52 protein-coding genes and 4 pseudogenes (1 of these 56 running past the window's edge) are annotated in these 57671 nt (G+C 65.9%); 29 read left to right on the top strand and 27 right to left on the bottom strand.

What is annotated here, in order from left to right; genetic code table 11:
* Positions 1-1384, top strand: the 3' portion of a protein-coding gene (locus AB0H50_RS33450) for a CocE/NonD family hydrolase (RefSeq protein WP_357460702.1). It extends 248 nt beyond the left edge of the window; 1384 of the gene's 1632 nt are visible here — the last part of the coding sequence; the start codon falls outside the window, past its left edge; it ends in the stop codon at positions 1382-1384.
* Positions 1385-1419: 35 nt separating this feature from the next.
* Positions 1420-1682, top strand: a pseudogene (locus AB0H50_RS33445) (fatty acid--CoA ligase); the annotation flags it as partial.
* On the opposite strand, the gene AB0H50_RS33440 reads toward AB0H50_RS33445, so the two are convergent.
* Entirely contained in the window at positions 1624-1896 is a 273-nt protein-coding gene (locus AB0H50_RS33440) for a hypothetical protein (RefSeq protein WP_357460810.1), read from the bottom strand. The pseudogene AB0H50_RS33445 and the gene AB0H50_RS33440 overlap by 59 nt on opposite strands.
* Before the next feature lie 534 nt (positions 1897-2430).
* Here AB0H50_RS33440 and AB0H50_RS33435 point away from each other — a divergent pair.
* Positions 2431-3165, top strand: a complete 735-nt coding sequence (locus tag AB0H50_RS33435; protein ID WP_357460698.1) for a class I adenylate-forming enzyme family protein — start codon at positions 2431-2433, stop codon at positions 3163-3165.
* 8 nt (positions 3166-3173) lie between these two features.
* Here AB0H50_RS33435 and AB0H50_RS33430 read toward each other — a convergent pair.
* Both AB0H50_RS33430 and AB0H50_RS33425 read right to left on the bottom strand, forming a co-directional pair.
* Positions 3174-3984: pseudogene (locus AB0H50_RS33430) on the bottom strand (IS5 family transposase).
* A gap of 135 nt (positions 3985-4119) precedes the next feature.
* On the bottom strand, positions 4120-5070 hold the full coding sequence (locus tag AB0H50_RS33425; protein WP_357460695.1) for an ankyrin repeat domain-containing protein: 951 nt from the start codon (positions 5068-5070) through the stop codon (positions 4120-4122).
* Between the two features lie 43 nt (positions 5071-5113).
* Between AB0H50_RS33425 and AB0H50_RS33420 the strand changes: the two are divergent.
* From AB0H50_RS33420 to AB0H50_RS33410, 3 genes and pseudogenes are all read left to right on the top strand, one after another.
* A pseudogene (locus tag AB0H50_RS33420) lies at positions 5114-5422 on the top strand (transposase); the annotation flags it as partial.
* 22 nt (positions 5423-5444) lie between these two features.
* The gene (locus tag AB0H50_RS33415) at positions 5445-6419 is read left to right on the top strand and encodes an AMP-binding protein (RefSeq protein WP_357460794.1); all 975 of its coding nucleotides are present in this window, start codon (positions 5445-5447) and stop codon (positions 6417-6419) included.
* A 43-nt stretch (positions 6420-6462) separates the two neighbouring features.
* On the top strand, positions 6463-7089 hold the full coding sequence (locus AB0H50_RS33410) for a TetR-like C-terminal domain-containing protein (RefSeq protein ID WP_357460692.1): 627 nt from the start codon (positions 6463-6465) through the stop codon (positions 7087-7089).
* A gap of 126 nt (positions 7090-7215) precedes the next feature.
* On the opposite strand, the gene AB0H50_RS33405 is transcribed toward AB0H50_RS33410, so the two are convergent.
* The 8 genes from AB0H50_RS33405 to AB0H50_RS33370 form a co-directional block, all read right to left on the bottom strand.
* Entirely contained in the window at positions 7216-7512 is a 297-nt protein-coding gene (locus AB0H50_RS33405; RefSeq protein ID WP_357460689.1) for a hypothetical protein, read from the bottom strand.
* A 52-nt stretch (positions 7513-7564) separates the two neighbouring features.
* The gene (locus tag AB0H50_RS33400) at positions 7565-8227 is read right to left on the bottom strand and encodes a hypothetical protein (RefSeq protein WP_357460687.1); all 663 of its coding nucleotides are present in this window, start codon (positions 8225-8227) and stop codon (positions 7565-7567) included.
* Between the two features lie 98 nt (positions 8228-8325).
* A complete protein-coding gene (locus AB0H50_RS33395) occupies positions 8326-10020 on the bottom strand; it encodes a CocE/NonD family hydrolase (RefSeq protein ID WP_357460684.1) in 1695 nt (564 codons plus the stop codon).
* A 112-nt stretch (positions 10021-10132) separates the two neighbouring features.
* On the bottom strand, positions 10133-11689 hold the full coding sequence (locus AB0H50_RS33390; RefSeq protein WP_357460681.1) for a CocE/NonD family hydrolase: 1557 nt from the start codon (positions 11687-11689) through the stop codon (positions 10133-10135).
* A gap of 992 nt (positions 11690-12681) precedes the next feature.
* Complete coding sequence (locus AB0H50_RS33385) at positions 12682-13575, bottom strand: hypothetical protein (protein WP_357460679.1); 894 nt, start codon at positions 13573-13575, stop codon at positions 12682-12684.
* Entirely contained in the window at positions 13572-13958 is a 387-nt protein-coding gene (locus tag AB0H50_RS33380) for a hypothetical protein (RefSeq protein WP_357460676.1), read from the bottom strand. The genes AB0H50_RS33385 and AB0H50_RS33380 overlap by 4 nt, the downstream gene beginning before the upstream one ends.
* Positions 13959-14052: 94 nt before the next feature.
* Positions 14053-18096, bottom strand: coding sequence for a CHAT domain-containing tetratricopeptide repeat protein (locus AB0H50_RS33375; protein WP_357460673.1), 4044 nt, complete (start codon positions 18094-18096; stop codon positions 14053-14055).
* A gap of 307 nt (positions 18097-18403) precedes the next feature.
* On the bottom strand, positions 18404-19108 hold the full coding sequence (locus AB0H50_RS33370; RefSeq protein ID WP_357460672.1) for a TetR family transcriptional regulator: 705 nt from the start codon (positions 19106-19108) through the stop codon (positions 18404-18406).
* On the opposite strand from AB0H50_RS33370, the gene AB0H50_RS33365 reads away from it, so the two are divergent.
* Both AB0H50_RS33365 and AB0H50_RS33360 read left to right on the top strand, forming a co-directional pair.
* Complete coding sequence (locus tag AB0H50_RS33365; protein WP_357460669.1) at positions 19035-19433, top strand: zinc-binding dehydrogenase; 399 nt, start codon at positions 19035-19037, stop codon at positions 19431-19433. The genes AB0H50_RS33370 and AB0H50_RS33365 overlap by 74 nt on opposite strands.
* Positions 19430-20326 carry an LLM class flavin-dependent oxidoreductase gene (locus tag AB0H50_RS33360; RefSeq protein ID WP_357460666.1) on the top strand — a complete coding sequence of 299 codons (897 nt, stop codon included), beginning with the start codon at positions 19430-19432 and terminating at the stop codon, positions 20324-20326. The genes AB0H50_RS33365 and AB0H50_RS33360 overlap by 4 nt, the downstream gene beginning before the upstream one ends.
* Before the next feature lie 288 nt (positions 20327-20614).
* Here AB0H50_RS33360 and AB0H50_RS33355 read toward each other — a convergent pair whose 3' ends face one another.
* Entirely contained in the window at positions 20615-21289 is a 675-nt protein-coding gene (locus tag AB0H50_RS33355; RefSeq protein ID WP_357460663.1) for a carboxymuconolactone decarboxylase family protein, read from the bottom strand.
* 13 nt (positions 21290-21302) lie between these two features.
* On the bottom strand, positions 21303-22121 hold the full coding sequence (locus AB0H50_RS33350; protein ID WP_357460660.1) for an SDR family oxidoreductase: 819 nt from the start codon (positions 22119-22121) through the stop codon (positions 21303-21305).
* A gap of 415 nt (positions 22122-22536) precedes the next feature.
* Between AB0H50_RS33350 and AB0H50_RS33345 the strand changes: the two genes are divergently transcribed.
* Complete coding sequence (locus tag AB0H50_RS33345; RefSeq protein ID WP_357460658.1) at positions 22537-23253, top strand: hypothetical protein; 717 nt, start codon at positions 22537-22539, stop codon at positions 23251-23253.
* Between the two features lie 10 nt (positions 23254-23263).
* Here the strand turns inward: AB0H50_RS33345 and AB0H50_RS33340 are convergent, their stop codons facing one another.
* Both AB0H50_RS33340 and AB0H50_RS33335 read right to left on the bottom strand, forming a co-directional pair.
* A complete protein-coding gene (locus AB0H50_RS33340; protein ID WP_357460655.1) occupies positions 23264-23620 on the bottom strand; it encodes a hypothetical protein in 357 nt (118 codons plus the stop codon).
* Positions 23617-24834 (bottom strand): hypothetical protein, encoded by a 1218-nt coding sequence (locus AB0H50_RS33335; protein WP_357460653.1) that lies wholly within the window; start codon positions 24832-24834, stop codon positions 23617-23619. Before AB0H50_RS33335 ends, AB0H50_RS33340 begins: the two co-directional genes overlap by 4 nt.
* Before the next feature lie 120 nt (positions 24835-24954).
* Here AB0H50_RS33335 and AB0H50_RS33330 point away from each other — a divergent pair, with 120 nt between their 5' ends.
* From AB0H50_RS33330 to AB0H50_RS33320, 3 genes are all read left to right on the top strand, one after another.
* Positions 24955-25557: an HXXEE domain-containing protein gene (locus tag AB0H50_RS33330; RefSeq protein ID WP_357460650.1), complete on the top strand. Its 603-nt coding sequence runs from the start codon at positions 24955-24957 to the stop codon at positions 25555-25557.
* 192 nt (positions 25558-25749) lie between these two features.
* Positions 25750-26637, top strand: a complete 888-nt coding sequence (locus AB0H50_RS33325; protein WP_357460648.1) for an alpha/beta fold hydrolase — start codon at positions 25750-25752, stop codon at positions 26635-26637.
* Positions 26634-29372 carry an AAA family ATPase gene (locus tag AB0H50_RS33320; RefSeq protein ID WP_357460646.1) on the top strand — a complete coding sequence of 913 codons (2739 nt, stop codon included), beginning with the start codon at positions 26634-26636 and terminating at the stop codon, positions 29370-29372. The genes AB0H50_RS33325 and AB0H50_RS33320 overlap by 4 nt, the downstream gene beginning before the upstream one ends.
* Positions 29373-29414: 42 nt before the next feature.
* Here AB0H50_RS33320 and AB0H50_RS33315 read toward each other — a convergent pair whose 3' ends face one another.
* Complete coding sequence (locus AB0H50_RS33315; RefSeq protein ID WP_357460644.1) at positions 29415-29921, bottom strand: hypothetical protein; 507 nt, start codon at positions 29919-29921, stop codon at positions 29415-29417.
* 196 nt (positions 29922-30117) lie between these two features.
* Here AB0H50_RS33315 and AB0H50_RS33310 point away from each other — a divergent pair, with 196 nt between their 5' ends.
* Complete coding sequence (locus AB0H50_RS33310; RefSeq protein ID WP_357460642.1) at positions 30118-30768, top strand: hypothetical protein; 651 nt, start codon at positions 30118-30120, stop codon at positions 30766-30768.
* An 85-nt stretch (positions 30769-30853) separates the two neighbouring features.
* Positions 30854-31543, top strand: a complete 690-nt coding sequence (locus AB0H50_RS33305; RefSeq protein WP_357460639.1) for a triacylglycerol lipase — start codon at positions 30854-30856, stop codon at positions 31541-31543.
* A gap of 723 nt (positions 31544-32266) precedes the next feature.
* Here the strand turns inward: AB0H50_RS33305 and AB0H50_RS33300 are convergent.
* Both AB0H50_RS33300 and AB0H50_RS33295 read right to left on the bottom strand, forming a co-directional pair.
* Positions 32267-32404, bottom strand: a complete 138-nt coding sequence (locus AB0H50_RS33300) for a hypothetical protein (protein WP_357460637.1) — start codon at positions 32402-32404, stop codon at positions 32267-32269.
* Positions 32405-32441: 37 nt separating this feature from the next.
* Positions 32442-33344 (bottom strand): alpha/beta hydrolase, encoded by a 903-nt coding sequence (locus AB0H50_RS33295; protein WP_357460635.1) that lies wholly within the window; start codon positions 33342-33344, stop codon positions 32442-32444.
* A gap of 383 nt (positions 33345-33727) precedes the next feature.
* On the opposite strand from AB0H50_RS33295, the gene AB0H50_RS33290 reads away from it, so the two are divergent.
* Complete coding sequence (locus AB0H50_RS33290; RefSeq protein WP_357460632.1) at positions 33728-34867, top strand: hypothetical protein; 1140 nt, start codon at positions 33728-33730, stop codon at positions 34865-34867.
* 203 nt (positions 34868-35070) lie between these two features.
* Here AB0H50_RS33290 and AB0H50_RS33285 read toward each other — a convergent pair whose 3' ends face one another.
* Positions 35071-35253, bottom strand: coding sequence for a zinc-binding dehydrogenase (locus tag AB0H50_RS33285; protein WP_357460792.1), 183 nt, complete (start codon positions 35251-35253; stop codon positions 35071-35073).
* 6 nt (positions 35254-35259) lie between these two features.
* Positions 35260-36543 (bottom strand): NADH:flavin oxidoreductase/NADH oxidase family protein, encoded by a 1284-nt coding sequence (locus AB0H50_RS33280; protein WP_357460630.1) that lies wholly within the window; start codon positions 36541-36543, stop codon positions 35260-35262.
* 61 nt (positions 36544-36604) lie between these two features.
* Between AB0H50_RS33280 and AB0H50_RS33275 the strand changes: the two genes are divergently transcribed.
* The 7 genes and pseudogenes from AB0H50_RS33275 to AB0H50_RS33245 all read left to right on the top strand — a co-directional run bounded on the left by AB0H50_RS33275 (position 36605) and on the right by AB0H50_RS33245 (position 42226).
* Complete coding sequence (locus AB0H50_RS33275) at positions 36605-37183, top strand: TetR/AcrR family transcriptional regulator (protein WP_357460627.1); 579 nt, start codon at positions 36605-36607, stop codon at positions 37181-37183.
* Positions 37184-37277: 94 nt separating this feature from the next.
* Positions 37278-38207 (top strand): acetoacetate decarboxylase family protein, encoded by a 930-nt coding sequence (locus AB0H50_RS33270; protein WP_357460789.1) that lies wholly within the window; start codon positions 37278-37280, stop codon positions 38205-38207.
* Positions 38204-39788, top strand: a pseudogene (locus AB0H50_RS33265) (succinic semialdehyde dehydrogenase). Before AB0H50_RS33270 ends, AB0H50_RS33265 begins: the two are co-directional and overlap by 4 nt.
* Before the next feature lie 45 nt (positions 39789-39833).
* Positions 39834-40517, top strand: a complete 684-nt coding sequence (locus AB0H50_RS33260; RefSeq protein ID WP_357460625.1) for a type 1 glutamine amidotransferase domain-containing protein — start codon at positions 39834-39836, stop codon at positions 40515-40517.
* A gap of 160 nt (positions 40518-40677) precedes the next feature.
* The gene (locus AB0H50_RS33255; protein ID WP_357460622.1) at positions 40678-41175 is read left to right on the top strand and encodes a helix-turn-helix domain-containing protein; all 498 of its coding nucleotides are present in this window, start codon (positions 40678-40680) and stop codon (positions 41173-41175) included.
* Positions 41176-41195: 20 nt separating this feature from the next.
* Entirely contained in the window at positions 41196-41549 is a 354-nt protein-coding gene (locus tag AB0H50_RS33250; RefSeq protein WP_357460619.1) for a hypothetical protein, read from the top strand.
* Between the two features lie 251 nt (positions 41550-41800).
* A complete protein-coding gene (locus AB0H50_RS33245) occupies positions 41801-42226 on the top strand; it encodes a hypothetical protein (RefSeq protein WP_357460616.1) in 426 nt (141 codons plus the stop codon).
* A 190-nt stretch (positions 42227-42416) separates the two neighbouring features.
* Here AB0H50_RS33245 and AB0H50_RS33240 read toward each other — a convergent pair whose 3' ends face one another.
* Both AB0H50_RS33240 and AB0H50_RS33235 read right to left on the bottom strand, forming a co-directional pair.
* Positions 42417-44603 carry a hypothetical protein gene (locus AB0H50_RS33240; protein ID WP_357460613.1) on the bottom strand — a complete coding sequence of 729 codons (2187 nt, stop codon included), beginning with the start codon at positions 44601-44603 and terminating at the stop codon, positions 42417-42419.
* A gap of 684 nt (positions 44604-45287) precedes the next feature.
* Entirely contained in the window at positions 45288-46196 is a 909-nt protein-coding gene (locus AB0H50_RS33235) for a class I SAM-dependent methyltransferase (protein WP_357460610.1), read from the bottom strand.
* A 300-nt stretch (positions 46197-46496) separates the two neighbouring features.
* On the opposite strand from AB0H50_RS33235, the gene AB0H50_RS33230 reads away from it, so the two are divergent.
* The 3 genes from AB0H50_RS33230 (at position 46497) to AB0H50_RS33220 (ending at position 49037) form a co-directional block, all read left to right on the top strand.
* Complete coding sequence (locus tag AB0H50_RS33230; RefSeq protein WP_357460608.1) at positions 46497-46910, top strand: SDR family NAD(P)-dependent oxidoreductase; 414 nt, start codon at positions 46497-46499, stop codon at positions 46908-46910.
* Between the two features lie 103 nt (positions 46911-47013).
* Entirely contained in the window at positions 47014-48060 is a 1047-nt protein-coding gene (locus AB0H50_RS33225; RefSeq protein WP_357460605.1) for a 3-oxoacyl-[acyl-carrier-protein] synthase III C-terminal domain-containing protein, read from the top strand.
* 2 nt (positions 48061-48062) lie between these two features.
* Positions 48063-49037 carry a hypothetical protein gene (locus tag AB0H50_RS33220; RefSeq protein ID WP_357460603.1) on the top strand — a complete coding sequence of 325 codons (975 nt, stop codon included), beginning with the start codon at positions 48063-48065 and terminating at the stop codon, positions 49035-49037.
* A gap of 160 nt (positions 49038-49197) precedes the next feature.
* Here the strand turns inward: AB0H50_RS33220 and AB0H50_RS33215 are convergent, their stop codons facing one another.
* From AB0H50_RS33215 to sigJ, 4 genes are all read right to left on the bottom strand, one after another.
* Positions 49198-49890, bottom strand: a complete 693-nt coding sequence (locus AB0H50_RS33215; RefSeq protein ID WP_357460601.1) for a class I SAM-dependent methyltransferase — start codon at positions 49888-49890, stop codon at positions 49198-49200.
* A gap of 211 nt (positions 49891-50101) precedes the next feature.
* Positions 50102-51346: an IPT/TIG domain-containing protein gene (locus AB0H50_RS33210; protein WP_357460599.1), complete on the bottom strand. Its 1245-nt coding sequence runs from the start codon at positions 51344-51346 to the stop codon at positions 50102-50104.
* A gap of 416 nt (positions 51347-51762) precedes the next feature.
* Positions 51763-52563 carry a response regulator transcription factor gene (locus AB0H50_RS33205; RefSeq protein WP_357460597.1) on the bottom strand — a complete coding sequence of 267 codons (801 nt, stop codon included), beginning with the start codon at positions 52561-52563 and terminating at the stop codon, positions 51763-51765.
* Positions 52564-52857: 294 nt separating this feature from the next.
* Positions 52858-53748, bottom strand: coding sequence for an RNA polymerase sigma factor SigJ (sigJ, locus tag AB0H50_RS33200; protein ID WP_357460594.1), 891 nt, complete (start codon positions 53746-53748; stop codon positions 52858-52860).
* Positions 53749-53883: 135 nt separating this feature from the next.
* Between sigJ and AB0H50_RS33195 the strand changes: the two genes are divergently transcribed.
* The 3 genes from AB0H50_RS33195 to AB0H50_RS33185 all read left to right on the top strand — a co-directional run bounded on the left by AB0H50_RS33195 (position 53884) and on the right by AB0H50_RS33185 (position 55884).
* Positions 53884-54468: an NAD(P)H-dependent oxidoreductase gene (locus tag AB0H50_RS33195; protein WP_357460592.1), complete on the top strand. Its 585-nt coding sequence runs from the start codon at positions 53884-53886 to the stop codon at positions 54466-54468.
* 10 nt (positions 54469-54478) lie between these two features.
* On the top strand, positions 54479-54946 hold the full coding sequence (locus AB0H50_RS33190; RefSeq protein WP_357460590.1) for a nuclear transport factor 2 family protein: 468 nt from the start codon (positions 54479-54481) through the stop codon (positions 54944-54946).
* A gap of 296 nt (positions 54947-55242) precedes the next feature.
* Positions 55243-55884, top strand: coding sequence for a DoxX family protein (locus AB0H50_RS33185; protein WP_357460587.1), 642 nt, complete (start codon positions 55243-55245; stop codon positions 55882-55884).
* Between the two features lie 20 nt (positions 55885-55904).
* Here the strand turns inward: AB0H50_RS33185 and AB0H50_RS33180 are convergent, their stop codons facing one another.
* Positions 55905-56756, bottom strand: a complete 852-nt coding sequence (locus AB0H50_RS33180; protein ID WP_357460584.1) for an AraC family transcriptional regulator — start codon at positions 56754-56756, stop codon at positions 55905-55907.
* Positions 56757-56896: 140 nt separating this feature from the next.
* Between AB0H50_RS33180 and AB0H50_RS33175 the strand changes: the two genes are divergently transcribed.
* Complete coding sequence (locus AB0H50_RS33175; protein WP_357460582.1) at positions 56897-57442, top strand: peroxidase-related enzyme; 546 nt, start codon at positions 56897-56899, stop codon at positions 57440-57442.
* The last annotated feature ends 229 nt before the right edge of the window (positions 57443-57671 follow it).

The following is a 57671-nucleotide window of genomic DNA, read 5'->3' as shown; positions in this document are numbered from 1 at the left end:
CCAGGTTCTGTATCAAAGCAGCAGAGGTACCGCTGGTTCGGGCGGTGAGTTCGATCCGCTGCGCGACGAGCGGCTCGACGGCTTGGACACCATCGACTGGATCTGCAAGCAGCCGTGGTTCGGGGATTCGTTGGTGCTGTACGGCAACAGCTACCTCGGCTACACGCAGTGGGCCGTGGCGGATCAAGTACCAGCGCAGGTCAAAGCCATCATCCCGGCGGTGACCAATTCCGCGATCGGCCTGAACTGGATGCGCGAGGACGGTTTCGTGCTGGAGTCGGCGCTCGGATGGGGAGTGTTGACCGATCTGCAGCGCCGCCCCCTGGCGACGATCCGTTTCCTGCTCGGTGGCCGCCGCCGTCATCGCGCCGAGTCCACGCTTCCACTGGCCGAGGCCGACCGTGTCGCGCTGGGCCGTCGGGTCAAGACGATCCAGGACTTTCTGGTGCACAACGGCTCCGATCCGTACTGGGCCGAGGTGGACATGAGTGACAAGGTCAAGGACGTCGAAGTCCCGGCGAGCCTGGTGGCCGGGTGGTTCGACGTCTTCCTGGCCAATCAGCTGCGCGACTACATCGAGTTGCAGCAGGGCGGGCGCCGTGCCCGGCTGACCGTCGGGCCGTGGTCGCACAATTCCCCCGAGGTGGTCTCCACCGCGGTGGAGGAGGTCCTCGAGTTCGGTATGGCGCACGCGCGCGGGATCGAGCCGGAGCACCGCGCGCCGGTGCGGGTGTTCGTGATGGGGGCCGAGCAGTGGCGCGACCTGCAAACCTGGCCACCCGCGGGATACGCGCCGGACCGGTTCCACCTGCACCCCAGCGGCAAGCTCGCCCGGCAGCAGCCCGAGTCGGCGTCGAGCCCGGGCGAATACCGCTACGACCCCGCCGACCCGACGCCGATCCTCGGCGGTTCGCGGCTGCTGCCCGGGACAACCGCCGGTCGTGTCGACAACGCGGCGGTGGAAGCGCGTCAGGATGTGCTGACCTACATCAGCGATCCGCTCACCGAGGAACTCGAGGTCATCGGTGACGTCGCTGCCGAGATCTGGTTCCGTTCCAGCGCCTCCCACGCCGATGTGTTCGTGCGGCTCTGCGATGTCGACCTCGCCGGCAACTCGACCAATATCTGCGACGGCCTCACCGGCGTGGCCGACGCCGACGAACTCCATTGTGTGACAGTTTCTTTGAGTCCCACCGCATACCTGTTCAAGCGGGGCCACCGGATTCGCATCCAGGTGTCGAGTGGGGCATTCCCGCTCTACAACCGCAATCTGGGCTTCGGTGATCCCCGCCGTGATGCCACCCGAATGCGGGTCGCTGATCAGCAGGTGCACCACGGCCCGGAGCATGCCTCTGCGATCATCCTGCCGGTCCGGGCGCGTTGAGCGCGCGGCCACGAACAGGGGGAGAGATCGTGCCGATGATGAGCACGATGCAGGACGAGCGGCTGTCATTGGCGACTCTGCTGCACTAGGCCTCGACCGTTCTCGGCGATTCCACCGTATCCACCTGGACCGGTGACGGACTGCGGACCATGACCTACCGCGAGGTCGGCGCCGAGGGTGCACGGCCGGCGGACACACTGGCCGGCCTGGGATCGAGGTGGGCGACCGCGACGGCACGTTCATGTGGAACAACAACGAGCACCTGGTCGCCTACATCGCGGTGCCGACCATGGGCGCGGGGTCAGCATCGCATCGATGAAGCAACCGGCGATGGTGTCGGGCAGGATGCGGTGGTAGCCCAGCACGACGACCGTGGCGTTGGGTGCTTTGGCCCGGATGAGGGCGTAGGTGGCATCGAGGCTGGCGGGTAGACGGTCGAGCTTGGCCTCGGCGGCCCGCCGGACCTCGGCGCTGCAGTTGCTTCCGCTGAGGCAGTTGACGAGAAAGTCCATGAAGAAGTCCTCGTTGTCGGCCCCGATGGAGACCGAGATGTAGGCGGTACGGTCCGAGAGCGCTTGCGAGGTCTTGGTGATGACATCGGTGGGGTACCCCCGCAGGCCCAGTCCGCGAAGCTGACCCCCGGAAGCCGTTGCGAGACAAGGTGTCCGACGTCGTCGCCGGCCTGTACGCAACCCTCGGTGACAGTCGTGCTCGGACAGTCGTGCTCGTATACGAGCCGGCCGCGACGAAGGAATCACCGAGCGAGACGTACCGGGCATCGCGCGGACCTGGATCGGCACATGTGTGACTCAAAGCACAAGTGTTACCTACTGTTGCCGGGCAGGCGACACCGATACCGTCACGATAAGTAACAATTGAGAATTTAGTGTCAGGCAGTTGAACGCGACCGGACAAGGATCCGAACCAATCATTGTAAACACTTGTTCTTTTATATACAGATGTGCATTATCGGACTCGCTGGAGCACCCAGGACAGCACCCACGGTCTCGCCGGTCTCCGGACACAGCACAACAGGAGGAAACCCGATGACAACCGCGCGCCACGACGAGATCCACCAGCGGCTGACCGATGCGCGAAGCGTCTGCGACCTGCTGCGGACAACCGCCGACTCCTACCCTGACCGCATCGCCCTGCGCTCGCACGAGACCGGAGCCGAATGGACCTACCGGCAGGCGATCGCTCGTATCGGAGCCGTCGCCGAACTGCTGCGCGAACTGGGCGTGACCCGTGGTGACACGGTGGCGCTGATGATGCGCAACATCCCGCAGTTCCATATCGCCGACGCGGCCGCGATGATGCTGGGCGCGGTCCCGTTCAGTGTCTACAACACCCTTCCCGCCGAGGATGCCCGGCACGTGCTCACCAACGCCGGGGCGCGAGTGGCGATCGCGGAGTCGGGCTTCGTGCCGGTGCTTCGCGCCGCCATCGAGCTGGGGGCGCCGCTCGAGCACCTGCTGATCGTCGATGTCGCGGCCGGGGGTGGGCAGGATCTACTGGCCGAATTCGCCGCCGAGGACACCGGATTCGACTTCGCCGCCGCCGACGAGGTCGGTCCCGAGGACCTGCTCACCCTGATCTACACCTCCGGCACCACCGGGCCTTCCAAGGGAGTCGAGCTGACCCACGCTGGCATGCTCGCCCAGCTGCGCGGGATTCACACCGTGGTTCCGCTCGACGGCCACGGCCGCCAGATCAGCTTCCTGCCCGCTGCTCATGTGGCCGACCGATGGGGTTCGCACTACTCGGCTTTCATGACTTAGACCGTGTCTCACATGGCGGCTGTTGCTTTCATCAACTTCTTGAAGCAGGTGAGTGCGGCAGCCAGCGTCAGGAAACCTAGATAATGGATTCCCTTGCGGTCGTAGTGGATGTTGAGCCGGTGGTAGCCGGTCAGCCACGACACGGTCCGCTCGATCACCCACCTGTGGCGGCCGAGTCGCTCGGCGGACTCGATTCCCTTGCGGGCGATACGGACCGCCATCCCGCGGCGGCGCACCCACAACCGCAGCTCGGGCTGGTCGTAAGCCTTGTCGGCGTGCAGCTTGCCCGGCCGGCGCCGCCGCGGCCCGCGCCGCGACCGCACCGCCGGGATCGCTTTCACCAGCGGTTTGAGTGCCTGCGAGTCGTGGACGTTGGCCGCCGAAACCGCCACCGCCAGAGGGATTCCCGCACGATCGGACAACACATGCTGTTTCGATCCCGGCTTGCCGCGGTCGGTCGGGTTCGGGCCGGTCAGATCGCCCCCCTTTTCGCCCGCACGCTCGCCGCGTCCACCACCGCCCGCGACCAGTCGATCAGGCCCCGGCTGCCCAACTCGTCGAGCACCGCTCGATGCAACCGCCGCCACACGCCGGTCTTGGTCCACACGGTGAACCGGCGATGCGCCGTCGGCACGCTCACCCGAACGACGGTGGCAGCATCCGCCAGGCACAACCGCTGGTCAGCACATACACCACCGCCGTGAACACCGCCGGCTGGTCCACCGGAGCGACACCGCCGCCCTGCGGAAGCGGGGTGAACTTCGGCAGCAGCGGCTCGGTCAACTCCCACAACTCGTCCGGCACCAGCCGCTGCGACAACGCATCAACCACGACCGATCATCATGCAGCACAACCAATCTCGATGCAGCCAGAACGAATTACATCCACCGCCCTCGTCACCCGACGGCTGGGAACGCCCCGCGCCCGCGGCCACCAGTTCGGCCATCCGAGCGGTCAGGGTCGGTACCGATAGTCGCCGTCGGGCACACGTAGCCACATGTCCGGCGGTCCAGCGAAGGCGCGCGCGTCGCGCGGGCGCAACCCGGCCCACGCGCAGCAGTAGGCGAGGACGTCGTGCTGATACAGGTACGAGGTGAGGATGTCCTCGGCGGAATCATCCTCGGACGGGTCGAGGGCGGGACTGATATCCGAGCCGGTGAGCGCGCCGTCGAGACTGGTGCTGCCCTGGCAGCCGCTCTTCGGGTTGAAGTACATCCCATAGCATTTCGTGCCGGGAGACAGGCGGGTGGAGATGCCGGGCATCGAGGCGATGTAGGACCAGGGTTGGGCGATCGCGCAGCCGCCGGGCACGTCGGTCGCCCACATCGTCAACTCGGTGTCAGCGGACAGGGGCCAGCTCGCCATGTCGTCCGGAGTCACCGATCCTGCCGGGACGACCTCGGCGTCCAACCGGCGGACAGCCTCGGCCGCGTCGATGCCCGCGACACAGACCAGGCTCATCCCGTCGATCCATGGTTTGCCCAGTGCCGTGGTCAGCTGGCGTCTTTCCTCGACTGCGGCCTGTTCGGAGGCCGACAACGCGCCGGTGACCAGCGGATGCTGCCCAGCCAGGCTCAGCCTTGCCGGGGACCAGCCCGCCATCATCGGTCGCGCCGGATCAGCGCCCGCAGCCAGCAACGCGCGGGCGTTGTCGGGACGGTTGGCATACACCGCACGCCACAACGCGGTACGGCCCCACGCCATCGCGTCGACATCATGCACCCGCGACGCCACCTCCGCCACCACCTCCGCAGACCCGTGCCCGGCGGCCATGTCCAACGGTCTCTGCTGGCCACGCAGTAGGACATCGGGGTCGGCACCCGCTTCTAGACGTGCGCGTATCTGCCCTGGATCGGTCCATCCCGCCCAGCCGAGGCCAGCCCAGCCACCCTGCTCATCATGCATGACTACAGTGTGTAGTCTCGAACATGTGTTCGGCAAACCGCTGCGTCAGTCACGGCCACGTCGGCGCAAGCCCGCAAAGCTGCACGCGGACAAGGCGTATGACACGGCGGACCTGCGTCGCCGGGTACGGCAGCCAGGGATCGTCGTCCGCATTGCGCGCAAGGGTATCGAGTCCAGCGAGCGGCTGGGTCGCCACCGTTGGGTTATTGAGCGCACGATTTCCTGGTTGAGTGGCTACCACCGACTCAACCTGCGCTACGAGCGCAAAAGCATCCTCTTCTGCGCCTTCCTGACGCTGGCCGCCGCACTCACCTGCTTCAAGAAGTTGGCGAAAGCAAAAACGGCCATGTGAGACACGCTCTTATGCCAACACCCTGACCTGTGTCGCCGACGCGGCAAACCTCCCGGCCTGCGTCGCCCAGGTGCAACCGACCGTCTTCGGCGCGGTGCCCCGTGTCTGGGAGAAGTTCAAGACCGCGCTCGAGCGTCGGTTTCCCGGCGACCTGCTCGCCTCGGTGACGGCGAATCCCGCCCTGGGCAGACAACTTCTCGAACGAATCGGCTTGGGATCGACACTCTGGGCGGTAACCGGCGCGGCGCCGACCCCGCGCTCGGTGATCGACTTCTTCATCGCGCTGGGCCTGCCCCTGCGTGAACTGCTGGGAATGTCGGAAACCTCCTGCGCGATCGCGACCGAAACCCCCGACACACTGCGCCCAGGCAGCGTCGGACATCCTCTGCCCAGCGTCGAAGTCGCCTTGGCGCCCGACGGGGAACTCCTGGTCCGCGGACCGCAGATCATGCGCGGCTATCGCGGGCAGCCCGAGAAGACGGCGGAGGCGATCGATGCCGAGGGCTGGCTGCACACCGGCGACATCGCCAGCATCGACGGCGGGGTGATCTCGATCATCGACCGCAAAAAAGAACTGCTGATTACCTCGGCCGGAAAGAACCTGTCCCCAGCCAACATCGAGATGGCGGTCCGCTCCGCTGGCAATCTCATCGGCCAGGTCTGCGCGGTCGGCGACGGTCTTCCCTATGTCGTCGCCCTCGTCGTCGTCGACCCCGCTGCTGCGGCGCCCGATGCCTCGGCTGCCGAGATCCGTGAGCAGGTCGATCAGCAGATCCAGCGAGCCAACAGCACGCTCGCGCGAGTCGCCCAGATCAAGAAGTTCACGATCCTCGACGAGGAATGGAAGCCGGGCATCGAGCTGACGCCGACGATGAAGCTGCGCCGCGCCGCGATCCTCGACAAATACATGACTCAAATCGCCGATCTCTACACTACGGACCAGGACAGGCCGAGTGCGCTGCGGCTCGGCAGTGATTCCGTCGAAAATGTCACTTAAATAACACTGGTAAACTTCTGTACAACTGTGCAATATCAGAGGTGTGAATGTCGAACTCTCGGCTCGAGCGGAAGTGACCGACCGGCGTGTACGCAAAACGCGAGCGGCATTGCTGGCGGCGGCCGTGCGGCTGGTCGAGGAGCGTGAAACCACCGATATCTCGGTGACCGACCTGGCCGAGGCCGCCGACGTCAGCCGCCGCGTGCTCTACCAGCACTTCGGTGACCGCGACGCGCTGCTCACGGCCGCGGCCGCGCAGCTGCTGACCCAGGAACTGCTCACCAGCTCCGCGCCCGGCGGTACCGGTGACCTGCCCTCGATGCTCGACACCGCCCGCCATTTCGCGGCGCATCGCACCTTCTATCGGGCCATGCTGGTCGGATCTTGCTCCCATGCCGCCACCCGTACGATCGCCCAGCTGTTCCGGCCCTACAGTATCGTCGGCGCTCGCGAGCTGTTCGGCGACCTCGACGACACCACCGCCTCCGAGATCGCCGACTTCCTCACCGGCGGCACCACCGCGGTGCTCAGCGAATGGCTCATCGAAGCCGCCGAGCCACTGGATCCGGTCGCTCTGGCCGAACGCATTGCGCGGGTCCAGGCCGTCATCAGCCCTCGCATTCCCGACAGCGACCGCCTCGCCGCCCGCTCGGCACGGCACCGCCAATGACCACGGAACATCGAGGGATCTGGCGACCGGTCGCCCGACGATAGCGACGCTGACAAGGGTTTCGTCCAGCTCGACGCCGATGGAGAACTGATGGCCGGTGGGCGGGTGGTGGTGGCGATGATGCAGTCATGTCTCCGGGCAGAGTGCCGCCCCTGCGGCTTCGAGGTCTTCTGGCTGTGCATCGGAGTAGATCGACAGCGAGACCGCTGGGTCGCGCCAGGCGGCGACGATGTGCACGGGAATCTTCAGGGCGAGCATCAGGCTCACCGATGTGTTTCGTAGTCCCTTCAACGGGATGCGGCGCAGCCCAGCGCGTTTCCTGAGCCGCTGGAACTCTTCGGAGTACCGGTCGGGGCGGATCTGGGTCCCATCGGCGTGTACTGCGATGCGTCTGTCGTCCGACCAGGGGATGCCCAGTGCCACGCACTCGGTGCTCAGCAGCCAGCAGGCGTAGAGCCTTTCCTCGCGTACTGATTCACGGGACTTCAGCGACTGTCCACGACTTGGAGGTGTCGTCGGTGCTGTCTTCGTCGTCGATCGTGTCGTTGGGCGGCTGCACCAACGCGATGGGGTTACGCGCCAGTTTGCCTTGGGCTACGAAGGATTCCATTACCGAGTTGAATGTGACCAACGTGGATCGGACGGTGATGGGCTTGACGCCGGGTTGGGTCGGGGCGAGCTTGGCGATATCGACGGCGGAGTAGAAGCCGCGTCGCAGCCTTTTGACCCGGCCGGATCGGATGAGGCCGGACAAAGCGGTGTGCACGTCCGCGTCGGGGAATGCGGTCTTGATCGTCGCTGCTGAGACACCTGAAGGGTGTTCGGCGATGAAGGTCGCGATTCGTGACGATAGTGACTCGGTGCGGTAGTGGCGGGGGCTTTGCCGTCCCTCGGTGAGCATCCATTCGACCAGCGCGTCGCCATCGTGCTTGGACACATCGCGCAGCTTCTTGCCGCCCAGACGCCGCCGCACGGGTTTCAGGGCGTTCTTGTAGCCCTGCAAGGTGTTCGGGCGGATGCCGCGGCGACCGGCGAGCCACAGATCGCATGCCTGGTCAACGGTCAGGTCGGAGATTTGGGTGAAAGTCCCGGAGGTAGCGCGCCGCGTCCGCTCGTCGCGGTCTGTGCGAGGTGTCACTGCTCGAACCTCCTTGTGTAACTGTCGTTTCGATTGCTACTGCCTGTCTCGATTCGCGCGATCGGCTTCGCATCCAGCGCGCCCCCACGGAGGTGTCCCTATCGCTGGATCACCGGCAGCACCAGACGGCTGGGGTGATCCGGGCCGGTGTGGATGGTGTTGGTGGCGGGCACCGCGTATTCGATGGGTTCGGCGTTGATCTGTCCGCCGGTGTTGGTGTTGCGGTCGTACTGCGGGAAGTCGCTGCTGGAGATGTCGACGCGAATCCGGTGACCGGCGAGGAAGACGTTCGAAGTCACCGCCATGTCGATGGCCAATTCGTAGATGTGACCCGTCTCGAGCAGCTTTGGGGTCGACAGATCGTTGCGGTAGCGGGCGCGGACGATGCCGTTGCACAAGGCGATCGCCCTGCCGTCAGGGGAGACGTCGATCAGCTTGGCGGTGAAATCGGTGTCCGGAGCGTCGGAGGAGACGAACAGTACCGCGGTGACGTAGCCGGTGACTTCCACCGGCTGCTCCAGCGGCGGAGTCGAGAACCGCACTACATCCTGGCGATCGTCGTTGAAGCGCTGGTCCGCGGCTTCCCAAATGGCCGACAATCGCGTGGACTCGGTCGTGCGGACCGGATCGGCTGGGTTGTATACGTAGGTGTGCTCGCCGGCGGCGTCAGGGAGTGTCGTGGTGAGGGTGTGGGAGTCGAGGTAGTAGTCGGTGTACTGGGTGTCAGGCAGGGGCCAGTCGCTCTCGTCGCGCCACTGGTCGATGCCCATGACGAACAACCGCACCCGCGGCGGAGTGTCCTCGGTCGGGATGTCGGACATCCAACGCTGGAAATGAGCGAGGTGTTCGGCGGTCAGATCGATCCCGACGCTGCTGGCCATGACACCGAAGTCGCGGTCGGGAGTGCGGGCGATGAGCATGCCGTCGTAGTGATCCCAAGGCCCGACTATCAGCCGCGAGCCTTCGCGGACGTCGTCGGTGGCGCCGTCTCGGCGCAGCAGTTCGAAGTCGCGCAGTTGCTGGTTGATGAAGATGTCGAACCATCCGGCGATCAGCAAGGCGGGGGTGGCGACCTTGCCGACGTCCGTGGTCAAATCGTGCTGTTGCCAGAACGAGTCGTAACTCGGATGCGCGAGGAGGTCGCTGAACCAGGGGCTGGCCGTCAGTGCTGTGAACTCGGTCAGCGGGCTGATTTCGGAGGCGGCGCTCCCATTGAGCATGTGTCCGGTCAATTCGGCGATGAGTTCGGCGTTCTTGTCCTCGCGGCGCATTTCCTCGGCGAGGCGCATGATCGCCGACCAGCCGACGGCGATTCCCGCCGACAGTGCCCCGCCAGGGTGGTACATGACGCCCTTGTACCAGTTCATCGCGGTCACGGCCGGCGCCATCGCCTTGTGCGCGGGGTGGGCTGCTGTGGCGAGAGCCCACTGGGTCATGCCGAGGTAGGACATCCCGTAAGTGCCGACTTTGCCGTCCGACCACGGCTGTCGCACGATCCAGTCGACGGTGTCGTAGCCGTCGGCGACCTCATCGGCGAGGGGAGAGAAGATTCCGTCGGAGTCGAAAGTGCCACGGCACTCCACCCACACGACGGCGTACCCGGCTTTGACGAACGTCAGCAGGGTGGGAGCTATACCCCCCGTGCCGCCCATGATCGGATAGTCGACCGACCCGTACGGGCTGCGGGCCAGCAATGTCGAGGCGTCGCGGCCGATAGGGATGAAAGCTGTCGCCGACAGTTCGACGCCGTCGCGCATCGGGATGCGGAGGGTGGATACGGTGTGAGCGATCACAAGTCTTCCTTGATAGCGGTAATCGGGGGGGTGAGAGCCGGGAACAATTGGCGGTCGGCGTGAACTCCGGTTGAGGCAGTGGCCGGAGGTTCTTTCGCCGCGGAGTTGCCGGTCAGTGTGTCCGGACCGGCAGCACGACCGCCGAAGGATGTGCCGGATCATGGTGGACCTGCTGGTCGGCGGCCACCATGCGAGTGGCGGTGAGCCGGGGCTCCCCGGTGCCGAGATTGCGGTTGTACTGCGGGAACGAACCGCTCGAGACCTGTACACGAATGCGGTGACCATGCTTGAACCGATACGCGGTCGGTGTGAGTTCCACTGTGACGCAGGCCAGTTCGTCGGCGTGGGTGAGCCCGGTTATACCTTCGCTGACGTTCATGGAGCGACCGTCGGTGTCGACGTCGCAGACGCGGACGAAGACATCGGCATGCGCCAAGCTGGACCGGAACCAGATCTTCGCGCGGACCTCGCCGATGATCTCGAGATCCTCTGCGAGTACTTCACTCGTGAAGGTGAGCACATCCTCGCGCTGCTCCCGCACGCGGTTGTCGACACTTCCGGCCTTGATTCCGGGCAGTAGGCGAAGGCCACCGACGGCGGGCGTGGGATCGGCAGGGTCGTAGCGGTATCGGCTCGGCTCCGACGCCGCTGCCGGCGGGCGTTCGTCGGTGAGAACGTCGCCCGGGTGGAGGTAGAAGTCGCGGGCGCGATATTCGGGCGGGGGCCACGCAGTCAAGTCACGCCATTGTTCGGCGCCCATGACGAAGACCTGCACGGGTGCCCGTTCGGCTGGTACTTCGCCGCGTGCATGCGGCAGCCCGAAGTCGAGCACCTCGTGAACCATTCGCGAGATGATCCCCACCGAACCGTGCGACCACGGGCCGATTGTGAGCCGCGGCTGTCGCCCTTCCGCGACCAGCCGGATGTAGTCGCGCAGTTGATTGATCACGAAGATGTCGAACCACCCGGCGATCATGCTGACAGGGACTTCGGCCCGCCCGATGGTGTCGCGGTGATCGGTGTCGGCCCAGTGCGGGGAACCCGCGTCATGGGCCAGCAGATTCTGTATCAGTTCGGAACGGTATCCCAGTGCGACCGTGTCCGCGTCACCCAGGGGCAGTACCTTTTCCGCGCGTCGCCGTTTACCTGCGCCCAGCAGCATCCGGGTCATCGCCAGCGGTTGTTTCTGGCGCTCCATCAGCACACCCCATCCGAAGGTCGCTTCAAGGGGGAAGCCGTCCGCTCGGACCATTTGTTGTATCAGCGCGGATGTGGTGACCGACGGAATGATCGCCTTGACCTGCGGGGGGAACAGGTCCGCCATCGAGAGCTGGGTGTAGCCAAGGTAGCTGGAGCCGAACATGATCATCGACTCGCCGAACCACGGCTGCTTACACAACCACTCCACGGTGTCGATCCCGTCGGATCGTTCATGGCGTAACGGTTCGAACGCACCGCCCGAGCCGGCCGTGCCGCGCGCACTCTGCAACACCACCTGAAAACCCCGTTCGGCCAACGGTCGAGCCAGTTGCAACGCGAACTGCCCCCCACGCCCGTACGGTCCGCGCATCAACGCGACCGGAAGGCCATCACCTCCCGAACGGGGCGTGATTCGCGCGGCCAGCAGGACCGTGCCGTCGCGCATCGGAATCCGCAAGGAGTCATCCACTCGCAATGTCCGAGTATCCGGCGTGGGTAGACCCAGCAACCGTTGGTTCAACCAGCTCGACAACGGCGGCATTCTCATTCGTGATTCCTTCGTGCATAGGGGATCAGCCGCCGGGACCGGTCGGGCGGCGACGTTTCGTGGCACTCGCCGAGTCCGGCGGGTCAGAGCGTCATCACCCCAGACTTCTCGTTCGCGGGGCCTGCCGGTCCCCAGGCTCGATCGATGGTAACGCATGTAACCGAATATACAAATGTTACTTATATTGGTGAGGTGCGCGATCGCATCGCGCCGAGCGCGCAGGCTCGTCGTTCTCCAGCCGGCCGCAGTCACATGCCGACAGATGACTGATGCTCCGGGCTGTTGGCGCGCCGCGCGTCCTCACCCACCTTCGATTGATATTTCGTCGTACCGTCATGTCAGTGCGTTCGGCCGCCATGACAGACACCGGCGCCACCGCAATGGCCGCCACCGCGCAAGGAACGCACGCCGCATTCCTCTGCGGCGCGGCCTGGGTCTACCTCGCTACCGGCCTGTTCGTCGCCGGCCGGATATGCTGCAACCTGCATACGAACGTCATCAGCGGGCTGGTCAGGGCTTGGAGTTCCGGCCAGGTCTCGGGCTCGCCGATCCATCGCATGGTGTCAGCGAAGGTGACCGCCGAAATCGGCAGGCCGACAACCAGACCGATCCGCAGTGTTCGAGGCGCCCATCGGTACAGCGTGTCGTTGGCATCGATTGGTCGCCTGGCCCGTGCCCTTCTGTGCCTACGAAATGGTCGCGGACCATGTATCGATAGTGCTGTCTCAGGGGCTGCGGGTGGATGGTCCGACCGAGCTCGATATCGATGCCTGGATCCAGGGCTCGAACGAGACATTCAACATCACGGCCTTGGCGGCTGTCGTCGACGACTGATAACGACGACTGGAATCGCTGCATGGGCCGAGAAGATCTGGGCGCCTCTGGACATCACTGACTTCAGTTCGGAACGAATATCACTCTGCCGCAGATGAATTAGGGTCCCACCGAGATTTTCGAGTGTGGAATGTAATTGTTCTGCCCTCATCCGTGGTCAGTGGCCCGCCGGGGTCGGGGAAGCCGAGTTGGGTAGCGAGTTCGCGGGCGTGGAGGTCGACTGTGGACTCGAGCAGATCGGCCAGCATCGCGATTGCCTCGCGAGCGCGCACCTGGGCGGTGATCGAAATGATCAGGGCCAGTGGGGCCGCGGGCCACCATCGGATCGTCAACACCGCGTAGAGCAATGCCCAACCCATGAGGCGGGCAGATGCTGTGTAGGCGTCGCGTGCTCCGTTCAGTTCGGTGCGGGTGGTTTCGGGGACGATCAGCCAGAGCCTCGGCCAGATCGCGTCGAGATCGAGGCCGTAGACGCGGTCGATGCGGAGGCGACTGGCCAGCAGCCGGTCGCCGATCCAGGTCGGCCGGTCGGCTTCGAAGGGGCTGATGCGATCGGCTCGGCTGATGGCGGCGCGGATCTGGTCAGCGTTGGCGAATGGCTCGTCGGCATCTCGTTTGGCCTGTTGAGACCGATTTCGTCGCCATCTGGTCAGCCACACTGCTGGCGGGCGTCGCCCTGGGATGGTCCAGACGAAGGACACCGCGCGCCCCAGCGTCGCTGCGGCAAGCCCGAGGGCGACAGAGCCGAGCAGAGTAGCGGCGATGATGAGGATGCTTCCGCCGACCGACCGTAGGGTGGGATCCTGTGCCCACCTGCCGATCTGATCATTCAGTCGGCGCACATCCAGCGCGTGCCCCCAGCCCAGCGTGTACGCGATCGCGACGGTGGCCAGGTAGAGGAGCCCTGGGAAGGCCAGGAGAACAGCCCATCGCTCGGCCAGTCGTTTGGCCACCTCGGTGAGGAATCCGTTCATGGCGCAAGTTGTTCCGGGTCCAGTGGCTCTCCGCTGACATTGCAGGTGGGAGTGGGTTGGCCGGGGCGAACTCGTCCGCGTCCGGCGCAGACAGCACGAGGACAGAGCCACATCTGCGCCGAGTGGCCACGGGCGGCACCAGGCAGGAAACCGAAGCCACGCTGCGAGGTTGGGTAAAGGCCGTGTCCGGTGGCTGCGAGCACGATCGCTTGCAGGGCATCGATATCGGCTTCGAGCGTCGGCTCGATGGTGCCGGATTCCAGGGCCGTGCGCGCACGCGTGTAGATCTCCATCTGACCGGCGTCACGCGCCAGTGACTCCAAACTCGCGTCCGCCAGTTCACGGCAGAAGGCCGAGATCTTGACCTTGATGTCGACCCCCACTGGCCCTCCGATTCGCCCGATCCGATGGCATCAGTATCCTCGACCGGCCCGGCTTGCGTTGCGCGAATCCGGCTCGCGCAGTACCAGTTACAGCTCATGCGCCGGTGTGGAGGTATGCGGCCCATCTCGAGGCAGCCATCGGCGACCGATCACGGGCGGTGCGTACGACTCGATGTAGCGCCCTGGCGGCGTGCTCGGCATTCAATCGACCGGCCTCACCAGTGGACAAGGCGCGGTAGAAGGATTCGGCCACCGCCGCGGAGTACTCGTCCGAGATCGCCCAGAATGCTCCGATGACATGAGGGAATCCGGCGAGTTGGAAGGCGCCTGCCAAATGTATCGATTCGTCGAGGAGCTTCAGATTGCTGTTGAGCGCGGTGTCGCACGCGGACAGATAGGCCAGCCGGGCCTTGGCGAGTGTGGTTCCCGCCAGGCTGCCGACTGTGAGCAGCTGCTCTTGATGGTCGTGGAGCAACAGGCCGCTCTGCGACGGATCGCCAGGGCTACTGAAGCCATGGCAGATGAAGTGGGTGTATGCAGAGTCCGTCAAGTGCCGCAGGACCGTCGATACCGTCGGGGTCTTATCCTGGTGATCGGCGGACTCGTTCGACTCGAACAGGGTGATCGGCAGCGGTAGCAACTGCTCTATCTTGGCTGCCTCGTCGAGCGCCGAGGGGAGATCGCCGTCGAGGGTGCCCGGCGTGCTCGGCATGGCCACGATCAGTGACTGGTCGAAGTGCGTATCAGGTTTCGACATCCGACGGGCGTAGCCGAGCGCGCGGATCGTCGGAATGTAGGATGAGACAACCCGATCCAGGACCGTGCGATTGTCACATTCGCCATGACGTCCGGCAGCGTGCATGGGCAGGAGACCGAGCAGCCCGCTGAGCGCCCACCAGAGACGGGGGAGGGGTTCGCCGGCGGACGTCAGATCCAGCGCATTCATGATCGGCTCGGCGGCGACATCCCACAGCCATGCGAGCACCTCGTGCAGCCGTGCTTCGGCAGCGCGCCGGACCGCGATCGAAAACTCGGCCTCCAGCGAATCAGCCAGTGCCGCATGGAAAGCTCGTACCTGCTCGAAGACGGCCTCCATTGTGAGAGCGGGTAATTCGAGTGAGTGAATACCGTGACCGGTCAGCAGTATGGCGTCGCTGCGGTATCTGCTCACATTGATCGTCACTACCGAGCCGTGATCCGCCTCGCGGATCAGCTGCCCAGCAGTCGGCGGGAGCCCGAACGAGCCGAAGTGTGGTAGTCCGCGAATCTGGTTGAGCAGCAAGCCGAATTGGGACGCCAGCGACTCGCGATACTCAGCGGGCGCTGTCGGGTCGGCGGGTGTGTCCAGTGCGTCACGCATGTCCTCGAACCGGGCCGCCAAAGGTGGATGTGCCGCGCGCAGTTCGGTGATATCGCTGCGCGTTTCAAGGGTCTGGCTGAGTAGTACACCCCGGCCGGCCTCCAGCGTCTCCAGGGCTCGGATGGCTCTTTCATCGGCGGGACGGGAGGTGTCGGCGAGCAGCAGTGCGGCCGCATCCGAGGCCACGAAGGTGAATTCCTCCATCCGCTGCTGCTGATGGGCGCGCTTCAACCGACGCGGTGCGACGTCGGTCAGTAGGCTTACCGCGGTGGCCAAAAGTTCTGCGGCGCGGGCGGGTTCGTGCGCAGCCAGCAGACCGGCTCCAGTGTGAGCCACCTGAATACGCAGCGAAGCCGCTGCGGAGGGCTCCGCGACGGCCCGCTCGAGTGCGGTCATCGCAGCCGCAGCATCGTCGGGATTACCGAATTGCTGGAACCGGGCGTGGAGAGCAGTGGCATAGGTATTGAGTTCTGCGGTGAGGTTGTAGTGGCCGAGAGGAGTGCAGTCCACCGCGTCGCCAGCGGCGGTGACTGCTTCGTCGATGTCCTTACGGTCGTGCAACTCCTGGAATCGTTCGGTCAGGGTGCTGCACAGTAGATTCAGTACAGCTGCGCGCTCGGCGCTGTCCTCGGGCACCAGATCGACGGCCTCGCGCGCGGTACGTACCGCGGCGTCCAGGTCGGTGCCATTGTGTGCCACTTGGTATCGCTTCAGGAGCACATTCCCGAGGCTCAATAGGTAGCCCGCGCGCTCGAAATGATCGTCGGGTGTGGTGGCGACCGCCTCCCGGTGCCGAAGGACCGCGGCATCCGCATCCGCCAGATCGCGCAGTCGTTCGAATCGGATCTCGAAGAGATTTCCCAGATGGTTGAGGAAGCGTGATCGTTCCGGATGGTCTTCGGGCACTTCGGCCACGGCGGCGGCGCTGGCGGCCAGGGCCGCATCCAAATCCTCGGGATTGCCCAGGTGCTCGAACCGGTCGCCGAGGCCTTGTCCCAGACTGCTCAGAATCCCGGGCCTGTCACGGTCGGCGACCGAACGCAGAGCTTCCCGATAGCCGCGGATCGAGTCGTCGAGGTCGGCGATCTCGCCTGTGACCTTGAACCGCGACACGTGCGCCGTGGCGAGATTGTGCAGTATCTGTCCCTTCAAGAATCCGGTGCCAAGGGATACCGCCTCGATGAGATATCGAATCGCTTCGTCCAGATCGGATCGGACAGCCAACCGCCGATGCCGCACTCTGAGGGCTATTCCGAGGCCGTTGAGAACATTGGGTCGCGCGGGATGGCCAACACGTGCGAGGGTTTCGGCTTGTCGGTCGATTCGAATCGCACGATCGAGGTCGGGGACCGTGCCCAAGTGCTCGAACCGCGCTGTGAGGATCGTGCCCAGGTTGGCCAGCTCCTCGACCGGTGGGGAGTTGTCGCCGGGGAGGCTGTCGAGCCGAGCATCGAGCAGATCGATGCTGGCGTTCAGGTCGTCTATTGCGCCCAGGCGTTCGTAGCGATGCCAGAGCGCAATAGACAAACCAATGCTCGCATGCCACAACGGATCCGGGTTCAGCGCGAAGGCATCTTGAAAGGCTCGCACGGCGGTGTCGATGTCATCGATCTCGCCGCGGTTCAGAAAGCGATCGATCCGCGCCTCACCAATATTGCAGAGTGTTTGGGGCTGTCCGAAGTCGGCACTCGCGGCGGCCTCCTCGAACAATGCGATAGCCCGATCGAGATCCCGTGGAGCGTCGATCCGGCGAGCACGCGTCGCGAGCGCGGCCCCCAGATCGTTGAGCAGGGCGCTTCTGCTCGCGGCACGGGGGTCTGGGGTTGAATTCGCCATCACGGTACTCAGCAGGTCGATCGCTTCATCGAGGTCGGCGCTGCTGCCGGAGATGATGGACCGGCGATTCAGCGAGGCACCCAGGTTCCCCAACTGACGGTATCGGTCCGGATCACCGGGATCTGTTCGATCGATCAGCTCGCGCCGGAACTCGATGGCCGCGTCCAGATCTCGTTGGTCGCCGAGCAGGAGGAACCGTGCGTCGAGTGCGTCGACCAGGTTCGGAACGACCCTAGCGCGAAACGGATCGTCGAGCGCGAGGACTGTCTCGGCCTCGCGTAGGGATTCGATGGCAAGCTCCAGGTCGGCCGGCGATCCGGTTCGCTCGAATTTGTCGTGGAGTGCCACGCCGAGGTTGTTGCGGATGAAGGCGCGCTGCGGATCGTCCGGGGGGAGTGTCGAGATTGCCTCCTCGAACAACTTGTGTGCACGAAGGAAGTCTTCCTCGGATTCGGTCTGCTCCGATCGTGTCAGCATCAGGCCACCCATGCTGTTCAGCCGCGCGGCTCGGTTGGGGTGATCGATGGGCGTCGCGCTCAGGATGCGTTCCCAAAGTTCGACCGCTTCAGCGAACTCGGAGGAATCAGCGGCCGACATGATGACCGACTCGAGGAAAGCGAGTGCCTCACCCTCGACCTGATCGGCCAGGATATGGAGCAGTTGCTCGGGCAGATCGACTGCGCCCCAGACGAAACAGGGGGCGAACGCCCAGATCGCGTTGACGAGGTCGTGTTGAAGCCCACCGTCGGGGTGCTGGAACCGCTGCCAGTGCAGAGTACCGAGCAGCCCCCACTCCTCAGTTGTGCCGCCCTCGCTCCGAAGGATCTCGGCGTACCGAAGCCCGTCGACTACGGTGCCTGCATCGAGATATCCTGTTGCTCCTTCTGGGCCGTAATCGATACGGCGCCTGATGGTTTCGGCAAGTACATCCCGCTCGGTCAACTGAACCCCCTAGCCATGACCAAGGATAGCTAGACGGCGGAGTCGTTGATGGGGTTACGCCGGTGATCCATAGGGCGCGGCTGGGGATACGCGGCCGAGCAACGAGAACTAGGCACCCCTCTCAGTGTGGGTGGGGACTGGATCTAACGGTGTTTCCGGCCTGACACGCTGAACGAAGTTCAGCGGGGAGGTGCCGTGAGGACGACATTCGATACACCTGAACCAACGATGTCGCACCAGGATTCCCGCCGTCGATCGATATCCGGGCGCAGCGGCAGTCTCGTATCAAAATCTAAGTCTTGCTGAGTTACATTTTGAGATGGCGGTAGATCGTTGCGCGGGAAACCTCGAAACGGGTGGCGAGCACGTCGATGCCTGCGCCTTGGGCGTGCAGCTTCCGCATCTGTTCGACCTGTTCGGCGCCGAGTTTGGCGGGCCGTCCACCGCTTCGCCCGCGGGCGGCTCCTCGCGGGCGCGCCAGGAGCGGCGCTCCCAGCAGCGCCCGCGCGCCGTCGAGGATCAGTTGCCGCAGCCGGTCGGCCGGTTCGTTGCGGAACAACACCACCGGATCGGCCAAGCCGGCGACCACCTGACAGGCCCGAACCCGCTGCTCGATGCTCGCACCCGGCCCGGCGACGAGTTCGTTCGCCAGCGCGATTGCCACGCGGAATCGGTCGGCCACCGGGGCCTGGACCAGCAATGTCATATCCATGACCAGCATCGTGAGGGTATGGCGGTGACGGAGGTGCACATCAACGTAGCCTTCGATCGCCCGCCACCGGACCATCTCGGCATCGGGCTCCGCCTCGGCAGCGGCCAGCGTCGCGTCCAGCTCGTCCAGCATCGGGAGGGTGAGCTGACGCAGGATCTCGTCCTTGGATTCGAAGTGGTAGTACAGGGCCGCTTTGGTGATTCCCACGTCATCGGCGATCGACTGCATGGATGTGGCCCGATACCCCCGCGCGGCGAACAGGATTCGCGCCGCGGCCAAGATGCGCTCGGAAGTCGTCAATGGCTTACCTTCGGTCAAAATGTCGGGTAGGGTGCTGACCCATAGTCAGTCTATGGCCGCCGCGATCATCCGTATGCGATCGACCGGCTGTGGCGATCGACGCGAAGGGATATTCGCCATGTTCGCGGTGCGGCAGCACAAATTCGGCCCGCCGGACTGCCTGATCCCCGACGGTCTGCGGCAGCTGAAAACCCGGGCGCTGAGCGAACTGGCCGCAGGCAGGTGGACTCCGGACGTCCAGGAGTTCGCGCTCGCCGATGCCGCCGCGGCACACGCCGCGCTCGAAAACCGTACGGCTGTCGGCAAAGTGGTGCTCGTTCCATGAGAATCGGTGTCATCCTGCCCTCGGTGGCAACCCAGCGCGACCAGCAGCTCGACATCGCGACCGCGGCCCGCCACGCCGAACAGGCCGGCCTGGCCGGGGTCTGGCACGGCGACCACCTCGCCACCGGCACCCCGTCGCTGGACTGCACCGTCGCTCTCGCGGCGGCCGCGGCCGCCACTCACCGCATCCACCTCGGCACCAGCGTGTACGTCGCCGCGCTGCGCCCGCTGGCATGGGCGGCGAAACAGATCGCCTCGCTGCAGCACATCAGCGGCGGCCGGGTAGTGCTCGGCATCGGGTCCGGTGGACACCCCGCGCAGTGGGCCGCCGCCGGAATCCCGTACGCGCAGCGCGGAATTCGCACCGACACCGCGCTACGCCTGCTACCCGAGCTGCTCGCGGGCCGCCGTGTCACCGTGCCCGAGCCCGCCGGACCGGCCGAGGTCCAGCTGTCGCCCGCGGTCCCGGTTCCCCCGATATGGGTAGGTAACCACTCCGCGGTGGCCCGCCGTCGCGCCACCCTGGTGGCCGATGGCTGGTTCCCCTCGCTGATCACTCCGGCAGAACTGGCAGCCGGACTCGCCGAACTCACCGACCTGGCAACCAGGGGTCGACGACCGGTGCCTGCGGTCGCCGTCGGCGCCACCGGCGTCCTCGGCACCGCCGCGGAATTACCGACGCGCGACCAGATCGCCGCGGGAATCAGCCACGCCTACCGGCGATCCGTCGAGGATACGATGCGCGTCCCTATCACCGGCCCCCTCGAAGGCGCCACCGAATGTCTCGCCACCTACCGCGACGCCGGCGCCGACCACCTCGTGTTCGGGATCGCGGGTGGCGACTGGCGACACCAGTGCGACTTGCTGGCTCAGGCCGCTTCCGCACTTCGCTGAACCGGCCACAGCGACGCGCGCACCGCACTGTCGATACCGGGCCACGGTGTGTTCACAGTGCTCGCGCGAAAGCAAGCCACGGCGCCCGCTGTGAGGATGCAGGCGAATCGTGCCGCCGAGCTTACGAACGGGCCGTGAGAAATCGTGCGGTGGCGACTTCGGCCGCGACGATCATCCGCGCCCCGAATCCAGGAACACCTTCATGACTACCGAAGTCTGTACCTGCGCGATCCCGACGAGCACGGTGCCGAGCGGGTCGTAGGCGGCGTCACCGGATGCGCGCGGCTGTCACCTGCAGCGATCCGCGGCCCCTGAGCTGGGAAGCAGGGCCTCGGCGGCGGCCCAGGCTCGGGTCAGACCGAACTCGGCCACTCCGCGGATCAGATCACGGAAGGTGTCCTCGGTGGCGCCGTCGGTTTCGGCCAGTTCCGCGTGTAGCTGCAGGGACGGGCCGAGGGTCTGATAGCAGATGTCGACGACCAGGCAGGCCAGCGCCCGCTCCCGGACGCGGAGGTGGGGGCGGGCCCACCGCTGGGCGAACTGGTCCTCTGTGAAGGTGGCCAGTCCGGGGTCCAGGTGCTGTATCGCGTGCACCGCGCGGGCGAGTGCGCCGGCAGGTGGTACGGGTGCGACCGGGTCGGTGTCCTGCGCGTCGGGCAGGCCCAGTTCGGTCAGGCGCTGGAAGGCGGGGACGACGATGGGGTAGCCGACGTAGGGGGCCAGGTGGCGGTACAGCTCGCGGATGGCCTCGGGTTCGACGTCATTTGCGGTGGCCATCTGGACGTGCATGGCCAGGGGCAGGTCCAGGTGCGGGTGGCACAGGTCGGCGGTCAGGCAGATGAATGCCTTTTCACGCATGGTCAGGTGCGGTAGGCCCCACAGGTGGTAGCCCGCGCCGACGGCGAGCTGGGCGAAGACCGGGTCCAGGGCGGCCAGGGCGTCGGCTCCGGCGAGCTGGGTCATGGCGGGAATCCGTTCAGGCCAGGCCGAGCGCGCGCAGCCGCACGGCGTCGAGGGTGTATTGGGGAAGGACACGGCCGAGGGTGCTCATCAGCCGGGATTTCCGGCCGACCGGATACCGGGCGCGTGGCCTGCGCGCGGTCAGCGCGTGCAGGATGGCGCGGGCGACGACCTCGGGGTCGGATCCGGCTCGCTCCTCCCGTAAGCCGGCGGTGGTCATGGTCCGGTAGGCCTCGCCGTACAAGCGCCTGCCCTCGGCGCCGATCGCGTCCAGCCGGGGTTCGATCTCGTCCGCCAGTTTGTCGACGGCGGCAGTGTGGATGGAACCCGGTTCGATGAGGATCGTGGCCACTCCATGCGGTTTCACTTCCATCCGCAGGGCATCGTTGAGCGAGCGGATGGCGTGTTTGGAGGAGCACAGCGGCCCACCGAAGGGCAGGGTGATCCAGCTACCCACCGAGCCGACGGTGACTACCCGGCCCCGCGCGGCGCGCAACAGGGGTAGCACGGCCTGGGTGACGGCGACCTGCCCGAACACGTTGACTTCGTATTGCCGGCGCAGCGCGTCCAGGGAGACGAACTCCACCGGCCCGGTGACGCCGACGCCCGCATTGTTGACAAGGGCGTCGAGTCGGTCGAAGCTGTCGGCCACCTCCGCGATCCGGCCGGCATCGGTGACATCGAGGACGACGGGTGTGACCGAGGGTCCGAGGGCGGCGCCGTCGGCTTCCTTGCGGACTCCGGCGTGAACGGTGAATCCTTGCCGGGCCAGCAGCAGCGCGGTGGCCCGGCCGATTCCGGTCGAGGCACCGGTCACCAGAACGGTTTTCGACATCAGCTTCTCCCTTCGTTCGCGCCCGGCTCTCGACGAGCCGACCCGAATCCTGCATTCGGTGGTTGCCGCCTGCCGGTGCGAGTTTGGATGTGGCGCAGGCGAAGTCGGCCCATGGTGGCGGATCGCGTGGTCATGGCGGCAACACTAGGCAGGCGGCGCGGCACTTCGCGTCCGTCAGATGACTGATCGAGGTCTGCGCCGCATCGGTCACCCCGTGTATCACGAGGCGATGCCCACAGCCCGCCCACTCGGATTCCGGACAGCCGGGTGCCCGACAGGGTTCGGATCCAGATCGATCAGGAGTGGCTACCCGGATGCCGCCCTGCGCTGGACGAGGTCACCCGTGGCGGGTGAGCGAGAATCTCAGTCACCCGACCGATGCGGCGGGCAGACGCACCGGATTAGCTTCCCTGCCATGAAGCTCATCAACGATCACTTGGCCGTGAAAGCCCGCACCTTGCCGCTCACCGACGACGGGTTTCTCCTGCTGGCTGGCGAAATCGGCACATGGCGCGGTAATTTCGCGTTTCCTCCAGGCTCGGTGGCGACCGACCTCGCCGTACTGGCCAGGGAGATCGATGCGGAGGAAGCGACGGTGTTCCGTGCGGTGCTGCGCACCCCGGGCGAGGGCGATGAACTGCTGGCGGCCAGGGGAATCCGGTCGGCGCGGTACGACATCGTCGTCCTCGTCCGCACCGAGTCCGTCGCTGCCGCACAAGCGCTGCGCGAGAGCCCGGCCTATCGGACGCTCGCCGAGTCGATGACCGCGGCCGCCCGTCGCACCCACGAGATCGTCGCGCGCAATGCCGGGCGCCTCGGCGACGTCGACCATGGACCGAACCACTGTTTCCTGTTCAACTACTTCTACGCCGACGACCGCGAAACCCTGCTGCGGGTGTGGGAGTACACGGCGGGGTGGTTCCAGGCGAAGACCGCGCTACCCAACTCCGCCATGATGGAGCCGCTGGCGGGCGAACCGGACGACTACGGGATCATCAACCACGCGAGTTGGCCGCACTGGCGAACCTTCTTGCCCAGCTTGATCTTTCGTCCCGGTTTCCGCCGGTTCGTGCTGGCCAACTTCCAGGCCAACGGCATTGCCGCGCAGCCGATCATTTACCGTCGGGTGTGACCATCGCGGGTCACACCGGCAGGTCGACGGTGATCGTCTCCATGCCCCGGTCACCGGAGAGGGAGATGGACAGCTCCCATTCACCGTCCATCGTCAGCAGATTTCCGGTGGCGACGAAACGATCCGGCCCGGTCCGCTCGGTCCCCATGGGCGGCACAGCGTGCCCCATGGCGGGCATGACGGCCGCCAGGGTGACCGTTTCCGCGGTGCCCGACACGACCCGTACCTCGATGGGATCGGCTGCCCGCACGGTGACGGTGTACTGAGCACCCGCCGCCTGCACGGGTTCGGGCGAGTCACCTGACCCGCACGATATGGCCGCGACCGACGCTCCCACCAGGAGCAGACACAGACTCGGATACTTCATCGAACAACCTCCAGTGTGAACGGTTCGGTGATGACGCGGTCGCCGACCGCATACTGGACCCACGCCAGGTAGCGGCCGGGTTCGGGGAAGGTGACCGTGAACCGCAGCGCGGATATGCCCGCCGCGGTCGCGTGTACGTGCGTCAGCCGGTCGCCGTCGCTACTGCGGACGACGAGATGGCCGGGCATGCCGAGCCAGAGCTGGTGCGGCCCTTCGGTGTCGACCTCGATCGTCACCGGATTCCCGGCGATCGGCACTGCAGGCGACAGCCGGGGAACGATGGCACCGCGTCCGGCGCCGTCGTGGTCGGCGGTGTCCGGCAGAACCGCACCGGCGAGGTGGAACTCACCGGTGAGCAATTGCCCACCCGCCCGCTGCCGTTCGATCTCGAGATAGGCCAGATAGCGGCCGGGCCGGGCGACATTCAGGCTGACGGCCAGCACGCCCGGTGCGGTCCGCAACGGGTGCAGATGCCGGAAGACGCTGCCGTCTTCGCTCGTCACCACCAGGTGAGCCATCGCCTCGTGGTGGACGGCGAGGTCGTCGACCGGCCGCCCGGTCGCTCCGTCGGTCAACCGCACGCTGAGGGTGAAGTCGGCGCCGGTGACGGGCTCGGCCTGCGTCGAGAACCGAGCTTGGGCGTAGGGCCTACCGGTCTCGGGTGCGCCCGCGGCGCCGTTTGCGGACATATACGGGGTGAGCAGCGTGACCGTGATCGCGACGGCAGCTGCCGCGGTGCCGCCGCCGGCCAGGACACGGGATCCGCGCGTAGCCAGTACCGAGCCGACCAGCAGCAACCCGGCGACGAGGGCGGCGCCGTCGACCAGCATCCCCCACCCGGCAGGCTCGGGCACCACGACCCGGAACGGGATCACCGACACCTCGTCACCCGCCCGGACCCGCAGTTCGTGCGGACCGTCGTGCTGTATCTGCAGCGCCGCGGCTGCACTGCCGGCGGTCACTGTGCCCGTCGAGGTGCCGCCGTCGGTGAGCGACCGCAGCTCCAGCTCGAGCCGTATCGGGTACGGCGCGTGTGCGCTCACCGGCAGCGGCGCGGGAGCCTGCGCGATGCCGGGCAGGACCAGAGTCACCTCGCCTGCCGAAAAAGTCTGTGTCACACGCAGTTCCGACCCGGATTGCACCACGTGGGCGTGCGCCGGGGCGGCAGGCAACAGCACCAGCAGGGCCGTCGCGGCCACGTCGATCACTTTCACGGTGGCGACGTTAGGTCCGCACCGTCTCCCGCCGCCTCCGTTGGATGACTGATGTACACCGGCCCCACATCAGTCATCCGACGGAGGCGGGCCGCGGCGCCACGTTCTTATGGTTCGCTCATGACCAAACGACCTGAACCCTATTCGGCCGCCGTGATGGCGGTCCTTGCCGTCGGCTTCTGCGCCTGGGCGCTGCTGACTCTGCCCATCCAGGGTGCCGTAATCCTCACGACAGCCAGCGTTCTGGCCTACACCGGATGGATCGCCTTCAGCTATCGGCGCCCGGTGAAATCACGGAAAGCTGTCGCGATCTATCTGTGCGCCGTCGGCTTTCAGCTGATCCACATGGCCGAGGAATACACCGGTGGCTTCCCCCACGAGATCGTCGAATTGTTCGACTCCCCCCGCGACTGGCCCGAGCGAGAGTTCCTGCTGGTGTTCGTCTTCGGCTTCGGCGCGCTGTACTTCTTCGCCGGCGCGGGCGCGCTCTACCGAATCCGCGTGTCCAACTTCTTCCTGTGGTGGTACGCCCTGGGCGCAGGCCTGCTCAACGGCATCTCGCACTTCGTATTCCCGATCATCAAAGGCGGCTATTTCCCGGGCCTCTACACCGCAGGCGGCCACTTCATCATGAGCGCACTGCTGATCTACTTCCTCGTCAAGGAGAGCCGTCAGCTCGCAGCGGCGGATCGACCGGCGGCGGACCCACTGCCGGTCAGGTAGTGCAGCGACGCGGGCGCACGCGTAGCGTGAACGCCGTCTCAGTTTCACAATCAAATCGCAGAATCTTTTGTTACTGAGACGGCGACTTCTGCGCCTTTCTGCCGCAGATCAGGCAACAAAAGACTTACCCAAAGTCAAGGTCTCCGCTAGAGTGTCTACCCAAAGTCAGTCGATCGACGCGGGGCGATACTCATGCGAAACAAGGTGTCATTCAGCTCTTCCGGGGTGCGGTGCGGGGGTTACCTCCACCTACCAACCACCGACCTCCCAGCACCATGTGTCGTACTGTGCCACGGATACAGCGGCACGATGGACCGCCTGTTCGACTATGCCGAGCGCTTCGCCGACCAAGGCTTCGCGGCACTGGTGTTCGACTACCGCAGCTTCGGCGAGAGCGACGGCGAGCCACGCCAACTTCCCGACATCCGTGGCCAGCTCGTCGATCTCGCCGCCGCCGTCGCCTTCGCCCGCGCACACGAAAGCATCGACCCGGACCGAATACTGCTGTGGGGCAACTCGCTCGGTGGTGCGCACGTGATCACCGTGGCTGCAGGCGATCCCCGCATCGCGGCGGTGGTGGCGCAGATCCCGTTCAACGGCTTTCCGAAAAGGGTGGAGGGCCGATCGACCGGGGCAACACTGAAGCTGCTGGCCGCCATCGTCTGGGATGCACTCCGCGGCGCGCTTGGCTTGTCCCCCTACTACATCCGCATGGTCGGTCACACCGGCGAACTGGCGGTCACCGCAGGTCCGGAGGCCGAGCACCATATCCAGGCCCTGGCTGGTGACCGGAACACGCTGTGGCGCAACACCGTCGCTCCCCGAGGCCTGCTGCAGATGATGCGTTACCGTCCCGCCGAGTCCGCACCGCGGCTGACCTGCCCACTACTGGTCTGCGCGGCCGAACAGGACCGGGAAACACCGCTCGAGACCAGCCGGGTGCTGGCCGAACGCGCCCCACGCGGCGAGCTGGCTGTCTACCCGGGCACCCATTTCACCTTTTACACCGATCCCGGCTTCCGGGACCGCGTCGTCGCCGACCAGATCGCCTTCTACCGCCGGAGCACGGCGCGAACATGAAGGGCACCAACACATCACACGACGCGGCGCCCATGCTGTTCGGCCGGGAGCCGGAGCTGTCGGCCATCTCCGAGCTACTCGAACACGGATCCGGCGCGCTGGTCGTCTGCGGTGAGGCCGGCATCGGAAAATCCGCACTCCTGGCCCACGCCGCCGCCGATGCGCGAGGACAGGTATTGCGTGTAGCCGGGATCCAGTCCGAAGCAGACCTGCCCTTCGCCGCCCTGCATCTGCTGCTGCGCCCGGTTCTCGATCACACCGACGCGTTGCCGCCCCAGCAGGCAGCGGCGTTGCGCGGAGCTCTCGGCGTCGGCGCCGCCACCAAGGCGGATCGGTTTCTCGTCGGGCTGGCGACGCTCAATCTGCTGGTGGAGCTGTCTCTGCAGGGTCCCGTGCTGTGCCTGATCGACGACGCGCAATGGCTCGACGGTGAGTCCGCCGACGCGCTGCTGTTCGCCGCCCGCCGCCTGCACCACGAGCCCGTCGTCGTCCTGTTCGCCACCCGCACACAGGCATTCGCAGGGCACGGTCTACCCGGGCTGCACATTCGCGGCCTCGACGCCGAGGCGGCTCGCGAACTGCTCTCCGTCGAAGCGGCAGACCTTCCGCCCGCGGTCCGCGATCAGCTGATCACCGAGGCACAGGGCAATCCACTCGCGTTGCGCGAGCTGCCCCGCATGCTCACCCCCGACCAGCGCACCGGCGCCCGCCTGCCGCTGTCGTTCTCCCTCGGCTGCGCCCATCAGGCCACCGACCGCGTCCTGATCGGATTCCGCGATCGCGTCGCGACGCTGCCCGCCGCCACACGCACCTGCCTGCTGGTGGCAGCGCTGGACCACCACGACCGACTCGACCGGCTGTCGCACGCCGTCGAACTGCTCGACGCGTCCCTGGCCGACTTCGCCGCAGCCGAACGTGCAGGCCTGATCCGGGTCGGCCCAGACGGTCTCACCTTCCACCATCCACTCGTCTCGACAGCGGTACTGCTGGCCTGCGATATCGCCGAGCGCATGGCCGCACACCGCGCCCTGGCCCGGACATCGGACGCCGACCGTCGCGCCTGGCATCTGGCCGCGATCACCCAGACACCCGATGAACAGGTGGCACAGGAACTCGAGAACATGGCGCTGCGGGCCCGCAGCCGCGGCGGACAGACCGCGATGTCGGCGGCTTACGCCCGGGCGGCGGAGCTGTCCACCGATCCCGCCGACGCCGTCCGGCGCTGGGTCGTCGCGGCGCACGCCGCCATCGAGGCCGGCCTGTGGCAGCGCGCCGCCGAGCTGGTGGACGAAGCTCGCGCGCGGGCCGCATCGGTCACGGTGCCGGGGCCGGTCCTGGCCGAACTCGCCTATGCGCGTGCTGTTCTCGAAGTGGAGAACGGCAGGCCGCTGGCGGGAGTGCGCTTGCTGCACGACGGCATCGAGGCCACCGACGACCTGCCGACCAAACTGACGTTACTGAGCGTGGCAGGCTACTACACGTGGGCCAGTGCCGCCCACCCCGATCAGCTCGTCCTCGCCCGCCGCACCGAACAGCTGTGCCCCGCCGGCGACGACAGCGCCCTCACCGCGGTGCGCACGATCAACCACGCCTTCCGGCTCATCCTGCAGGGCGACGCCGTGACCATCCCGTCCTACCGACTCCCGGACCTAGACGAGAACGTCCCCTACGAACTGCGTTTCCTCATCGGACTGCAGGGCCTCGACCGGGCCGACATCGACGGCATGCTCGACAGCGCGACAGCCCTGGTGCAGCAGTGCCGGGCCGAAGGGCGGCTCGGTCGCCTACCGCAGACCATGGTGCTACTCGCCATCGCCGAACTGCTCGACGGCCGGCACCGATCCGCGCGCGCCACAGCAGGCGCGGGCCTGGCCCTTGCCACCGATGTCGGCCAGCCGATGTGGCGCGGATACCTGGCAGCCGTCCATGCCTGGCTGTCCGCGGCCGCCGGTGACCGGCAGGAATGCGAATCAATGGCCCAGCAGGCGATCTGCGACGCGGATCACCGCCAGTGGCTGATGGCCGACTGCTGGTCCGAGTACGCCCGGGCGACGCTCGACCTGGGACTCGGCCACTACCGCGCCGTGCTCGACCGGGCCGATCGCGTGATGACCGGCCCACTGCGGCACGCCTTCCTGTGGCGGTACCTCTGGCCGGACTACATCGAAGCAGCCGTCCGGGCGGGCGAACCCTCGCGGGCTCGCGAATATCTCGACCGCTTCACCCAATGGGCCGAGTCCACCGGCCGCCCGGCGCCGCGGGCCGTGCTCCAGCGGGCCCGCGCACTACTGGCCCCCGACCACTGCGCCGCAGCACTCTACGACGCCGCGCTCGCCCTGCACGCCGAGGACACCCAACCCTTCGACCAGGCACGCACCCGCCTCGTCTACGGAGAATGGTTGCGCCGCAACAAACGACGAGCTCAGGCTCGCGTCCAGCTCGAGTCGGCCATGGAAACCTTCGACCAGCTCGGCGCAGCCCCCTGGGCTGCCCGCGCTGCCACCGAACTACGAGCCACCGGGACAACGGTGCCGCATCGTGGGGACCAGTCGCCGCTCACACCGCAGGAACTGCAGGTGGTCCGTCTGGCAGTCACAGGTGCGTCCAACCGCGAGATCGGCGCGCAACTGTTCCTGAGCCCACGCACGGTCGCCTCACACCTGTACAAGGCCTTCCCGAAACTGGGCGTCGCGTCGCGCGCCGAACTGGCCCGACTCCCGCTGCCCGACAACTGAACAACACACGTCGAAGAATGCATAACCCACATCGCCGACCGGTCACTCCTGCGTGAGCAGAGTGACCTCGGCGCGCATCCGCTCATCCGGTGTCCCGATTTCCCAGAACCGAGCGGTGCCGGTCGCACCACGGTATGCGCCGGTACCACCGGTAATCGCCATATCGAGCGGGCTCGCGCCCTGGACCCACACCGCCTGCATGGTCAGCGATCCCCGTTCGAGCTGCGCGGTGAGCACACATTGCATGGTGATCTCGTCACCCTCGATATGGATGTTCTGGCATGCTCCACCACCGTGCCCGATCTCGCGACCGTCTTGCCGGATATCGCCCGAGAAGACGGTCAGGTCACCGATACTCGCACCGGGCTTATCGAGGTCCGTGGCTGCGAGTTGATCTGTCAGGGCGGCCGCCTCGATGATCTCGACCCGCTGTTTCGGCCCCGCCGTTTCGCCGCTGTCCGCGCCGCAGGCGCTGAGCCCACCACCGACGAACAGGGCCCCGATTACAGCGGTGACCGTTCTCCTGATCGAAGATTTCGGGTGCGACATGATCTTCTCCTCACTCGCGGGGACTTCCGATATGCCTTAGTGACGCGGCGACGTGAGGTCCCGGTTACATTGCGGTTCGGCAGTCACCAGACCATCGGGTTTCGACTACCTCGCCAGAACGACGACACAGCGCGGCGTAATGTCAGGCATCCCAGGAGCTTCGATGTTAAGAGGGGTCGCATACGGCTGAGTCGGCGTGCAAGTTGACGAGGCCGCCGATACCGTCCGCCCCGGAATGCGCTCGACGCCGCCACTGGATAAACGCGGACATCGGCACCCGATGTCGAGTCGCCGAATCGGTGACGCCATCGATGATCTGAAGCAGCTCGGACACGCGCCGGACACCGCGCGTGTCGGCGAGATTCGTCAGCATCTCGCCGAGTTGGTCGACGAAGTGCGCCGGACGATCGACGAGGTCGATGATGCGCGGCGCGCCAATCTGATCCAGCTCAGCCGCCAGGCGCACAGCTTGTTCGTCGATGCCCGCGACCGCGCCGAGCGTGCCGTGAACATCGCCGAGGCGTTCCCCGTAGTGCTCTCGCCGATGTCTTCGAGCGGGAAGCCGTGTGGGACGGATTCGACCGATGAGTATCCACCGAGGCTCGCGGGCGCCGAGGTCACGGTAGGCGTGTCTGTGGGGGACCCCTTTATGAATGCTATTCAAGCCAGTCTCAGCGGACGCGGATCTGTTGGCTCTGCGTTCGAGGGTAGGTGCCAGGATGCGACCCCGAACTGCGGCAGGCCGAGCGCGACACTTGCCCTCTCCTGTCAGCTCGGCGGCACGGCGCAGCTTCTCCTGCACGGAATGCCGCGAGAGATCCCCGGATCTGGCGGCAAGTTGAAATAGCCAAGTTCCACAGTGTGCGGGATTAACCTTGCGGCGCTAGTTTCTGTCTGCTCGCAGCGCAGCGAGCAGATCGGAGTCAACACACATGCACATCACATCGATCACGCGCCGCCTCGGGATGGCCGCACTCACCCTGGTCGCGACGGCTACCGCTTCGCTCGGCATCGCCACGCCACAGGCCGCCGCGGCGCCGGCGCGAGATCCGATCCTTTTCGTCCACGGATGGCAGGGATCGGCGTCGAATTGGGATTACATGTGGGGCCGATTCCTGGGCGAGGGGTACTCCCTGGGGGCGATGGCACGATTCGGCTACGACAGCTCCCAGTCGAACAAGGACATCGCGCTGGAGGTGAAAGCGCAGGCCGACGCGCTGCGCGCGAAAACCGGTGCCGCCAAGGTCGACATCATCACCCACTCGATGGGCGGTCTCAACAGTCGCTGGTACCTGAAGAACCTGGGCGGCCTCGATTTCGTCGACGACTGGGTCTCCATCGGCGGCCCCAACCACGGCACCGACACCGCCAACGGATGCGCCGACACCTCCTGCGTGGAAATGCGGCCCGGCTCAGCCTTCCTGGCCGAACTCAACAGCGGCGACGAAACCCCCGGCCTGGTGAACTACGGTACCTGGTGGTCACCGTGCGACGAGATCATCAACCCCGATCAGAGCACCATTCTCAACGGTGCCACCAACACCCAGACGCTGTGCCCCGGACATCTCACGCTGCTGTCGTCGTCGACGGTTTTCGAGGGCGTGCGCGACTTCGTGAAGTAGTCGGCTGAACCCTGCCGACAGAGTTGCCGCATCACCTAGAGCTGTTCCCTCGCGGGTATGCGACGGCCCGTGGGGGTCCAACTGGCCGAGGAGTAACTCTAAACAGTCGGCGCACGCCAAATGCGTCGCGCTGAAGCTGATTTCGTGACGGACCTGCCCACTTTCGCGAAAGTCACCCTGAGGAGTTGCCGCAGATAAGCGCCCATTATCTGCGGCAACTCCTCGCCCGCACCGTCACCTACATCGGCCCGGATCCGGATCGGGTGGGCCGCGGCAAACACAATCCCGCCCGCGTCCTGATCAGTGCGGCCGTCGACGACTCGTCACCGCGGTCTGCCGCGAGGGTGATACCGCCAGAATCAGGTCGAGTGCTCATCGCCAATACCAGATCGCAGCCAGCCTCTTCGGCGAGTCCGCTTGCAAGGTGCTGAGAAGCGGGCGGATTCGATTCCGCACCGACGCGCAGGCCGGCTGGCCGTATCTGTGCTCGTGCCCGCACTGCCAGAAGCTGGCCGGCGGCCCGGACACCTCGTGGATCGACTTCCCGCTCGACGTTCGAATGGACCGGCGAGGGCGGTGAACCGACGCTCGATCACGTAGTCGCGCAGGTCATCTCGCAATCCGTCGTCGTCGATCACCGCCGACGCGAGCAAATGCTGCATCGCGCCCGGGGACCGGTCACCGGCGTGTTAGGCGAGTGTTCAGCCGTTCTTGACCGGCAGCTCACGACACCATCCCTACCAGCATCCGCGCCGCGGCCCGGCGGGTCTCCACCCGCGCGACGCGGCCGCCGACCCGACCGGTCAGCTCTTCGAACTCCCGCTGCCAGCGATCAGGCGCTACGCTGCGACCCGCAGCCACGGCCAATTCCGTTGTGTCACATACAAACACGACATGATCACGCGGTGGCCGACCCTCCAGCACCTTCATCGATCGCAGCTTCCGGCTGGAGTACCAGCATGGCGGCGAGCAGTTGATCCCAGGTGGTGGCCGGAAGTTCGTGGCCGATGCAGTTCAGCGGGAGCAGGTGGGCACCGGCGATCTCTCGGGCCATGGCCTGTCCGTTGCCGTACGGAAAGAACGGGTCATCGGTACCGTGGACGACGAGGGTCGGCACGGTGAGGTCGCCCAGACGCTCCCGCCAGCGGTCGCCCGCCTCGACAAACGCCAGGTTGAGCATGCTGGAGGCCATGTTGGTCGTGCGGTCGACCATTCGGGTCGCCTGCCGCCGTGCCTCCTGTTCGTCGAATCCGTGTGCGCCTGCGCGTACCCGGGCCTGTTCGACGCCGTAGTCGATCACCGCCGCCCGGTCGGACCAGTCCGGATGGGGTGTCTTGGTGAAGAACTCCATGACCCGGTCCGAGTGTTCAGGCAGATCCGGGTCCGCCGGGCCGGGAGGCGTTGGGCGGGTGTTGATCAGGGTCAGGGCCGACACACGGTCGCGGTGGTCGAGGGCGGCGAGCTGACAGATCCATCCGGCCACGGAGAAACCCACCAGGTGGGCTCGCGGAAGTTCGAAGAGATCCATCAGTCCGATGAGGTCCGAAACCAGGTCACGGAGGCTGTAGCCGGGAGAGCCGGTCACGTAGGCAGTAGACCGGCCGGTATCGCGGATGTCATAGCGCAGGACGAACCGGCCGGCTTCGGCAAGCCGGTCGCAGAACTGGTCTTCCCAGAACAGCCTCGAAGTGCTCGGCAGCAGCACCGGCGGCTGCCGCTGGTCACCGAAGGTGGTCACACACAGGTCGACATCACCGACGGTGACCACGTGCTCGGGCGATCGTTGAACATGAAGCGGCATGGCGACTCCTCTGCGGTTGCGTCCCTGGTGAGGAGACCACTTCCGCGGCCGAAACTCATCGGTCCGGGGTGACGGTTCATGACCAGAACTCGTCGATCGCTCGCTCAACCGCACCCGCAGATGCTCACCATCGAGCTGCGGGCTGATCCGCAGCTCGGCGGCGAGCCGATCGAACATCGCTGTACGACACGACATCTCAGGAATATTCGACACGCCGCAGCCTCGCTGGGCGCAGGTAACATCACCGAAGCGATCGACCTGACACGTCAGAGGGAATTCGTCGGTGCACGCTGGCGAGCTCGCCGCAGGCGGGTCCTCTTGTGTTCGTCAGTGACCATACGGAGAGGCTCATGGCTGGCCTGAGGTGTCGGGGACTTCGAGGTATGCGAGTAGATCCAGCCCTGCGGATCGCGCTGACAGCGGCGTTGTTCGCGGTGACGCTACCTGCGGTGGCGGCGCCGGTTCAGGCGGCACCGGCCGGGCAGTCGCAGGCCAGCCCCGCCGAACGATGCGCTTCCGAGGTGAGGCCGGACTACTTGACGCCGGATCAAACGCAGGTCGTCAACGGTTTCGGTCTGTCCTATGAGCGGTCCAACTACCTGGCGACGCTGAAACCCGGAGAGTCGGTTCGAGTCGTCGCCGATCCCGGCTCCAGAGTGAAAACGACACAATGGCCGTGGGATTCGGGCGTCGGGCCGCAGGGGGACGGCAGCCCCGCAGATGCGGGATACCCGGCCCCCGGGGTGTCGAAGTACGCCCTCATCGCCGGTCCGGAAGGCAGCATGCAGTTCGTGGGCAACGGTCCGGTCTGCTTGACCAACACCAGTGGACAAACCCAAGAGTTCCGGCTCACTGTCAACGATGCCAATCCCTACGACAACACCGAAGGTTTCCGAGTCTTCGTTCGGGGCTACGCATGGCCGGAACCCGCTTGCTCGCAAATAGGCCGAAGCCTGGCCGACCCGTGCCCCGACACCGGGACGGTGTTCCTGCCGGAGTTCGCGAACGAGCGATGCAGGCAGAACTGGGACGCCCAGCGCAGCACTGTCGTCCCGTACGGCGTCGGAAACGGCTTCGCCCCCGTCCGGCTGACGATGTTCCCCGGCGAGACCTACAGGATCACCGGAATAGGCAATTCCTGGTCGCTGTCACCGGTGCCGGGTTATGCACCGGGTCCCGGCGATAGCGGAGTCAACCCACCCAGCATCAAAATAGGCTCTTGGCCGTGGGATTCGAGTTACGGCTTGGACGGCGCAGGCTGGGACCACCCCGCCCCCTCCGATTGGCCGGCCCCCGGCTTGCCCGCATACGGTCTGGTCGGGCAGTGGGAAGGAATCCCGGACCATCACTGGGTCGGGGGAGGCGACAGTTGTCTGCGATATACCGGTGCCGTGCCCACCACCCTCGTGTTGACGATGAACGATCCCAATATCGGTGACAACGAAGGCGTCTGGTTGCTGCGAGCACGCATCTACACCCCCGACCAGAGACCCTACGAAGGCTACGTACCGCCCGCGCCGTGAGGAAACGGCACACGGAGACGTCGCGGCGGACGGTGTGATGGGTGACATCCGACCAGTTCCGCGGCGCGCCGGTAGCTGCCGGCAGGGTCCCAGGCGGCCAGGATTTCCATGATCTCCTCGTCGGTCTTCGTCACTGCAGCACGGTCGGTGATCCGGTGGGGGACAGGTGACGAGGTGCCCCACACCAGATCAGCGACGGTGATTCATCCGATACGGACGACGCTCTTGCCGTGGGTCACTCCGCTGGCCAGGTTCGCGATCGCGGTCTCGACGTCGGCGAGGGCGTATTCGGCGGTGACATCGACACGCACCGACCCGTTGGCGACCAGCGCCATCGCACGAGCAGCGCTGTCGGCAAGCCGCTGCGGGCGGGTCTGGCTGGCCAGGTTGCCTCACACGACACGCCCGCTCAGCCAGTTTCGATAGCGGCGCAGTGCACTCCGCTGGAGCAGAGTCTCTTTGACAAGAGCAAACTTGGGGTTGATGCCCAGGCGTGGGCGTCGGCCGGCGCCCACGCGGCGAAGCTGTTGGCGCACCCGGGCCATACTCGCGGCGGAGGCGACTGCCTTGTCCTTGATCCGCACCGGTGTCAGCACGACCTTGGCCTCGGCGTTCTCCCGCCAGCGGTTCGGCAGGTCGGGATCGACGGCCAGCGCGCTGCCCATGCCGACGAGATCGATACCGCCGGCCAGGATTTCCACGGCTACCGGGAGCCGGACGACTCCGCCGGTCAGCATCAGCGGCAGCGGACTGGTCACTGCCAGCTCTTCGGCGAGGGACAGGAAGTAGGCCTCGCGGGACCGGGTCCGTTGATCACTGGCTTGCCCGGTCATCGCGGGGGCTTCGTAGCTGCCGCCGGAGAGCTCGACGGCGTCGACACCGAGCGGAGCCAGCAGCGCGATCACGGTGGCGGCGTCGTCGGCGTCGAAGCCGCCGCGCTGGAAGTCGGCGGAGTTGAGCTTGACCGCGATGGCGAATGTGGGCGAGACCGCGGCCCGCACCGCGCGAACGATATCGAGGAGCATCCGGGCCCGGTTCTCCAACGTGCCGCCCCACCGATCGGTGCGCCGGTTGGTCAGCGGCGAGAGGAACTGTGAAAGCAGGTAGCCGTGCGCGGCATGGATTTCGACGCCGTCGAACCCGGCCTCCTCGGCCCGGCGAGCCGTCTCGGCGAAACGACCCACGGTCTGTTCGATCTGCTGTGCGCTCATTTCCACCGGATCGGCGAATCGCTTGCTGTTCTTGCCGATATCGACGCGGATCGCGGACGGAGACCAGGCGACGCCGGGCATATCCGCGCGGACCTGGCGGCCGGGATGGTTGATCTGCATCCACACTCGGGCACCGCCGCTCTTGGCGGCAACCGCCCACTGGCGGAACGGTTCCAGGGGTGAGTGCGCGTCGAGGACCACACCACCCGGGCCGGTGAGCGCCTCGGCGTGGACCATCACATTGCCGGTGATGATCAGCCCGGCTCCGCCACTGCTCCAGCGTCGATAGAGCCGGAACAGGGCTTCGCCGGGGAGTTGGCCTGCCACGGCCATGTTTTCCTCCATGGCGGCTTTGACCAGCCGGTTCGGGATGGTGGCCCCGTTCGGGAGCGTGAACGGCGCGAACACCGGTGAGCTCTGCCGCGAATCGGCGACCTTGGCGGGGGTGGACTGCGTCGATGGCATCGCTGCTCCTCCGTGCGGTATGTTTACATTGCTAACATGAGCCTAGGAAGGGATGTAAGCAGTGTCAACTTCGGCGAAGAGTGGTTATCATCACGGCGACCTGCGAGCCTCGCTCCTGACCGTGGCGATGCGCATGCTCGAAGCGGGTGAGACGTTCTCGCTGCGCGCGGTCGCGCGCGAGGCGGGCGTCTCGCCGACCGCGCCGTATCGGCACTTCGCCGATCGCGACGCGCTGGAGTCGGCGCTGGCCGCGCAGGGCCTGCGCGACCTGAAGGCGGACCTGATCGAGGGGCGCGAGTTGCCTACGGCCCCGGCGGAACTCGGCGAGTTCGCGGTCACGTATGTGGAGTTCGCCCTGCGCCGCCCCGCACTGTTTCGCCTGATGTTCGGCAACCCCTGCGACAAAGATGAAGAAGACCGGGTCCGGGCCGCCGAGGAGATCCACGAACTGCTGCGATTCGCGATGACGCAGGTCTTCCCAGATGGCGACCACGAAGCGCTGGCCTCGGCGGGCTGGGGCTTGGCCCATGGGCTGGCCTGCCTGCACCTGGACGGCAAACTGTCGGCGGACTCCGGTCGCGAAGTGGCCGATCGCGTGCGCGCCGCTTTCGCCGCGATCCTGTCCATGCACGCGGGATAGGGGATCCGCCGCTCCACTCGGGCGAATGTTGACAGCGCTTACATCCTTGCTTAGCCTCGTCGATGTAAGCAATGTCAACATTCAGGAGATGGCTATGGCGCCGACTACGCAACAGACGATCACCGTCGATCTGGGCGCTCGTTCGGTCGAGGTCCCGAAGGGCGGCCTGTACGACCGCTACCGCATGAACACCGACCTGGACGCCGTCGCGGCCGATCCGCGCGTGCCCGGCATCGATTTCTTCCGGCAGCTGCCCAAGGCCAGAGTCGACTCCCCGATCGGCCCCACTTGGACGCCGAACTTCTACTACCGGATCTCCACCGCACGCTTGACGATGGTCGCGCCCGCGCGTGCGATCCGGTCGAGGCTGCCGCGCGAGCTGGCTCCGCTGGAGCTCACGCCGGGCCTGGGACTGGTCTCGGTGATGTTCTTCCGCTACGACGTGTGCGACATCGACTTCTACACCGAAGCGGCGGTCGGCATCGCCGTCAAACCCGTCCGCCACGGCGGCCTCGGTGTGGTCGACCTGCTCGCCGGACTGAAGAACGATCACCTGCACTCCTATGTCCTCTCGCTTCCCGTCAGCAGCGACATCGCCCAGGTGCGCGGCCACGACGGCTACGGATTCCCGAAGTGGGTCACCGACATCGGGGTCGACATCGACGACACGCGCGCCGCGGCGCGGGTCGCGAACGCGGACGGCGGCATGGACGTGAGCTTCTCCGCGCGCACCCCTCGCCAGGCGGCGCTCGCCTCGGGCGAACAGGTCTCGAGCCTGACCTCGTACACGACGATCAACGGGGCGTGGCACTCCACGCTCAGCCAGACCAACGTCCTTGCGGCCGGGGCCGCACGCCTGCCCCGGGGTATCGACCTGCGACTCGGCACCGGCCGGGTCGCCGACGACATCCGTTCGCTGCGACCGATCGGAACGATCCAGCTCGACGTCGTGACGGAGGCGCAGAACGCCCTGCACATGCCGGTCCCCACGTCCGTCCGGAACCTCGACGGAGCCCTGCGATGACCATCGACCACGCCGCGGTGCACGGCCCCGGCCTGCCTGTCACCCTCACCGCGTCGCTGATCGGGCGGCTGACCTCACTGGTCGCGGCAGCCCCGGACGCTGCCCGCACGGTCACGACCGCCCCGTACACGGGCCGGCCACTCGCCGAGTTCCCCGTCTCGACGCCCGGGGATGTCGATGACGCGTTCACGCGCGCCCGCACCGCCCAGGCCTACTGGGCGGCCATCCCGGTTCGCGAGCGCAAGCGAATCCTGTTGCGCTTCCACGACCTCGTGCTCGAGCGCCAGCACGAGGCACTGGACCTGATGCAGGCCGAGAGCGGCAAGACTCGCCGCGATGCCTTCCTCGAGGTCACCGACATCGCCATAACCGCGCGCTATTACGCCCGCAGCGCCGCCGGACTGCTGGCGCCGAAGCGGCGGCGCGGCGCTATCCCCGTGCTTACCCACACCACTGAGTTGCGCCATCCGAAGGGCGTCGTCACGGTGATCTCGCCGTGGAATTACCCGTTGAGCATGGCGGCAGGCGATGCGATCCCGGCCCTGATGGCAGGCAACGCCGTCGTGCAGAAGCCCGACACCCAGACCGCGCTCACCGCCCTGTGGGCCCTTGACCTGATGCGCGAAGCCGGATTACCGGCAGACGTGTGGCAGATGGTGATCGGCCGTGGCAGTTCGATCGGCGAGGCGCTGATGGCGGGCGGCGACTACATGATGTTCACCGGATCCACCGCCAGCGGACGGCAGATCGCCCGAGGCGCCGGCGAACGGCTGATCGGCGCATCCCTCGAGCTCGGCGGGAAGAACGCGATGATCGTGCTGGCCGATGCCGATATCGACCGGGCCGCCGACGGGGCGGTCGCCGCGTGCTTCCCGTCGGCGGGTCAGCTGTGTGTGTCGATCGAGCGGCTCTATGTCGCCGAGCAGATTCGCGAGAAGTTCGTCGGCTTTCGCCGAGCGCACCCGCAAACTGAATTTGGGTGCCGCGTACGACTTCTCCGTCGACGTGGGCTCGCTGACCAATCCCGGCCAGCTCGAAACCGTCACCGCACATGTGGCCGATGCCGTCGCCAAGGGGGCGACCGTCCTCGCCGGTGGCCACGCACGGCCTGATCTGGGGCCTTTGTTCCACGAGCCGACGATCCTGGCCGACGTCACCCCCGAGATGACGCTGTTCGCCCACGAAACCTTCGGCCCGGTGGTGTCGATCTACCCCTATCGCGAGGTCGACGAAGCGATCGCGCTGGCCAACGCCACTCCGTACGGGCTCAACGCCAGCGTCTGGTCTCGCGACGGCGCCCGCGCCCGGGCAGTCGCCGCCCGGTTGCACGCCGGAACCGTCAATGTCAACGAGGCCTTCGCGGCCGCGTGGGGCAGCATCGACGCGCCGATGGGCGGCATGGGCGATTCCGGTCTCGGTCGCCGCCACGGCGCCGACGGGCTGCTGAAGTACACCGAGGTACAGACCGTCGCGCAGCAGCGCCTGCAAGGCTTCGACCCACCGCGCGGTGTCGACCACGATCAGTGGTACCGAATCCTCACCTTCGCGCTCCGGACATTGCGGCGCGTAGGTGCACACTGAGTCCGAGGACCACGTGACCATAGCGACGCCCAGAGGAGATCACGCATGACCAAGCGCATCTTGAACGTCGTCACCAACGTCGGCCACTACGACGACCCGTCCCACCCCACCGGACTGTGGTTGTCCGAACTCACCCATGCCTGGGATGTGTTCGCCGAGTATGGATTCGAGCAGACTCTCGTCAGCCCGGCCGGCGGCCCCACTCCGTTGGAACCGCGCTCCCTGAAGTTCCCCAGCTACGGCAAGACCGCCAAGGCCTGGCACGACGATCCGGCCCGGATGGCGCTGCTGGAGAACACCGCCGCGCCCGAGGAAATCGACTCGGCCGATTACGACGCCATCTACTTCACCGGCGGGCACGCGGTCATGTACGACTTCCCCGACAGCGCGGGCCTGCAACGCATCACCCGAGAGATCTACGAACGCGGCGGCATCGTCGCCTCGGTCTGCCACGGCTACTGCGGCCTGCTCAACACCACACTCTCCGACGGCACCTACCTCGTCGCCGGACGCAAGCTCACAGGCTTCGCCTGGCAGGAAGAAGTCCTGGCCCGAGTCGACAAGCTCGTGCCCTACAACGCCGAAGCGGAGATGAAGAAGCGCGGCGCGCGCTACGAGAAGGCCAAGCTGCCGTTCATCTCCTACGCCGTGGTGGACGGCAACCTCGTGACCGGACAGAACCCGGGATCGGCCAAGAAGACAGCGAAGGAGATCGCCGCCCGGCTGTGACTCGTCCACTGGGTTGTTCGATCGAAATGCGGCCGACGGTCCGCTCGCCGGCCAGGGAACGCCGTTTGGTCAACGCACTCGGTTGATGTCGATGGTTCGGGCGTGAGTTTGGAAACGATCGTTCTTGACTAGATGTTCCCAAATTGGGTACCGTGGCGACATGGCGCGACCGAGAACATTCGATGAGGCTGCTGTCGTCGAGTCCGCGGCGGAACTGTTCGCCCGGCGCGGGTTCGACGCCGTGTCGATCGACGACCTCGTCGGCCAGCTGGGCGTCCACCGCCACAGCCTGTATCGCACGTTCGGAAGCAAGCGCGGGCTCTATCTGCGGGCGCTGCGAGCGACACGGAAACAGAACCTGTACGCGCTCGCCGCCGCCGACGATCCACTGCAAATCCTCTACGCCGCAGTGGTTTCCGAGGGGATCGGCAGTATCGATCTGCTGCTGATGGCGGCGATCGAGCAGGGCGCGGCTGACCCCGAAGTCGCCGCCGAGGTCACGGGCGCCTTCGCGGAACTCGATGCGGTCACCGCGGCGCTCGGCGACGGAACGTTGTCGACCGCAACGTTGCTGGGACTTCGGCTGCGCGCCCGCGCCGGTGACGACGTGGCCGGCATCGCGGACGAGTTCACCAGACGAACACAGACCGATCAGTAACACGAACGAAGGAGAACGACATGGCCGAAGTCAGCATCGACGGCAGGGATCTGGTGGTCCGCATCGAAGGCCTGGACAAGCTGTGGGCGTTGAAGAGCCGCTTGGTGATCCCGCTGGCGAACGTCCGTGGCGCGACCGCCGATCCGGGAATCATCAAGGAGCGCAAGGGCATCCGAGCACCCGGCACGCATCTACCCCGCGTGATCACGGCCGGGACTTTCCACATCGACGGGGAACGAGTGTTCTGGGACGTCCGCGACCCCGACAAGGCCGTGGTCGTCGCATTGGCCGACGAGCAGTACGCACGGCTGGTCCTCCAAGTCGACAACCCCGCCGATGTGGTCGCGCTGATCGAAAGAGCGTGCGCGCGATAAAGATTCGCCTGAGCTCGCCGAGGTGGCTGTCATGAGCGTTTCGGCGCAGGAAACGACCACCTCGGCGAGGGGAGCGCCGCCGGCCCCCGGACCCGCCGCGCGGCGAACGACCTGCATTCCGGATGTTACAGTGATTTCACTAACGCAACTACTGTGGTAACAACGGCTGTCGGTGACCCGACAAACCGGGCATGACTCTCAATCGCAAGCAGCTGCAACAGTTTTCGGCCCGCGCCGGTGTCATCGCAGCGGTGACCGCCGCCGGGGTGGTCGGGCTCGCGGCGCCATCTACCGCTATTCCGCATGACCCGGGCTTTCCGTTCTCGCCGACCCTGACACGCCTGGTTCCGACCAGCTGCTCCGCGATCATCGACGCAGTCACCGTGCAGCAGGAGAAGCCTGGCACGTTCGGCGTGCGGGTGAAGGTCACCCAGACCGGGGAGGGCTGTGCGGACTGGAAGGTCGCTGTGCGCTTCAAGAACCTGGATACCGGGTACGCGGACGGGCAGCAGCACCGCGTCGTGAACGGTGTCGTCCAAAACACGGTGGACGGCGTGATCGTCGGTTTCGGCACGGCGCCGGGCGTCGGCCGGGTGGAGGCTCGGATCGTCGCGCTGGACTCGAACGACAGAGAGATGGAGCAGATCTCGGGTACGGCGGCGTTCACACTGAGCTGAGCGAGTGTGCCGTGTCCAGTGATCGCTGGACACGGCACACTCGGCGGTCGGCGGGAATCCGGATCACCACCCCGATGTCGCGGGCGCGCACCTCGTCGACATCCCAATCCGCCCGCCGCAACAGCCGCCGCCCAGAAGCGCCCCGGCTTTTCAGCGTGCAGGCACTTCCCGGCGTTCCGTGATCGACGGATCAGATATCGATGAGATCTGTTGCGAGATTGGTCAATTCGTTCTTATACGTCGAAATGACGCCGACCATGGAGGCGGATTGGGATTCCTGCGTCTTGATGATGGTTTCGAGGACCATCACCTTCCGCCGAAGTTTCGCGATCATCCGCGCCTGATCGCTGATCGTCGTCGCTTGGTCGCGGATGACCGCCGCCGCACTGTCGCCGGCGGCGGGCGCGTTCCCGTCGGCCAGGACGACTGGACTCGAATACCTCACCAGGTCCCCGGTTCCGGTCGGCACCGAACCCACTTCCTTCTCGGACTCGAGAGCCGACACGTCTTCGGCGACTGCTGCTACTTCACTCTCGGCGGGATCGGCCTCGTCGTCGACCACGTGCTCGATGTCACCGACGGCTTCACCGTCGACTACCTTCTCGCTTTCCACAATCGCCGCCTCTGCCACGGCCACCGGCTCTTCCTCCGGCTCCGCCGTGTCCTCAACCGCGGACACTTCTTCGACTGCCGCTGGCACTTCGGTCACCTCCGCCTCGAAGGGCTCGGCCTCATCCACCTCTTCAGCTACGTCGATCGCACTCACGTCGGCCACGGTCTCGTCCGCGGCGAACGTCTCGCTATCGGCGGCCTCCACCTCGGCGACCGCTTCGGTTTCGGCATCCTCCGCGCCGTCGGCTGTTGCTTCTTCCCCGGCGGCGACCGCCTCCACAACCACTACCGCCGACTCCGGCTCGGCCTCGGCCAGCTCGACTTCGGGCACGACCTGCTCCTCGTCAACCACGGACTCGGCTTCGACGACCTCTTCACCTTCGGCAACAGGCGGCTCCGTCATCTCTGCCTCAGCCACCGGCCCCTCCTCCGGCTCCGAAGCCTCCTCGACCGCAGGCGCTTCCACGGCGGTCGGTTCTACTTCGGCCACTTCCAACTCGAGGGGCTGGGTCCGACCCTCTTTTTCAGCTACCTCAACGGCATCCACCTCTGCCTCGGTCTCGTCCACAGCGGGCGCCTCGCTTTCAGCAGCCACCTCGGCAACAGGTGACTCCGTCGCCACAGCTGCCTCGACCTCGGCTGGTTCGGCGACAGCTGCTTCGACCTCGGCTGGTTCGGCCTCGGCTGGTTCGGCGACAGCTGCTTCGACCTCGGCTGGTTCGGCCTCGGCTGCCTCGACCTCAGCTGCCTCGACCTCAGCTGCCTCGACCTCAGCTGCCTCGACCTCAGCTGCCTCGACCTCAGCTGGTTTGGTCTCAGCTGCTTCGGCCTCGGACGCAACCGGATCGCCCACTTCTGCGACGACATCCACCTCGGCCGATGTATCGGACTCGACGTCCGAACCGCTTTCAGCTACCGCCTCCGCATCCGAGGCGCCGTCCGTGACCGCCTCCTCGTCGTCCACCACCCTGGACTCGCTTTCGCCGACATCGCCATCTGCGGTGACCTCGACTGCGGCCTCGGCATCGGCTTCACCCTCGGCGACAGCCTCGCCTCCAGTAGCCACTACCTCCGATTCCTCGGCAACCTCGTCGGCGTCAACAGCCGACCCGGCTTCCGCAACCTCACCTTCGGTTGCTGTTTCCGCTTCAGCGTCGACGGCAACATCACCGGCATCCTCTGCCGCCACCTCGGTCTCAGCAGCAGCTCCGCCCTCCGCAGCCACCACCTCCGATTCATCGGCCGCGTCCACAACCTCGACTGCCGTTGCGGCGTCGACAGCCGACTCGGCGTGCGGCACTTCACCTTCGCTCGCAGGCTCGGTATCGGCTGCTGCCTCCTCCTGCTCGGCTGTGTCCCCTTCTACTTCGGCCTCAGCGACAGTTGCTTCGACAGCCGGTTCCTCGGCGGCGGACTCATCCTCGACTGCCGTGGCTTCGACCTCGGCAACCGACTCGTTCTCGACAACCGAGGATGCGGTTGCCTCGGGTGCCACGTTTACGATTTCCTCTCCACCTTCGGCAACGGCCTCGCCCTCGGCCACCGCCTCCTTCGGTGCTTCACCATCAGCAACCGTCACGTCTTCCTCGGCTACCGGTTCGCCCTCGGCTGACACCGCGTCGCCCGCGGCGGCAGACGCTTCGACCTCGGCCACGGTAGCGGTCTCCTGCTCGGCTACCGCCCCCTCGCCTGCGGTAGCTGTCGTCGTCTCCTCGGCGGCGGCCGCGTCGTCCGTGATCGTCGCCCGGTCGTCGGGAGTTGTCATATCTGCCTGGCCTTTCGAAAAGTTGTGGTCGATCTCCGGCTCGTCGTCCCGGCGGGTAGGCCGCCTTCGCACGTCACCGAGGTTGTCGCTGTCCGAATCCCGCGGTGCCGGTGTGTAATTCGGCGGAAGCGCGTGGACATTGGTCGGTGCCTGGGAGCCCTGATCACCAACCGCCGGCTCGTCTCGAGCGGCTTCACCCGGTCGCGGCACTCCGCGAAGGCGTTGCGCGGCCCATCTCGCGAGACTCCACAACCCGAACCGGCCGCCGAGCACGGGCCGCTCCAACGAAGCCATCACTGCCACACCACATCCCAGGTCTCCAACCAGCCCGAACGCCGGTACTGTAACGGTCGTACACGAGGTCGGCGAGACAAACTACGAATGCTTCAGCCAGTCGTGACCTGCCCGAGATCCGACGCGACGGCGTAGCGCGGAATCGTGTGGATTGAGCAGATGTAAACCGTGGCAGGCGTGTGCAATCCGATTCGGAGTGCCGGTGAACGATGTTGTAGTAGGCGCCGGGTCAACAACGAAACCTGTGGTCGCGGCCCGCGCCGACCGGCCGCCGGTTGCTGGTGCTCGTGATGCGCGTGACACGACCACGCCGCCCTGACGAACACATCCGTTCGCGCGCATCACGCCCTGTTTGCCAGTGAAGCCGACCCGGCGGCTTGTCCTTTGGGTTCACCGGTGCTTCTCGGCGGATACGTAGCCCGCCTGCCGCATCCGGTCGAGCAGCTCGTCGGGCAGGTCGGCGGGCAAGTCGGTGATCGGGCGGCCGTAGGTGGCGGCCAGGTCGAAGGGGGTGGCGCGGTCGACCGACCAGCCGTGCTGAGACAGCCATTCCCCGGGTTCGGCGCGGGCGTCGTCGTACCACAGGTCGCGCACGTTCAGATTGCCGAACGGGTTGCCGCTGCTGCCGAAGAACTTTTCCTCCATGTCGAAGTGGCGCTGGTCCAGGCCGCGGCCGAAGTCGTCGGTGGCCACGCAGCTGCCGGGCGCGGACAGGGCGTCGATGCGTTCGAACAATGCGTCGTGTGCCGAACCCGGCAGGAACGGCAACAGCCCCTCGGCCGACCACGCTGCCGGCTGCCCCGGATCGAAATCCGCGGTAGTGAGCGCCGCGGGCCAGTCGTCGCGCAGATCGACCGCCAGTGCACGCCGATCGGCCGTGGCAACGGCACCGTGATCGGCGAGCACCCGGTTCTTGAACTCCAACACGCGTGGCTGATCGACCTCGAAGACGACCGTGCCCGCGGGCCACTCCAGCCGATACGCTCGTGCGTCCAGACCGGATGCCAGGATCACTGCCTGCCGCACACCCCGCTGCCACGCCGCGGTGAAGAACTCGTCGAAGAACTTTGTCCGAACCCCCATGAACCGCCCGAACAGACCGACCGTGCCCGCCGACGCCGGGTCGTCCAGCATCCGCAGAAAGTGCGGTTCACCCGCGGCCTCGACAAACCACGCCGCGTAGTCGTCGTGGATCATCGGCTCGCGATCGATCGTCTCGAGTGCGCGAAACGTGGCGACGCCCAGGGCGGTCAGACCCACGCTCGTCACGATGTCCCAGCTGTCTCCATCCGTTCGCATCGATATCACCCCATGGTGTCAGCGATCATCAGAGCCGTGCTGAAGCGGAGCAAACGCCCCGCATCCATCCCATCGATCTTCCTCCCATGGAGAACCTCCGGGCAACGCCCGAACCTGCGTCCCCGAATGACACCGCGGGCGGAGGGCGTATCCCAAGTACATGGCACTATCGGGCGTTCCACGATCATCACGCGCTGTCGCTGTGCCCACTTCGAACGGAAAGCCATAACTCCAGGTCACACGCTCACTTGACGACTTTGCCGGAGCCCTGGCCGACCGCTTCTACGTCGTTGGGGGCCTATGGTTGCCGGATATTTTCCGAATTCGGAGCCGTTGCCGGGTGTGGTGTTGAGGCGCCGCTGCCGCAGAGACGGATATGTGCCGGAGTTGGATTCGACCAGAAAACGTGGACCGGGCGCCACACTGCCTCGAGCTGGACGGTTGCTCAGTATCGTTCTAGTGCATCGTGTTCGGGGAAAGCCGAAGGATTTGGTCCGGGCGCTCGTGTCGGCAGTCTGTGACGAAATTTCTGTGGCAGGGTGGTCGGCTGTGAAGACGATCCTGGTCACGGGGGCGACGTCGGGTATCGGTGCGGAGTCGGCATGCCAGTTGACGGCGGAGGGGGACCGGTTTGTGCTGGTTGGCCGGAACCTGGAGAAGCTTGCTGATGCCGCGAGGCGCGTGCGGTGCGCGAGGGCAGCGCGAGGCCGGTAGGGCCGACCGGGTAGCCGCAGCGGCGTGACGTTTCCACGACTGCGTTTGTCGCCGAGCGCGACACAGGATCTTTGTTGCCGAACCGAAGCGGAAAGCAGGGATGATGCGTACGCGTTTCGAGTCGATCGGTGCCTACACACCGACAACTGTCCGCTCCACCGAGGATCTGATCGCCGAGCTGGCCGTGCCGAAGTCGTTGGACATCGAGCGGATCACGGGAATCCGGAATCGGCGGGTCTATGACAGTCATCCGGACCGGTATGAATCGTCCTTCGACTTGGCGCTGCACGCGATCGCCGACTGTCTGCGGCACTCCGGCTACGCCGTCGACGAACTGGATGTCATCATCTCGGCCTCCATCACCCGCACCCGCGGCAAGGGAATCTTCTGTTATGCGCCGTCTTTCGCGATGATGTTGGGTCGTGCGATCGGTGCGGACGCAGCGCGGTGTTTCGATGTGTCGAACGCGTGTGCCGGGATGTTCACCGCGGTGATGGTGCTGGATCGGATGATCAAAGCCGGGGTTGTGCGTAATGGTTTGGTGGTCAGCGGGGAGCAGATTACCCCGATCGCGGAAACCGCGGTGCGGGAGATCAGCCAGCCGTATGACCCGCAGTTCGCGTCGTTGACCGTCGGGGACGCCGCATCCGCGGTCGTCCTGGACGGTCGCGGCGACGACGATGACGAGATCCATTACGTCGAACTCATGACCGCCGCCGACGGCGCCGAGCATTGCCTGGGGATGCCCAGTGACCACACAGGTGGAATGGCGATGTACACCGACAACCGGGCCATGCAGAACGAGGCCCGCTACCAGCAGGGCATCAACCGGCTGGCCGATTTTCTCGCCGAGACCGGGCGCAGCTGGGACAGTGAGAAATACGACTACTGGATCCATCACCAGTTCAGCGCACCCGCGATCGGCTACATCTCGGATTTGACCGAGCGGCATTTCGGCACGCCGATGCCGCAAGCGCTCAACGTGCTACGCGACTACGGCAATACCGCCTCGACCTCGCATTTCCTGGTACTGCACGAGCATCTCGCGCAACAAAAGATCCCCAAAGGGTCGAAGATCCTCATGATCCCGGCGGCTTCGGGAATCGTCTCCGGATTTCTCGCCGCGACCATCTCTCGCTTGGAGGCATGAGCATGGCAACGACGATCATCTCGGCCGCGACGAACTCCGACCCCGACACCGGCAGCTACTTCGAACTGGCTGCACGCGCGGCGCGCACCTGCGTGCAGCGTGCGGATATCGGCCTCGGCGAGATCGGAGTGCTGATCAACACTGGGGTATTCCGCGACAGTAACATCTGCGAGCCCGCGGTAGCGGCGCTCATTCAGAAGCGGATCGGGCTGGGCCTCGCTTACGAGGCCGGGCGGGCGCCGACACTCTCCTTCGACCTGATGCAAGGCGCCACCGGTCTGCTGCACGCCATCGTGACCGCCGACGCTTTCCTCGCCACCGGCGCGGTGAAGTACGCGTTGCTCGTAGCGGGCGATGTCCATCCCTCCACTGAGCGCGACGTCACTGATTTTCCCTACAGCAGTGGTAGCGCCGCACTGCTGCTCGGAAGCTCGCCTACCGCGGGCGGATTCGGTCGGCTGCACACCTGTGAAATCCCCGGCCCGGTCGACCCGATGGCCTGGGTGGATCTGGATGAAGCCCGCACCGACGGTCGTCGCGTCATATGTGTTCGTGCCGGTGCGCAGGACCCGGTCGATCTGGCCGTGGCGGTCGTGCGCTCCTGCGTGGATGAGCAGGGACTCGACGGGAGCGATTTCGCCGAGGGGCAGGCCCTGCTGCTGGTGCCAGCCCACGTGTCCGGATTCCGCACCCGCTTGGCGAACATTCTCGCCATCCCGTCGCGGTCGGTGATCGGTTTCGCTCCATCGGTCGGCGTTCCCTATACCGCGGCCCCGGTGCACGCCTACCTGAACGCGTTGGATGTGGGTCTGCTCGACGCCGCGCGCACCGTGATCTTTCTGGCAGCAGACGGGGTATCGGCAGCCTGCCTGGCCTACCACCCGCAGTCGGTATCGCCCACGCCTGAAAAGCGCACGCCTTCGGGGCGAACGCACGATGCTGACACACCCGGTCGAGCCGCCACCGGAGTCTGTTGATACCCACGAAAGGCGCACGTAGCGAGTGGATTACGTTGGTCGGAGGGCGGCTGGGAACGTGATCGCCGCTACATCGGATGAGCGTCGGGCCGGGAGAGCCCGGGCACTTGGATGCCTGACGCATCCGGCCCGGGCAACGCACCCCGCGATCCTGTGTGGATCAGTCCAGATGGGCCGACAGCAGCCAGGCCGGAATCGACTTGCGGCCACTGGGCTCGTCGCGCATGCCCTCGAACCGGAAACCCGCGTCCGCCGGCAACTCCGCAGGCAGATTGCCATGGATTCGCGCCGGCCTGATCTCATCGATCACCCAGTACTGCGACACCACCTCGCGAAGCTCGTCGGCGGTGACCGGCGATGGCCCCGGTTCCGGTGCTTCGGGCAGGGCGGCCCGGTCGAACACCAGAACGAAATACGACGCGCCCGGCGCGGCGGCGCGCGCAATGGACTGCTGATAGCCCTCCCGCGACTCGACCGGGATCGAATGGAACAACGTGCTGTCGACGATGGTGCCGAAGCGGCCGTCGTAGCCGGTGAAGGAGGCGATGTCGGCGACCTCGAAGGAGGCGTTGCCGAGGCCGCGCCTGGCGGCCTCGGCGCGGGCCAGTTCGACCGCGGTCGGCGACAGATCCAGGCCGACGGTGGTGAAACCCCGCTCGGCCAGATACAGCGAGATCGCCGCCTCCCCGCATCCGACATCGAGGACATCGCCATGGAATCTGCCCTGCTCGATCAGCGCGGCGAGTTCCGGCTGGGGTTCCCCGATACTCCACGGTGGTTTGACGCCCGGCCCGAACAGGCCTCCTGTACCTCGGTAGATTTCTTCGAATTCGAAATCATGAGGGGTAGTCATAGCCCACGAATATCAGAGAACCTGGTACATGTTCGGGACGTGGCCCGCGACGCGCTTGGACTGGTCAGGAGCCGGTGCGGCGGCGGCAGAACGGGGCATCGTTTGCCGGAACAACAACTACAACCGATGGGACCGGCCCGTGGATTCGGGTCGGTCCCATTGGTGATCGCATATGCCCTGGCCCTGGAGTGAAGCCGGTGAGGGGGTGCGGTCAGATGTAGGTGTAGGAAACGCCGATACTTGTTCCAGCCGCGGTGGTGACCGTGACCGGCACCGTGCCGGCCCCCGCGGGGGTCAACGCGATGATCAGGGTGTCGGAGAACACGAAATAGAATGCCGCCGGAGTAGCGCCGAAACTTACCGCGGTAGCACCCGTGAACCCGGTACCGGTCAAAATCACCAACGTTCCCCCGACCGACGGCCCTGAATTCGGGCTGATCGAAGCCACGACGGGAATCGCAGGAACAGATCCGTAGGTGAACGGCAGCCCGTTACTCGTCCCCGCCGCGGTGGTGACCGTCACCGGCACCGTACCGACCCCCGCAGGAGAAACCGCGGTAATCTGCGTGTCCGATACGACCGTGAACGAAGTTGCCGGCGTAGCACCAAAACTCACGCCCGTGGCACCGGACAGACCCACACCGGTCACAGTGACCGTGGTCCCCCCAGCCGACGGCCCCGAATTCGGAATCAGCAAAAGGAGGATCGGAAGCAGCACATACGTGTAAAGAACCCCGTTACTCGTACCGCCTGCTGTGGTGACGGTGACCGGCACCGTGCCCAGACCTATCGGAGCGACCGCGGTGATCTGCGTATCCGAATTCACCGTGAACGACGTCGCCGGAAGAATACCGAAAAACACCGCAGTAGCGCCGGTGAACCCGGTACCGGTCAACGTGACCGTAGTCCCGCCGGTCACCGGCCCCGAAGTCGGACTGATCGACGTCAGCGTGGGAACCGGCACATACGTGAACGGGACCCCGGCACTCGTACCGCCTGCTGTGGTGACCGTGACCGCCACCGTACCCGTCCCGGCAGGAGACAACGCAACAAGCAGGTTGTCCGACAACACGAAATACGACGTTGCCGCAGTAGCACCGAAACTCACCGCAGTAGCACCGGTGAACCCGGTACCGGTCAAGGTGACCAAAGTCCCGCCGGTCACCGGGCCCGAACCCGGAATGATCGAAGCCACAGTGGGAACCGTGGGAACCGAAACGTAGCTGTAGGGAACGCCGTTACTCGTACCGGCCGCAGTGGTCACAGTGACCTGCACCGTACCCGATCCCGGCGGAGCGATCGCGGTGATCTGCGTACTGGAATCGATGGTGAAAGTGGTCGCGGTCGTACCGAACCGCACGGTCGCGGGACCGGTGAAGTCGGTACCGGTGATGACCACACCATTGAACCCCGAAGCGGGCCCCGATGTCGGCGAAAGCGAAGTGATAGTAGGCATGACGCTGCCTCCTTGCTGACGTGGTGAAAGGGTGATACGAGGTGAATAGCGCTCCATCTGCACCCCGGGTACCGACTCTCGTCATCGCCGGGCTCTATCCAGTAACGCCCCAGCACCGGCACTCGGACAATGAATCCTCGGATCCGTTTTCCAATGAACCCGGATCCGGACCGACGCTCGCACTGGTCGGCTAGTACTCCAGCATCACTGCGTGATGTTGTGGGGTAGCAAAGGGTTTCGTGCTGGTTGACGAGGGTCTGGCCACGCGGACGGCTGGGCCGGGGGAGTTGTTCGCGCGGGTGGCAGGGCGGTTTCAGCGGGCCAGAGCCGCGGTGCGCGTGTGCCACCGCGGCGACATCGTCAAGATCAAATAATTTGGCGGGCTGGTTTCAGCTACCCGGATCCGGATAGATCGGTCACTCGGACGGAAGGCAGTTGTCCGGGAGGGATCGGATTCTGTGCCCGAGATGTTCGGCCACGTCTGCGCGTTGAGTCACGCCGAGCTTCTCCAGGATGTTGTGCACATGATTCTTGACGGTGCATACTTCGATTCCCAAGCACGCGGCGATCGCGCGGTTGCTCAGGCCGAGCGCGATGTGATCGGCGACCTCCGACTCGCGGGCGGTCAGCAATGGGCGTGAGCGGCGCAGACGATTTTCGTTGGCAAGCGCGGCGACTCGGCGCATCAGTCCGGCCGCGATCACCGGTGAGCACAGTGTTTTCCCTTGTGCCGCATGCCGTATCGTCGCCATGAGATCGTCGATAGATCCTTCGCGCGGGACGTATCCGACCACCCCTGCTTCTGCACAGTCGACGACATGCTGCTCGGTTTCCGGGAGCGCGAGAGCCACGATCTTGGTCTCGGGGAATTCTCTGGCGTACAGACGTGCGCTTGCCGAACTGTTCACCGCGGACATGTCCAGCAGGAGAATGTGCGGGACGACTTGACGGGCGAGGTGGAGTCCTTCGACGGGATGCTCGCACGTGGCGATCTCACCGATGCCGCCGAGCGCGGTTAGTACCGCCGCCAGCCCTTCGCGGTACAGCCGGATCGGCGAGACGATGACTATCCGCAAAGCGGATTCTTCACTTCGATGAACTGCGTGGGCCCCCTCGAACATCCCCCTCAGCACCCCTTCGTGAAGCCCGGCATCAGCAGAGCAACAAGGATCTTCGCGCTCTCCAGGCCGGTAGCCGAACGGATTCAGCGACGCCATCATTCCTCCTCGACCGCGACTAGGATTGCGTCCACCTTCACCTCGATCGCCCCCAGTGGCGCTGCCTCCTTGTTGCTGGTCCTCTGTACCTGGGGGGTGCCCGACCTATAGCTGCCCGGCTCCATACCATTAAGGCCCTTGGACTGGCACCCGGGCAATCTTTTTCAGATTGCTGCCGCGCAATGAGGATGTGGCCCTTGGTCTTATGCCGGTGCGGTGATGGTGGGCGGGCAAGCGCGGCGCGACGCGATTGGGTTCGCGCTGCTACTGCGCTTCGACACCCAGCGGGGCAATTCAGCCAGCCGTCCAGGGCCGCAGCTTCTCCGGATTCCGGATCACCCAGATGCGAGTGATCCGGCTGTGGGCGATGTCGAAGGCGTAGACCGAGACGATGGTGTCGTCCAGCTGTGCGACCAAGCCGGGCTGGCCGTTCACCGTGCGCTCCAGCAGGGTTAGCTCGGCGCCGCGGGCGGCGATTTCCATCCAGGCGTGGGCGATCTGCTCACCGCCGGTGATCGGGGCGCGGAAGGTCAGGGCCAGGCCGCCGCCGTCGGCCGTCGCGGTCGCTTGCGGGTCGAGCAGGTCGATCAGGGCCTCGATATCGTTTGTCTCCCAGGCTCGCTTGAAGTCCCGGACCACCTCGGCGCGCTCGCTGGTCGATGGGCCCCGCGAGGTGTCGATGCGGCGGCGGGCGCTGGAGGCGAGCTGGCGGCAGGCCGCGGGGGTGCGGCCGACGACCTCGGCGACCTCGGCGAAGGAGTAGCGGAACACGTCGTGCAGGACGAACGCCACCCGCTCGGCCGGCGTCATGGAATCCAGCACGACGAGAAAAGCCATGCTGATCGACTCGTCAAGGGTGATCCGGTCGGCGGGATCGGCCGGGACGGGACCACCGATCCATTCGGAATGGCCGGGTACCGGCTCCGGAAGCCATTCGCCCACATAGCGTTCCCGCCGGGCGCGCGCCGAGCCGAGCAGATCCAGACAGATCCGGCCGGCGACCGTGGTCAACCACGCGCCGGGCGCTGCCACCTCCCGCCGCTGCCGCTCGGTCAGCGCGTACCAGCGCGCGTAGGTCTCCTGCACCACATCCTCGGCTTCGGCCAGCGAGCCCAGCAGCCGGTAGGCGAGATTGATCAGCTGACGGCGTTCGCTGATCACCGCGGGCAGGTGCGGGTCGGTCATGGTCGGCTCCTCCGGTCTGTGCGTCCCTCACCGACATCGACGAATCAGAGACCCGATTTGTCAGGCGGCCTGACATTCCCGACGGCTGTGTCGTCGGAAGGTGGTAACCCGTTCAGCAAAGCAGGAGTTCCGGACATGACCAGAATCGGCATCATCCTCGGCAGCACCCGGCCCAACCGCAACGGCCCGCAGATCGCCCAATGGGTGCTGGATTCGGCATCGCAGCGCGGCGACGCCGAATTCGAACTGATCGATCTGCGCGACCACCCGCTACCGCATCTGGACGAGCCCGCGCCGCCGATGTTCGGCCCATCGGTCCATGAACACACCCGTGCCTGGGCCGAGCGGATCGCCCCGTTCGACGGCTTCGTGATGGTGACCCCGGAATACAACGGCGGCGTCCCCGGAGTGCTGAAGAACGCCATCGACCATCTGTTCGCGGAGTGGACCGACAAGGCGGTCGGATTCGTTTCCTACGGCGCGGGTGGCGGCGCCCGCGCCGTAGTGCAACTGCGGACGGTCTGCGGCACGCTGGGCATGGCGGATGTCGGCTATCAGGTCGCGATCTCGCTGCTCACCGATTTCGAGAACCACACCACCTTCACACCGCGCGATCACCATGCCGCCGCTCTGCAGAAGACGCTGGATCAGCTCATCGCCTGGAGCACCGCGCTCGCACCGCTGCGGGCGGGCGCCGAAACCGCTCTCGTCAATTCCTGAGGAGCCAATCATGACCATGCCCAACGCCTTTCAGTCACGCGCCGACCGCATCGAGTCCGATGAAGCCGAGCTTCGCAGGCAAATCGACAAGGTAGTCGAAGGACTGCGAGCCAAGGATCTCGAGGCCCTGAAGCAGCTCTACACAACCGACGTCGTGTCCTTCGACGTCGAGCCGCCGCTCCAGCATGTCGGGACAGCGGCGAAACTCGAGAACTGGGCGAAGGTGTTTCTGTTCTTCGAGAGCGTGACCTATGAGGTTCGCGACCTGACGTTCACCGTCGGCGATGACGTGGCATTCGGGCACGCCTTTGCTCGTCTCAGCGGCACGCTGAGGAATGGGACGGCAACGAGCGGCATGTGGGTCCGGGTCACCTACGGAATGCGGAAGATCGACGGCACCTGGTTGATCGCACATGACCAAGTCTCGGTGCCGCTCGACATCGAGACCGGCAAAGGCGTCGTCGATCTCGAGCCCTGACGGGTCGCAGAAGTGCTGCCGGGGCCTCACCGCGCAGGCTTTCCTACTAGCTTCCGGCTGAACAAGACACACGCACGACAGGGTCGTTCGTCATCGTCGGCGGATATGCCGGTGTGATGGCGGCCTCTCGTTCGACCCAGCCCGACGACGTGACGGTGATGGTGAGCAATGCACGCCTGCTGTTCTTCCCGCGGCCGGGTCTGCACCAGCGCTCATGAGCGGGACCGACGATGCGGTCGTCGGCCACATAGAGAACCTCTAGAGCACATCAGATCTACTCGACGAAGAAGGCTGAAATGCACACTCCAACAACCACAACGTCACAGCAATCGACTGCCGAGAAGTCAGCCCTGGTCGCACGAAGCGACCTGAACCGGGGCCGGATCCGACGAATCGCCTTTTGGGCCACCACGTTTGTCATTGTTTTCGAGTTGGTTGCGGGATCGGTGTGGAACCTGCTGGCGATCGAATGGATAGAAATTCAGTTGCACCACCTGGGTTACCCGCACTTCTTCGCCTACGTTCTGGGTGCGTGGCAGGTCGGTGCGGCCGTCGCGATCGTTGCGCCGGGGTTGCCCGTGATCAAGGAATGGGCGTACGCGGGTGCCTTTTTCCTGTGGTCGGGTGCGGTGGTGTCGCATCTGGCAGTCGGCGACGGTGTCGAGTCGTGGTCGGGGGCGCTGGTGTTCGCGATGTGCGCTGTCGCGTCGTGGATGCTGAGGCCGGCCGACCGCCGGCTCCCGCAGACACGGCTGCGTCGGGACCGCACCGCCGGCGCCGGACAGGTCGGGGCCGGTCTGCCAGGAATCCGCTCTCGCGATTGGGCCGTTGCGATCGGGCTCCTCGTTCTTCTGTTTGCCGTTTCGTTCCTCACGCTGCCCGCGGTCGAAGACGTCATGCACAAGAATGCAGTTGAGCTCGGCTGGATCGACGAGTAGCGGCCCTGATTGCCGCTGGCTCAGAGAGCAGTCGCCAGCCACGCGCGCGGTGAGCATCCCACTCTTTGGGTGAATGCCCGCGAGAACGCCGGAGGGTTGGCGTACCCGAGTTCCGTGGCCGTGCGAGCGACTGAGGCGCCTGCGCGGAGCCGATCCTGGGCGACCGTGATCCTCCACCCCGTCAGGTATTCGGCGGGCGGCTGCCCCACCATCTCCTTGAACCGGGCGGCGAAGGAACTGCGGGACATGCGCGCTTCGCGCGCCATCGTCGCGAGCGTCCATGGCCGCCCCGGCGACTCGTGGACGGCGGCGAGCGTACGGGCGAGGCGTTCATCGCAGAGCCCGGTCAGCAGACCGGTGGGCAGCGCAAGCTCGTCGGCGTGGTCGAGAATCCAGCGGAAGAGCTGGATGAGGACAACTTCGAAGAGCCGATCGGCCAGCACTCGTTCGCCGCACCGCACATTGTCGATCTCGGCGAACAGCAGATCGAGCGCTGGTTCGAGGGTGCCGACGGCGTTCAGCGGGAGCACGATCACGGCAGGGAGCGTCCGCACCAGGGGATGGGTTGGGCCGCCGTCGAAGTCGAGTGTCGCGCAGGCGAAGTCGGAGTCCTCGGTGGGCGCGTTGTGGAAGGCGTGCTCGAGCGGGCGTGGGTAGAAGAGCAGGCTGGGCTGATCGATCTGTTGCTTTTCCAGCCGACCGCTGACGCCTTGGTGCGTCACTTGCATCTCACCGCATCGGAGCACGTGCAGGAAGCCTCGTCCTTGCTGTGCGTCGAAGGTCGTTACGCCACACAGCGGTCCCGTATGGAACAGGCGGGTTCGCACCCGGAAGCGTTCGAGTAGGGGCGAGAGCCGGTCGAGGGAAGCCACATACCAAGGATGCCAGACGATCTGGTAGGAAATCGAGATGATATGACTCAATCAGTCCGAGTGGTCCTGGAAGTCTGAGAGTGCGTCGCCCGGCAAGACACTGCGGGGCGTCGTCCGAATCACGACCGAAGGAGCACTCCATGTCTCTCGTCCCCTTTGTCGAGCGCGAGTCCGCGACCGGAACCGTCAAGGACCAGCTCGATCGAATCCATGCCGCGTTCGGCACCGTGCCCGCGATGTTCCAAGCCGTCGCGAACTCGCCTGCCGCTCTGACGAGCATGTGGGCTTCGTTCGGCGCCTTCGGCGGCGGTGCCCTCGGGCCGGCGCTCAGCGAGCAGATCGCCGTGGCCGTCGCCAACCGAAACTCCTGCGAGTACTGCCTGGCAGCGCACACCGCTCTCGGACAGAAGGCCGGAGTGAGCCGTGCGGCGCTGGAAGCCGCGCAAACGGGCCAGTCCGATGACCCTCGGACTGCGGCACTCCTGGGCTTCGCGCTGAAGCTGGTCGAAGAGCGTGGCCAGGTCACGGCAGAGGACGTGGAGGCGGTCCGCGATCAGGGCTGGAGCGATGAGCACATCGTCGAGGTCATCGGGCAGGTCGCACTCAACCTGTTCACCAACTACATCAACATCGCCCTCGCGGTCCCGGTCGACTTCCCCGCGGTGGGTCTGCGGCGGGCCAGCTGATGTTCCGCCGTCGCCGACCAGAAGCTCCCATCCCATCAACGTGATGGCGTGGATGGCAGCCCTGACCATCGCGGCGATCAACTCGCCGTGGCAAGAAGGGGCGCCGAGGTCGTAGATCGCTCCGCGGCGGGGGCCCGGGCACAGGGCGCCCCCCCCCCCCCCCCCCCCCCCCCCCAAGGTTGTTGTGGGGGGTGGTAAAAATAAAGTGTAAAGAAAAAAACAACAAATA

The sequence above is a fragment of the Nocardia sp. NPDC050793 genome, from assembly GCF_040654065.1.
GTDB lineage: Bacteria > Actinomycetota > Actinomycetes > Mycobacteriales > Mycobacteriaceae > Nocardia.
Note: the sequence above shows the minus strand (reverse complement) of the source record. Positions and strands in the feature narration are given on the sequence as shown.

Bases quoted from the DNA above. Each gene is read 5' to 3' on its own strand.
- AB0H50_RS33440 (WP_357460810.1), bottom strand. From the start codon at position 1,896: ATGGACTTTCTCGTCAACTGCCTCAGCGGAAGCAACTGCAGCGCCGAG.
- AB0H50_RS33435 (WP_357460698.1), top strand. From the start codon at position 2,431: ATGACAACCGCGCGCCACGACGAGATCCACCAGCGGCTGACCGATGCG.
- AB0H50_RS33425 (WP_357460695.1), bottom strand. From the start codon at position 5,070: ATGCATGATGAGCAGGGTGGCTGGGCTGGCCTCGGCTGGGCGGGATGG.
- AB0H50_RS33385 (WP_357460679.1), bottom strand. From the start codon at position 13,575: ATGAACGGATTCCTCACCGAGGTGGCCAAACGACTGGCCGAGCGATGG.
- AB0H50_RS33365 (WP_357460669.1), top strand. From the start codon at position 19,035: ATGGATGTGGCCCGATACCCCCGCGCGGCGAACAGGATTCGCGCCGCG.
- AB0H50_RS33360 (WP_357460666.1), top strand. From the start codon at position 19,430: ATGAGAATCGGTGTCATCCTGCCCTCGGTGGCAACCCAGCGCGACCAG.
- AB0H50_RS33355 (WP_357460663.1), bottom strand. From the start codon at position 21,289: ATGACCCAGCTCGCCGGAGCCGACGCCCTGGCCGCCCTGGACCCGGTC.
- AB0H50_RS33350 (WP_357460660.1), bottom strand. From the start codon at position 22,121: ATGTCGAAAACCGTTCTGGTGACCGGTGCCTCGACCGGAATCGGCCGG.
- AB0H50_RS33345 (WP_357460658.1), top strand. From the start codon at position 22,537: ATGAAGCTCATCAACGATCACTTGGCCGTGAAAGCCCGCACCTTGCCG.
- AB0H50_RS33340 (WP_357460655.1), bottom strand. From the start codon at position 23,620: ATGAAGTATCCGAGTCTGTGTCTGCTCCTGGTGGGAGCGTCGGTCGCG.
- AB0H50_RS33330 (WP_357460650.1), top strand. From the start codon at position 24,955: ATGACCAAACGACCTGAACCCTATTCGGCCGCCGTGATGGCGGTCCTT.
- AB0H50_RS33325 (WP_357460648.1), top strand. From the start codon at position 25,750: ATGCGAAACAAGGTGTCATTCAGCTCTTCCGGGGTGCGGTGCGGGGGT.
- AB0H50_RS33320 (WP_357460646.1), top strand. From the start codon at position 26,634: ATGAAGGGCACCAACACATCACACGACGCGGCGCCCATGCTGTTCGGC.
- AB0H50_RS33315 (WP_357460644.1), bottom strand. From the start codon at position 29,921: ATGTCGCACCCGAAATCTTCGATCAGGAGAACGGTCACCGCTGTAATC.
- AB0H50_RS33305 (WP_357460639.1), top strand. From the start codon at position 30,854: ATGCACATCACATCGATCACGCGCCGCCTCGGGATGGCCGCACTCACC.
- AB0H50_RS33295 (WP_357460635.1), bottom strand. From the start codon at position 33,344: ATGCCGCTTCATGTTCAACGATCGCCCGAGCACGTGGTCACCGTCGGT.
- AB0H50_RS33290 (WP_357460632.1), top strand. From the start codon at position 33,728: ATGCGAGTAGATCCAGCCCTGCGGATCGCGCTGACAGCGGCGTTGTTC.
- AB0H50_RS33280 (WP_357460630.1), bottom strand. From the start codon at position 36,543: ATGCCATCGACGCAGTCCACCCCCGCCAAGGTCGCCGATTCGCGGCAG.
- AB0H50_RS33270 (WP_357460789.1), top strand. From the start codon at position 37,278: ATGGCGCCGACTACGCAACAGACGATCACCGTCGATCTGGGCGCTCGT.
- AB0H50_RS33260 (WP_357460625.1), top strand. From the start codon at position 39,834: ATGACCAAGCGCATCTTGAACGTCGTCACCAACGTCGGCCACTACGAC.
- AB0H50_RS33255 (WP_357460622.1), top strand. From the start codon at position 40,678: ATGGCGCGACCGAGAACATTCGATGAGGCTGCTGTCGTCGAGTCCGCG.
- AB0H50_RS33250 (WP_357460619.1), top strand. From the start codon at position 41,196: ATGGCCGAAGTCAGCATCGACGGCAGGGATCTGGTGGTCCGCATCGAA.
- AB0H50_RS33240 (WP_357460613.1), bottom strand. From the start codon at position 44,603: ATGACAACTCCCGACGACCGGGCGACGATCACGGACGACGCGGCCGCC.
- AB0H50_RS33235 (WP_357460610.1), bottom strand. From the start codon at position 46,196: ATGCGAACGGATGGAGACAGCTGGGACATCGTGACGAGCGTGGGTCTG.
- AB0H50_RS33230 (WP_357460608.1), top strand. From the start codon at position 46,497: ATGGTTGCCGGATATTTTCCGAATTCGGAGCCGTTGCCGGGTGTGGTG.
- AB0H50_RS33225 (WP_357460605.1), top strand. From the start codon at position 47,014: ATGCGTACGCGTTTCGAGTCGATCGGTGCCTACACACCGACAACTGTC.
- AB0H50_RS33220 (WP_357460603.1), top strand. From the start codon at position 48,063: ATGGCAACGACGATCATCTCGGCCGCGACGAACTCCGACCCCGACACC.
- AB0H50_RS33215 (WP_357460601.1), bottom strand. From the start codon at position 49,890: ATGACTACCCCTCATGATTTCGAATTCGAAGAAATCTACCGAGGTACA.
- AB0H50_RS33210 (WP_357460599.1), bottom strand. From the start codon at position 51,346: ATGCCTACTATCACTTCGCTTTCGCCGACATCGGGGCCCGCTTCGGGG.
- AB0H50_RS33205 (WP_357460597.1), bottom strand. From the start codon at position 52,563: ATGGCGTCGCTGAATCCGTTCGGCTACCGGCCTGGAGAGCGCGAAGAT.
- sigJ (WP_357460594.1), bottom strand. From the start codon at position 53,748: ATGACCGACCCGCACCTGCCCGCGGTGATCAGCGAACGCCGTCAGCTG.
- AB0H50_RS33195 (WP_357460592.1), top strand. From the start codon at position 53,884: ATGACCAGAATCGGCATCATCCTCGGCAGCACCCGGCCCAACCGCAAC.
- AB0H50_RS33190 (WP_357460590.1), top strand. From the start codon at position 54,479: ATGACCATGCCCAACGCCTTTCAGTCACGCGCCGACCGCATCGAGTCC.
- AB0H50_RS33185 (WP_357460587.1), top strand. From the start codon at position 55,243: ATGCACACTCCAACAACCACAACGTCACAGCAATCGACTGCCGAGAAG.
- AB0H50_RS33175 (WP_357460582.1), top strand. From the start codon at position 56,897: ATGTCTCTCGTCCCCTTTGTCGAGCGCGAGTCCGCGACCGGAACCGTC.